This window comes from Enterobacter cloacae complex sp. P14RS (assembly GCF_014895895.1).
Lineage (GTDB): Bacteria > Pseudomonadota > Gammaproteobacteria > Enterobacterales > Enterobacteriaceae > Enterobacter > Enterobacter bugandensis.
Window position 1 is genome coordinate 57,672 of record NZ_JADBQM010000016.1, and the last position, 56,023, is coordinate 113,694.

General features: G+C 55.9%; 59 protein-coding genes (2 of these 59 only partly in view). 35 read left to right on the plus strand and 24 right to left on the minus strand.

Annotated elements, in window-relative coordinates; all coding sequences use genetic code 11:
- Positions 1-141: the final stretch of a glycoside hydrolase family 127 protein gene (locus IM295_RS13905; RefSeq protein ID WP_126327135.1), read on the plus strand. The gene continues 1,809 nt to the left of window position 1, outside the view; the window shows 141 of its 1,950 coding nt (coding positions 1,810-1,950); the start codon falls outside the window, past its left edge; the stop codon is at positions 139-141.
- Between the two features lie 43 nt (positions 142-184).
- Here the strand turns inward: IM295_RS13905 and IM295_RS13910 are convergent, their stop codons facing one another.
- The 3 genes from IM295_RS13910 to IM295_RS13920 form a co-directional block, all read right to left on the minus strand.
- Entirely contained in the window at positions 185-589 is a 405-nt protein-coding gene (locus IM295_RS13910) for a type II toxin-antitoxin system HicB family antitoxin (protein WP_126327136.1), read from the minus strand.
- 14 nt (positions 590-603) lie between these two features.
- A complete protein-coding gene (locus IM295_RS13915) occupies positions 604-789 on the minus strand; it encodes a type II toxin-antitoxin system HicA family toxin (RefSeq protein WP_193066831.1) in 186 nt (61 codons plus the stop codon).
- A 209-nt stretch (positions 790-998) separates the two neighbouring features.
- Positions 999-1,739, minus strand: a complete 741-nt coding sequence (locus IM295_RS13920) for a MipA/OmpV family protein (protein WP_028015056.1) — start codon at positions 1,737-1,739, stop codon at positions 999-1,001.
- A 117-nt stretch (positions 1,740-1,856) separates the two neighbouring features.
- On the opposite strand from IM295_RS13920, the gene IM295_RS13925 reads away from it, so the two are divergent.
- Positions 1,857-2,822: a LysR family transcriptional regulator gene (locus tag IM295_RS13925; RefSeq protein ID WP_065366019.1), complete on the plus strand. Its 966-nt coding sequence runs from the start codon at positions 1,857-1,859 to the stop codon at positions 2,820-2,822.
- Here IM295_RS13925 and aldB read toward each other — a convergent pair.
- Positions 2,819-4,357 (minus strand): aldehyde dehydrogenase AldB, encoded by a 1,539-nt coding sequence (gene aldB / locus IM295_RS13930; RefSeq protein ID WP_041911639.1) that lies wholly within the window; start codon positions 4,355-4,357, stop codon positions 2,819-2,821. The genes IM295_RS13925 and aldB overlap by 4 nt on opposite strands.
- 165 nt (positions 4,358-4,522) lie before the next feature.
- Between aldB and IM295_RS13935 the strand changes: the two genes are divergently transcribed.
- The gene (locus IM295_RS13935) at positions 4,523-5,407 is read left to right on the plus strand and encodes an ROK family protein (protein ID WP_193066832.1); all 885 of its coding nucleotides are present in this window, start codon (positions 4,523-4,525) and stop codon (positions 5,405-5,407) included.
- 3 nt (positions 5,408-5,410) lie between these two features.
- Here the strand turns inward: IM295_RS13935 and selB are convergent, their stop codons facing one another.
- The 5 genes from selB to IM295_RS13960 form a co-directional block, all read right to left on the minus strand.
- A complete protein-coding gene (gene selB, locus IM295_RS13940; RefSeq protein ID WP_193066833.1) occupies positions 5,411-7,249 on the minus strand; it encodes a selenocysteine-specific translation elongation factor in 1,839 nt (612 codons plus the stop codon).
- Complete coding sequence (gene selA / locus IM295_RS13945; RefSeq protein ID WP_193066834.1) at positions 7,246-8,631, minus strand: L-seryl-tRNA(Sec) selenium transferase; 1,386 nt, start codon at positions 8,629-8,631, stop codon at positions 7,246-7,248. The genes selB and selA overlap by 4 nt, the downstream gene beginning before the upstream one ends.
- Before the next feature lie 103 nt (positions 8,632-8,734).
- On the minus strand, positions 8,735-9,343 hold the full coding sequence (locus IM295_RS13950; RefSeq protein ID WP_193066835.1) for a glutathione S-transferase: 609 nt from the start codon (positions 9,341-9,343) through the stop codon (positions 8,735-8,737).
- Positions 9,344-9,433: 90 nt separating this feature from the next.
- The gene (locus IM295_RS13955; RefSeq protein WP_028015049.1) at positions 9,434-10,570 is read right to left on the minus strand and encodes an HlyD family secretion protein; all 1,137 of its coding nucleotides are present in this window, start codon (positions 10,568-10,570) and stop codon (positions 9,434-9,436) included.
- A gap of 2 nt (positions 10,571-10,572) precedes the next feature.
- Positions 10,573-10,929 (minus strand): DUF3302 domain-containing protein, encoded by a 357-nt coding sequence (locus tag IM295_RS13960; RefSeq protein ID WP_028015048.1) that lies wholly within the window; start codon positions 10,927-10,929, stop codon positions 10,573-10,575.
- Between the two features lie 634 nt (positions 10,930-11,563).
- Between IM295_RS13960 and IM295_RS13965 the strand changes: the two genes are divergently transcribed.
- The 9 genes from IM295_RS13965 (at position 11,564) to trmL (ending at position 21,651) form a co-directional block, all read left to right on the plus strand.
- Positions 11,564-13,471, plus strand: a complete 1,908-nt coding sequence (locus IM295_RS13965) for a PTS mannitol transporter subunit IICBA (protein ID WP_028015047.1) — start codon at positions 11,564-11,566, stop codon at positions 13,469-13,471.
- A 103-nt stretch (positions 13,472-13,574) separates the two neighbouring features.
- On the plus strand, positions 13,575-14,723 hold the full coding sequence (gene mtlD, locus IM295_RS13970; RefSeq protein WP_193066836.1) for a mannitol-1-phosphate 5-dehydrogenase: 1,149 nt from the start codon (positions 13,575-13,577) through the stop codon (positions 14,721-14,723).
- On the plus strand, positions 14,720-15,310 hold the full coding sequence (gene mtlR / locus IM295_RS13975; RefSeq protein WP_028015045.1) for a mannitol operon repressor MtlR: 591 nt from the start codon (positions 14,720-14,722) through the stop codon (positions 15,308-15,310). Before mtlD ends, mtlR begins: the two co-directional genes overlap by 4 nt.
- Positions 15,311-15,367: 57 nt before the next feature.
- Complete coding sequence (locus IM295_RS13980; protein WP_049001282.1) at positions 15,368-15,730, plus strand: YibL family ribosome-associated protein; 363 nt, start codon at positions 15,368-15,370, stop codon at positions 15,728-15,730.
- 271 nt (positions 15,731-16,001) lie between these two features.
- Entirely contained in the window at positions 16,002-17,657 is a 1,656-nt protein-coding gene (lldP, locus tag IM295_RS13985) for an L-lactate permease (RefSeq protein WP_045260048.1), read from the plus strand.
- The gene (gene lldR / locus IM295_RS13990) at positions 17,654-18,427 is read left to right on the plus strand and encodes a transcriptional regulator LldR (RefSeq protein WP_193066837.1); all 774 of its coding nucleotides are present in this window, start codon (positions 17,654-17,656) and stop codon (positions 18,425-18,427) included. Before lldP ends, lldR begins: the two co-directional genes overlap by 4 nt.
- A complete protein-coding gene (gene lldD, locus IM295_RS13995; protein ID WP_193066838.1) occupies positions 18,424-19,611 on the plus strand; it encodes a quinone-dependent L-lactate dehydrogenase in 1,188 nt (395 codons plus the stop codon). Before lldR ends, lldD begins: the two co-directional genes overlap by 4 nt.
- 180 nt (positions 19,612-19,791) lie before the next feature.
- Positions 19,792-21,132 (plus strand): aromatic acid/H+ symport family MFS transporter, encoded by a 1,341-nt coding sequence (locus IM295_RS14000; protein ID WP_193066839.1) that lies wholly within the window; start codon positions 19,792-19,794, stop codon positions 21,130-21,132.
- 45 nt (positions 21,133-21,177) lie between these two features.
- Entirely contained in the window at positions 21,178-21,651 is a 474-nt protein-coding gene (gene trmL, locus IM295_RS14005) for a tRNA (uridine(34)/cytosine(34)/5-carboxymethylaminomethyluridine(34)-2'-O)-methyltransferase TrmL (RefSeq protein WP_193051581.1), read from the plus strand.
- Here trmL and cysE read toward each other — a convergent pair.
- The 5 genes from cysE to IM295_RS14030 form a co-directional block, all read right to left on the minus strand.
- On the minus strand, positions 21,648-22,469 hold the full coding sequence (gene cysE / locus IM295_RS14010; RefSeq protein WP_008502718.1) for a serine O-acetyltransferase: 822 nt from the start codon (positions 22,467-22,469) through the stop codon (positions 21,648-21,650). The two genes, trmL and cysE, sit on opposite strands and share 4 nt — an antisense overlap.
- A gap of 75 nt (positions 22,470-22,544) precedes the next feature.
- A complete protein-coding gene (gpsA, locus tag IM295_RS14015) occupies positions 22,545-23,564 on the minus strand; it encodes an NAD(P)H-dependent glycerol-3-phosphate dehydrogenase (protein ID WP_045630251.1) in 1,020 nt (339 codons plus the stop codon).
- Positions 23,564-24,031 carry a protein-export chaperone SecB gene (gene secB, locus IM295_RS14020; protein ID WP_003860835.1) on the minus strand — a complete coding sequence of 156 codons (468 nt, stop codon included), beginning with the start codon at positions 24,029-24,031 and terminating at the stop codon, positions 23,564-23,566. The genes gpsA and secB overlap by 1 nt, the downstream gene beginning before the upstream one ends.
- Before the next feature lie 32 nt (positions 24,032-24,063).
- Complete coding sequence (grxC, locus tag IM295_RS14025) at positions 24,064-24,315, minus strand: glutaredoxin 3 (protein ID WP_028015037.1); 252 nt, start codon at positions 24,313-24,315, stop codon at positions 24,064-24,066.
- Positions 24,316-24,326: 11 nt separating this feature from the next.
- A complete protein-coding gene (locus tag IM295_RS14030) occupies positions 24,327-24,758 on the minus strand; it encodes a rhodanese-like domain-containing protein (RefSeq protein WP_014882007.1) in 432 nt (143 codons plus the stop codon).
- Positions 24,759-25,003: 245 nt separating this feature from the next.
- On the opposite strand from IM295_RS14030, the gene gpmM reads away from it, so the two are divergent.
- From gpmM to IM295_RS14055, 5 genes are read left to right on the plus strand one after another with little or no spacing between them, the layout of a single operon-like run.
- A complete protein-coding gene (gene gpmM / locus IM295_RS14035) occupies positions 25,004-26,548 on the plus strand; it encodes a 2,3-bisphosphoglycerate-independent phosphoglycerate mutase (RefSeq protein WP_193066840.1) in 1,545 nt (514 codons plus the stop codon).
- A gap of 33 nt (positions 26,549-26,581) precedes the next feature.
- A complete protein-coding gene (gene envC, locus IM295_RS14040) occupies positions 26,582-27,841 on the plus strand; it encodes a murein hydrolase activator EnvC (protein WP_248111293.1) in 1,260 nt (419 codons plus the stop codon).
- A gap of 3 nt (positions 27,842-27,844) precedes the next feature.
- A complete protein-coding gene (locus IM295_RS14045) occupies positions 27,845-28,795 on the plus strand; it encodes a divergent polysaccharide deacetylase family protein (protein ID WP_193066842.1) in 951 nt (316 codons plus the stop codon).
- Between the two features lie 20 nt (positions 28,796-28,815).
- Positions 28,816-30,021 carry a glycosyltransferase gene (locus IM295_RS14050; RefSeq protein WP_193066843.1) on the plus strand — a complete coding sequence of 402 codons (1,206 nt, stop codon included), beginning with the start codon at positions 28,816-28,818 and terminating at the stop codon, positions 30,019-30,021.
- A 15-nt stretch (positions 30,022-30,036) separates the two neighbouring features.
- On the plus strand, positions 30,037-30,951 hold the full coding sequence (locus tag IM295_RS14055) for a hypothetical protein (protein ID WP_045260055.1): 915 nt from the start codon (positions 30,037-30,039) through the stop codon (positions 30,949-30,951).
- A gap of 27 nt (positions 30,952-30,978) precedes the next feature.
- Here IM295_RS14055 and tdh read toward each other — a convergent pair whose 3' ends face one another.
- The gene (gene tdh, locus IM295_RS14060; protein WP_006812404.1) at positions 30,979-32,007 is read right to left on the minus strand and encodes an L-threonine 3-dehydrogenase; all 1,029 of its coding nucleotides are present in this window, start codon (positions 32,005-32,007) and stop codon (positions 30,979-30,981) included.
- Positions 32,008-32,016: 9 nt separating this feature from the next.
- Complete coding sequence (gene kbl, locus IM295_RS14065; RefSeq protein WP_045260056.1) at positions 32,017-33,213, minus strand: glycine C-acetyltransferase; 1,197 nt, start codon at positions 33,211-33,213, stop codon at positions 32,017-32,019.
- A 220-nt stretch (positions 33,214-33,433) separates the two neighbouring features.
- On the opposite strand from kbl, the gene rfaD reads away from it, so the two are divergent.
- The 6 genes from rfaD to IM295_RS14095 are packed head-to-tail and all read left to right on the plus strand — an operon-like array spanning position 33,434 to position 39,622.
- Positions 33,434-34,366: an ADP-glyceromanno-heptose 6-epimerase gene (gene rfaD / locus IM295_RS14070; RefSeq protein ID WP_028015031.1), complete on the plus strand. Its 933-nt coding sequence runs from the start codon at positions 33,434-33,436 to the stop codon at positions 34,364-34,366.
- A 2-nt stretch (positions 34,367-34,368) separates the two neighbouring features.
- Complete coding sequence (rfaF, locus tag IM295_RS14075) at positions 34,369-35,415, plus strand: ADP-heptose--LPS heptosyltransferase RfaF (RefSeq protein ID WP_193066844.1); 1,047 nt, start codon at positions 34,369-34,371, stop codon at positions 35,413-35,415.
- 3 nt (positions 35,416-35,418) lie between these two features.
- Entirely contained in the window at positions 35,419-36,402 is a 984-nt protein-coding gene (gene rfaC / locus IM295_RS14080) for a lipopolysaccharide heptosyltransferase RfaC (RefSeq protein WP_193066845.1), read from the plus strand.
- Positions 36,403-36,405: 3 nt separating this feature from the next.
- A complete protein-coding gene (locus IM295_RS14085) occupies positions 36,406-37,506 on the plus strand; it encodes a glycosyltransferase family 9 protein (RefSeq protein WP_049137160.1) in 1,101 nt (366 codons plus the stop codon).
- A gap of 5 nt (positions 37,507-37,511) precedes the next feature.
- Positions 37,512-38,420 carry a glycosyltransferase family 2 protein gene (locus IM295_RS14090; RefSeq protein ID WP_193066846.1) on the plus strand — a complete coding sequence of 303 codons (909 nt, stop codon included), beginning with the start codon at positions 37,512-37,514 and terminating at the stop codon, positions 38,418-38,420.
- Positions 38,408-39,622, plus strand: coding sequence for an O-antigen ligase (locus IM295_RS14095; RefSeq protein WP_193066847.1), 1,215 nt, complete (start codon positions 38,408-38,410; stop codon positions 39,620-39,622). The genes IM295_RS14090 and IM295_RS14095 overlap by 13 nt, the downstream gene beginning before the upstream one ends.
- Positions 39,623-39,646: 24 nt before the next feature.
- Here IM295_RS14095 and IM295_RS14100 read toward each other — a convergent pair whose 3' ends face one another.
- Entirely contained in the window at positions 39,647-40,603 is a 957-nt protein-coding gene (locus IM295_RS14100) for a polysaccharide deacetylase family protein (protein ID WP_150145124.1), read from the minus strand.
- A gap of 150 nt (positions 40,604-40,753) precedes the next feature.
- Between IM295_RS14100 and rfaQ the strand changes: the two genes are divergently transcribed.
- The 7 genes from rfaQ to coaD all read left to right on the plus strand — a co-directional run bounded on the left by rfaQ (position 40,754) and on the right by coaD (position 47,646).
- A complete protein-coding gene (gene rfaQ, locus IM295_RS14105) occupies positions 40,754-41,824 on the plus strand; it encodes a putative lipopolysaccharide heptosyltransferase III (protein WP_049001246.1) in 1,071 nt (356 codons plus the stop codon).
- Positions 41,821-42,948: a glycosyltransferase family 4 protein gene (locus IM295_RS14110; protein ID WP_193066848.1), complete on the plus strand. Its 1,128-nt coding sequence runs from the start codon at positions 41,821-41,823 to the stop codon at positions 42,946-42,948. The genes rfaQ and IM295_RS14110 overlap by 4 nt, the downstream gene beginning before the upstream one ends.
- 2 nt (positions 42,949-42,950) lie before the next feature.
- Positions 42,951-44,051, plus strand: a complete 1,101-nt coding sequence (locus IM295_RS14115) for a glycosyltransferase (protein ID WP_041911667.1) — start codon at positions 42,951-42,953, stop codon at positions 44,049-44,051.
- 11 nt (positions 44,052-44,062) lie between these two features.
- Positions 44,063-45,052, plus strand: a complete 990-nt coding sequence (locus IM295_RS14120; RefSeq protein ID WP_028015021.1) for a glycosyltransferase — start codon at positions 44,063-44,065, stop codon at positions 45,050-45,052.
- A 66-nt stretch (positions 45,053-45,118) separates the two neighbouring features.
- Positions 45,119-46,393 (plus strand): lipid IV(A) 3-deoxy-D-manno-octulosonic acid transferase, encoded by a 1,275-nt coding sequence (gene waaA / locus IM295_RS14125; protein ID WP_193066849.1) that lies wholly within the window; start codon positions 45,119-45,121, stop codon positions 46,391-46,393.
- Positions 46,393-47,163: a glycosyltransferase family 2 protein gene (locus IM295_RS14130; protein WP_126327151.1), complete on the plus strand. Its 771-nt coding sequence runs from the start codon at positions 46,393-46,395 to the stop codon at positions 47,161-47,163. Before waaA ends, IM295_RS14130 begins: the two co-directional genes overlap by 1 nt.
- Positions 47,164-47,166: 3 nt before the next feature.
- The gene (coaD, locus tag IM295_RS14135; RefSeq protein ID WP_025758454.1) at positions 47,167-47,646 is read left to right on the plus strand and encodes a pantetheine-phosphate adenylyltransferase; all 480 of its coding nucleotides are present in this window, start codon (positions 47,167-47,169) and stop codon (positions 47,644-47,646) included.
- Positions 47,647-47,648: 2 nt separating this feature from the next.
- Here the strand turns inward: coaD and mutM are convergent, their stop codons facing one another.
- From mutM to radC, 4 genes are all read right to left on the minus strand, one after another.
- The gene (mutM, locus tag IM295_RS14140; RefSeq protein ID WP_193066850.1) at positions 47,649-48,458 is read right to left on the minus strand and encodes a bifunctional DNA-formamidopyrimidine glycosylase/DNA-(apurinic or apyrimidinic site) lyase; all 810 of its coding nucleotides are present in this window, start codon (positions 48,456-48,458) and stop codon (positions 47,649-47,651) included.
- A gap of 72 nt (positions 48,459-48,530) precedes the next feature.
- On the minus strand, positions 48,531-48,698 hold the full coding sequence (rpmG, locus tag IM295_RS14145) for a 50S ribosomal protein L33 (protein WP_003024094.1): 168 nt from the start codon (positions 48,696-48,698) through the stop codon (positions 48,531-48,533).
- A gap of 22 nt (positions 48,699-48,720) precedes the next feature.
- Positions 48,721-48,957: a 50S ribosomal protein L28 gene (gene rpmB, locus IM295_RS14150; protein ID WP_002436699.1), complete on the minus strand. Its 237-nt coding sequence runs from the start codon at positions 48,955-48,957 to the stop codon at positions 48,721-48,723.
- 218 nt (positions 48,958-49,175) lie between these two features.
- Complete coding sequence (radC, locus tag IM295_RS14155; protein ID WP_028015017.1) at positions 49,176-49,841, minus strand: DNA repair protein RadC; 666 nt, start codon at positions 49,839-49,841, stop codon at positions 49,176-49,178.
- 173 nt (positions 49,842-50,014) lie between these two features.
- On the opposite strand from radC, the gene coaBC reads away from it, so the two are divergent.
- The 3 genes from coaBC (at position 50,015) to slmA (ending at position 52,377) form a co-directional block, all read left to right on the plus strand.
- On the plus strand, positions 50,015-51,226 hold the full coding sequence (gene coaBC / locus IM295_RS14160) for a bifunctional phosphopantothenoylcysteine decarboxylase/phosphopantothenate--cysteine ligase CoaBC (RefSeq protein WP_028015016.1): 1,212 nt from the start codon (positions 50,015-50,017) through the stop codon (positions 51,224-51,226).
- Complete coding sequence (gene dut, locus IM295_RS14165; RefSeq protein WP_015570042.1) at positions 51,204-51,662, plus strand: dUTP diphosphatase; 459 nt, start codon at positions 51,204-51,206, stop codon at positions 51,660-51,662. The genes coaBC and dut overlap by 23 nt, the downstream gene beginning before the upstream one ends.
- A gap of 118 nt (positions 51,663-51,780) precedes the next feature.
- A complete protein-coding gene (slmA, locus tag IM295_RS14170) occupies positions 51,781-52,377 on the plus strand; it encodes a nucleoid occlusion factor SlmA (protein WP_028015015.1) in 597 nt (198 codons plus the stop codon).
- Between the two features lie 41 nt (positions 52,378-52,418).
- Here slmA and pyrE read toward each other — a convergent pair whose 3' ends face one another.
- Both pyrE and rph read right to left on the minus strand, forming a co-directional pair.
- Positions 52,419-53,060, minus strand: coding sequence for an orotate phosphoribosyltransferase (pyrE, locus tag IM295_RS14175; protein WP_041911672.1), 642 nt, complete (start codon positions 53,058-53,060; stop codon positions 52,419-52,421).
- A 68-nt stretch (positions 53,061-53,128) separates the two neighbouring features.
- Positions 53,129-53,845: a ribonuclease PH gene (rph, locus tag IM295_RS14180; RefSeq protein WP_010426431.1), complete on the minus strand. Its 717-nt coding sequence runs from the start codon at positions 53,843-53,845 to the stop codon at positions 53,129-53,131.
- A 125-nt stretch (positions 53,846-53,970) separates the two neighbouring features.
- Here rph and IM295_RS14185 point away from each other — a divergent pair, with 125 nt between their 5' ends.
- Together IM295_RS14185 and IM295_RS14190 are read left to right on the plus strand one after the other, a co-directional pair.
- Positions 53,971-54,834, plus strand: coding sequence for a YicC/YloC family endoribonuclease (locus IM295_RS14185; protein ID WP_028015013.1), 864 nt, complete (start codon positions 53,971-53,973; stop codon positions 54,832-54,834).
- Positions 54,835-55,040: 206 nt separating this feature from the next.
- Positions 55,041-55,658 carry a trimeric intracellular cation channel family protein gene (locus IM295_RS14190; protein ID WP_023334014.1) on the plus strand — a complete coding sequence of 206 codons (618 nt, stop codon included), beginning with the start codon at positions 55,041-55,043 and terminating at the stop codon, positions 55,656-55,658.
- 2 nt (positions 55,659-55,660) lie between these two features.
- Here the strand turns inward: IM295_RS14190 and ligB are convergent, their stop codons facing one another.
- Positions 55,661-56,023, minus strand: partial view of an NAD-dependent DNA ligase LigB gene (gene ligB / locus IM295_RS14195; protein ID WP_193066851.1) — the end only. It continues 1,308 nt past the right edge of the window; 363 of the gene's 1,671 nt are visible here — the last part of the coding sequence; its start codon lies off the right edge, out of view — the gene reads right to left on this strand; the stop codon is at positions 55,661-55,663.

A 56,023-nucleotide genomic window follows, 5' to 3' on the forward strand; every position in this document is an offset into this window, starting at 1 on the left:
CACATGAAGGAAACGGATGCGCTGTGGCAGTACGACCGCTCGCCGGTACTGCGCCAGCCCCGGACGTTGACCTTTATTCCGTGGTTTAGCTGGGCTAACCGGGGAGAAGGGGAAATGCGGATATGGGTGGATGAAGGCTGAATAGCGGCGGTCTGTTGCCCTCACCCACGGGAGAGGTTGAACGCTATGGCAGCACGCGACGTGCTGCCTCAGCCAGAAATGCGCTTCGATTACCGAACTGAGGATGCTCGCTGACAAAGGAATCAATCTTTACCAGCAAACGTCGAGGCATCGTGATGTTGATACGCTCGGCCCTGCCGTCAAACTGCTTCATATCAATATCCACCAGCAACCATTGCCCGCCCGTGAAGTCGTCAGGGTGATTTTCAAGGTGCACTTCGACATTCCCCGGAAGAGGCAATGCTTCATCCATTTCAAACAGCGCTTCGAAGTGCGCGGTGAGCGCCTCACGTGCATCCTGAAAAGCGTCGTCCAGGGAATCACCAGCAAAAAAACAGCCTGGAACGTCAGGAAAAAAGCCGCTGGCGCTACCGTCGGTGTCAGAATGAATGTAAGCCGGATAAAACATAACTACTCCTGATATCAGTGTTTAATTCCCGCCTGCCGCCATATCTGCGCGAGCGTGCCCGGTTTAATATCCTTCTTATGATGTGGGACAGTAACCAGCCCTTTCTGTTCGGGATGGCGAAACTGATGATGGCTTCCTTTCGTTCTGACACATTTCCAGCCGTGGCCGATCAGAACGGTAATGACATCCGCACTTTTCACATCCCAGTCCTTCCATGATTGTACACATGATACACACCATTACTATCGGGTCGAATCACATTAGCGCATAAGGAACATCAGTGCAGCCGTGTTTTGGCGGAACAGGAAGAAGCATCGAGAAATGAAAAAGGAATACGTTGTATTGCAGATAAAAATGCAGGCAAGATCGTAGGCCGGGCAAGGCAACGCCGTCGCCCGGCTTTACCGCATCAGAAGCGCCAGGTCAGGCCGGTCATTAGCGCGAAGCTATCATCGCGGTCGATCATCGGGCTGTTCTTCACGTCATCAGGCAACACGGTGTAGACCGCGCTGGCGTTGAGGTACAGCTTCTGGGTTAACTGATATTTAGCTACCAGACCAACGTAGGGCGTCCAGCTGTCGCCGGCGGTGTATTGATCCAGCCCTGAGCGGCGTGACTCGCTGCCGGATACGCCGTAGTAGTAGTCGTTATAGCTCTCGTCGCTGTAAAAAACACCGACAGAAGGCGTCAGGGTCAAACGCTCCATCCTGATTGGACGGAAGTAGGATACCTCGCCCACCACGCCACCGCTTTCATCCGTGGCATCGCCTGAGACCGCCACTTTCAGAGAACCCCAGCTTTCGTGGCGGTAGTACGCACCGCCGAGGAAAGCAGAGGCTTTACGCTCATCAAGCTGCTTCATCTGGTGGTCGTCGTTATCATCCGGATCAAAATGCAGCGGCATCCAGGATGCGGTCAGGCTGAGTTCATTTTTTGCGTCTTTCCACAGGATCCATCCGCCCGTGGTCTGGCGAACATAGAAGCGATCGCCCTCATAGCTAATTAACGGCACCGCGGTGGTATTTTCGTTATAGCCTTTATAAGGAGACTCATTAAATACGGCCCCCGCGCCAAGTGAAAAATCACCGGCCATTGCAGAAGAGGTTGCAAATAACGTGGCAGCAATCAGTAAATTGTATTTAATAGTCATGTGAAGTAATCCATTTATACGCCAAATAAGCGGGGCGAATAATAATGGTTACAAATTTGCCGGTGCAACGCTGCAGTTTATATAATATTATATATAAAACCATATAGATGGGTGCGCATGATGAATAAATTACAGCTAAAGCCACGCGAGTTAAAAATAATCTCCGTCATCGCAGCCACCCACAGCATTGGTGATGCCGCCGCCCTGCTGGGCATGGCGCAGGCCAACGTCAGTAAATATCTCTCGGATTTTGAAACACGGGTTGGGCTTAAGGTTTTTGAGCGCACGACCCGCCAGCTCGCTCTGACGCAGTTCGGTGAGGCGTTGCTCCCTTATGTCGACGCCACGCTGGACAAAAACACGCAACTTATTAATTTCATTGCCGATTATAAGCATGAAAAGCGTGGAAAAGTCACGATTTACGCCCCAACGGGCATTGTGACCTATCTCGCGCGCCACGTGATCCACCAGATAAAGGACATCGGGGACATTCGCATTTCCCTGAAAACCTACAACCTGGACCGCAACGAATATTCAGAAGGTGTGTCCTTCCCGGATGACTGTGATATTTTAATTACCTATGCTCAGCCAAAAGATGAAAGTCTGGTCGCCAGCGTATTAACAAAATATTCCGTCACTGCATTCGCAACCCAGGAATATTTAAATAAACATCCTTTAACCGGACCTGAAGATTTAATTAATCACTCCTGTATTCTGATCGACTCCATGCTGGTCGATGACGCCAATATCTGGCGTTTTCGCATGCATGGCAGTGATGATGTGCATGATTATCGGGTAACCGGAAACTATATTTGCGACAATACCCAGACGGCCCTGGAGCTGGCAAGAAATAACCTTGGCATTGTGTTCGCGCCGAAAGAAAGCCTGAAGAAGGAATTAACGCAAGGCACGCTGGTCCCCTGTTTCCCGCATCAGGAAGAGTGGTGGCTCGATCTGACCGCCATCTTCCGCAAGCGCGAATATCAGCCCTGGCGCGTACAATATGTTCTGGATGGTGTCCTCAACTGCCTGCGCCAGCAAATTGCTCAGGCCGTCCATGGACGGCCTGAACTGGGCGATTAGAATAGCCCCAGCGGTTTATCGGAGTAGCTGACAAGCAGACATTTCGTCTGCTGGTAATGCTCCAGCATCATCTTGTGCGTTTCACGCCCGATGCCCGACTGCTTATACCCGCCAAATGCCGCGTGAGCCGGATAGGCGTGGTAGCAGTTGGTCCATACGCGCCCCGCCTGAATGCCTCTGCCCATTTTATAGGCCAGATTACCGTTACGGCTCCAGACTCCCGCCCCCAGGCCATACGGCGTGTCGTTGGCAATCTCCAGCGCCTCCTCCATCGTTTTGAAGGTAGTCACCGCCAGCACCGGTCCGAAAATCTCCTCCTGGAAGACGCGCATGTTGTTCTGCCCGAACAGGATCGTCGGCTCAAGGTAATACCCTTCCTGCAGATCTCCGCCGAGCACCTTACGACGACCGCCGGTCAGGATATCCGCCCCTTCCTTCTTGCCGATATCGATGTAGTTGAGGATAGTCTCAAGCTGGCCATGCGAGACCTGCGCCCCCATCTGCGTAACGTTATCGAGCGGGTTACCACTGCGGATAGACTCGACGCGGCGAATGGCCCGTTCCATAAAGCGCTCGTAGATGGACTCCTGCACCAGCGCGCGGCTTGGGCAGGTGCAGACTTCGCCCTGGTTAAAGGCAAACAGCGCAAACCCTTCCAGCGCCTTGTCGAAGAAAGCGTCCTCTTCCTCCATCACGTCCGCGAAGAAGATGTTCGGGGACTTCCCGCCCAGCTCGAGGGTCACTGGAATAATGTTTTGCGTGGCGTACTGCATAATCTGCTGGCCCACTTCCGTCGACCCGGTAAACGCCACTTTAGCGATCCGTTTTGAGGTGGCCAGATATTCCCCTATCTCACCGCCCGCGCCGTTCACCACGTTAATCACCCCCGGCGGCAGAAGATCGGCAACAATTTCCATCAGCAGCAGGACAGAGAGCGGGGTTAAACGCGCCGGTTTAAGCACAATGCAGTTCCCGGCGGCCAGCGCGGGCGCCATTTTCCAGCTCGCCATCAGCAGCGGGAAGTTCCACGGAATAATTTGCCCGACGACCCCCAGCGGCTCGTGGAAGTGGTACGCCACGGTGTCGCTATCTACCTCGCTTATTCCGCCCTCCTGCGCGCGAATACAGGAGGCAAAATAGCGGAAGTGGTCGATAGCCAGCGGCACGTCTGCCGCCATCGTTTCCCGGATCGGCTTGCCGTTATCCCAGGTTTCCGCCGTCGCCAGCAGCTCCAGGTTCTGCTCCATCCGGTCGGCGATTTTGAACAAAATGGCCGCGCGCTCCTGAACGGAGGTATGGCCCCATTTATCTTTCGCTTTGTGCGCCGCATCCAGCGCCAGATCGATATCCCGCTTGCCGGAGCTGGCAATCTCGCACAGCGGCTGGCCGGTAACGGGCGTCAGGTTGGAATAGTATTCGCCGTCGACGGGGGCCACCCAGTCGCCGCCGATAAAATTGTCATAACGGGGCTTCAGCTTGAGGGGAAAACCATACTCGCCGGGCTGGATACGCGAAGAGGGAGGATTGTTTGTCATGACCGTCTCCTTGCTGTTGGTGTACAACAAGGGTAGTCCCGGCTGGCGGTTTTCTCGCCAGTGGGTGACGGGTTTACGAGCCGTATCACGGATTACCGTACTTTACGTTTCGTTTCTGCCACTGAGCCATACTTAACAGCTCAAGGGCTCATGAGGAACGATGCGATGCAGCTGTTTATCGGTTTTGACGTAGGCGGAACCCACATCAAACACGGCGTGATTGATGAAAATGGCAAGGAGCTGACGACGGACGAGTACGATACTCCTGAGGATAAAAACACCTTCAAAAAAAAGTGGAAAGCGGTAGTTGAAGCGTATCAGGACGAACACGACATCGTCGGTATCGGCGTGAGCTTTCCCGGCCATATTAACCACCACAGCGGCGAAGCGGCAAAAGCGGGCGCACTCGACTATCTCGACGGCGAAAACCTGTGCGAACTCTTCGCCGGTCTGACCGATCTTCCCGTCACCGTGGAAAACGACGCCAACTGTGCGGCGCTGGGCGAGCGCTGGCAGGGCGCGGGTAAGGACTACGAGCATTTCGTCTGCATCACCATCGGCACGGGCATCGGTGGCGGGATTGTGATGGAAGGCGATCTTTATCGCGGGTCGCATTACCGCGCTGGCGAATTTGGCGTGCTGCCCGTCGGTAATAACGGCGAACCCATGCATGACGTGGCGTCGGCCAGCGGCCTGATGAAAGCCTGCCGCCGCGCGCTGGCCGTATCAGAAGAAGAGATGCCTGACGGCGAGGCGCTGTTTAAACGCATGGAGAGCGACGTGCATCTGCGTGAGGCCATTGAGGAGTGGGCCCATTGCCTCTCGCGCGGCGTTTACAGCGTAATCTCGATGTTCGATCCACAGGCAGTGCTGATTGGCGGCGGGGTAAGCGAGCAGGAGAAAATCTATCTCCTGCTCGATAAGTACCTGCAGCGATTCGAGGAGTGGGAGGCGCTCAAGGTGCCCATTCTGCCCTGCGAGCTAGGTAACCAGGCGGGAAGGCTGGGCGCGGCATGGCTGGCAAAACAAAAACTCTCCCGCCGCACGTAGCGCTCAGGGGAACAGCTGCGCGTCGCGAAGCAGATGGTCATTACCCCGGCGACGCGTAAAACCGATGCGGTTGAAATATTCCAGGATCTGGATCGCCAGCTTGCGGCCAACGTTCAGCCGGTCGCGGAAATCGGCTGCGCAGGTGGAGCCGCGCGCCTGATCCAGTTCGCGGATCAGGTTAGCAAACGCCACAATGCGATCGTTACGGTAATAACGATCTTTCACGATCGCGACTATCAGCCCCTGCTGCGCCGCATGGCGCAATACCTGGCGCATCACCTGCTCGTCGGTGTTCGTTTCACGCGCCAGATCGCGAACCCACCACGGTTCATCGCCAAACAGCGAGGCCACTTTTTGCCAGATTGCCTCCTGCTCTGCGGTGAACCCGGCTTTGTGATCCGGCAGGTGCAGCCAGCCGTGATGGCTTTTAATCACCCCGCTTTCGCGCATGTTTTCAATCAGCACCAGCACCAGCGCATCGTCTTCCATCGGCAGCGCCATGCGTCGCAGGCGCTCGCGACCAGGACCGGGTTCATCCTGATGCTGTTCATGGTAAGTGGCGAGCGTGTTCAGGATCTTACGCTGCCAGTTTGCCGCAACCGGCGCATCGAGCAGGCTGTTGCCGGCCTGAATAAAGCCCGGCTGCTGGGTCAGCTGATGCAACCCTTCGCCGCTCAGCTGGCGTGCCCATGTAAAATCACTCAGGCTCACGGCCCCGCGCTCAAGATGCACCCGCAGCGCGGCGTTATCATCCTGAGCCTGTGCAAGCGCAGCCAGCCATTGCAGGTATTCAGGCTTACGCTTGCCGCGTCGCGGCGGGTTCAGCGTCACTACCCGCGCCCCGGCCAGCGTTTCCCGTGCGGAAATGTCCCGCAGTACCAGACGGTCGTTATCCGCCAGCCAGAGCGGCGAATCAAAAACCAGTTCGGCAAGATCGTTTTCCAGCAGGGACACGCGCCCGGTGATATGGCTGGCCGCGTGGTGAATATGCAGCGGCTGCCATTGGGTCAGCGGGACGTTTGTCTGCAGGGAAACGATGACGCGTTCAGACGGCTCGGGCGGGGCGTCGGCCAGCAGCCAGTCGCCGCGATTAAGCTGCTCTTTTTCCGCATCCCCGGCAATGTTGAGCGCGATCCGCTGCCCGGCGTGGGCGTGCTCCGCAGGCTGGTTTTGCGCATGTAAGCCGCGCACGCGCATCGGTTTATTAACGCCCGTCAGCCACAGGCTATCGCCCACCTTCACTTCACCGCTTAACGCCGTACCGGTGACCACCAGCCCCGCGCCTTTGACGGTAAACGCCCGGTCAATCGCCAGACGGAAGCGGTGATGGCTGGCGTGGTCTCGCGATGAGAGCTGCTGCAAATGGTGGCGAAGTTCGCCGATACCCCGCCCTTCTGTCGCTACGGTGACAAAAAGCGGTGCATCGGCAAAACCATATTCCCGTAAGGTCGCCTGCACCGCTTCGCGCACCTCGCTGACGCGCGCGTCGTCAACGCGATCGGCTTTAGTCAGCGCCACGGTCAGCTGCGGGTTGCCTGTCAGCTGGAGGATCGCCAGATGCTCACGGGTTTGCGCCATCACGCCGTCATCACAGGCCACCACAAGCAGGGCATGATCGATGCCCCCCACGCCCGCCAGCATGTTGGAAAGAAATTTTTCATGCCCCGGAACATCAATAAAGCCCAGCACGCGGCCATCGGGCTGGGGCCAGTAGGCATAGCCCAGATCGATGGTCATGCCGCGCTTTTTCTCTTCCGGCAGACGATCGGCATTTATGCCGGTAATTGCCTGCAGTAACGTGGTTTTTCCGTGGTCGACGTGACCGGCGGTGGCAATAATCATTTCAACAACATCTCCAGAAATCGCTCTTCATCTTCAAGGCAGCGCAGATCCAGCCACATGCGGCCGTCGTAAATCCGTCCGATAACCGGCGTCGGCAGGCTACGCCAGCGCAACGACAGGGCCTCCAGGCGGCTACCGCGCCCGTCACGCGGGGTGAAGGTGAGCGCTTGACTCGGCAGCCTGTCCACCGGCAGCGAACCGCTGCCAATTTGCGACTGGCAGGGCTCAATGCGAACGTCAAAATCGGGGTAGTGCGGGGCAACGCGCGGCAGCAGCCGTTCGGCCTGGGCGCGAATCGAGGCGGCATCCCGGCTTAACAGACGCAGCGTGGGCAGGCGGTCGGCCAGTTTCTCCGGATGGAGATAGAGCCGCAGCGTCGCCTCCAGCGCGGCAAGCGTCATTTTATCGGCGCGCAGGGCGCGCTTGAGCGGGTGCTGCTGCAGCTGCGCAATCAGCTCGCGCTTGCCGACGATAATTCCGGCCTGCGGCCCGCCCAGCAGTTTGTCGCCGGAAAAGCTGACCAGGCTCACGCCCGCCGCAATCATCTCTTGCGGCATCGGCTCTTTAGGCAGCACGTACTGGCTGAGATCCACCAGCGAACCGCTGCCGAGATCGGCAATCACCGGAATATTCAGCTCGCGCCCAATCGCCGCCAGCTCGGCCTCTTCAACCGTTTTGGTGAAGCCTTCAATATGATAATTGCTGGTGTGGACCTTCATCAGCAGGGCGGTGTTTTCATTCACCGCCGCGCGATAATCTTTCGCATGGGTACGGTTAGTCGTACCCACTTCATGCAGCGTGCAGCCCGCCTGGCGCATCACGTCCGGGATGCGAAACGCCCCGCCAATCTCCACCAGCTCGCCGCGGGACACCACCACCTCTCTGCCGCTCGCGGTCGCCGCCAGCATCAGCAGCACCGCCGCCGCGTTGTTATTCACAATGCAGGCATCTTCCGCGCCGGTTAGCTGGCAGAGCAGATCCGCCAGCGCGCGATCGCGATGCCCGCGCCCGGCGCCGTCCAGATCGTACTCCAGCGTCACCGGCGAGCGCATGGCCTGCACGACCGCAGCCACCGCCTCTTCCGCCTGCTGGGCGCGTCCCAGGTTAGTGTGCAGCACGGTCCCCGTCAGGTTGACCACCGGGCGTAACGCGCTTTGCGCCTTCTCACCCAGCCGATGCTCAACTTCCAGCTCCCACGCTGCGCACCAGTCGGGCAAGGCGTTTTCGGCCTGGATATGGCCTCGGGCTTCATCCTGAAGCAGACGTAACATCTCCACCGTCGCGGTATGGCCGAAGCGCTCAACGGCAGCGTGAATGCGGGGCTCGCGAAGAAGTCGGTCGGTCGCGGGGATCTGGCTGTACAGCGAATGATGAGTAGTCATGAAAGCGCCTGGCGAGTAAATATCTTCCCCCCTCCCGACGGGAGAGGGAGTTAACATATGGAGGGATTGTACCGCCTCCGACGCCGAAGTGTTATAACCCGCGTCAAGCCTTTGGCGGTTCGGTGCGGGCAAAGCTCTCGCGGCTAAAGAGCGTTTCTGCGAGTTTCACCAGCAGCGGACGGTCAACGCACCAGCCAGGGGACACCCGGCGGAAGTTGAGATAGCCGATGGCGCAGGCGATGGCGATGGTTGCCAGGTCCAGGCTGTCGGTGTGGATCTTGCCCTCCCGGATAAGCTTTTCGCACATATCCAGACTGCGGCTGATTTTTTCCCGCTGGCGCAGCAGCTCGTTTTCTGACTGCTGGGCGGCGGGCCTTGCCTGCTCGCGAACGGAGGTGAGTGCTGCATCCATAATGCCGTCGGCCAGGGCTTCAATTTGCTTCACCGCCAGCGCCGCTTTAGGGTCAGACGGCAGCATTGCCGGGGCAATGCCCAGCTGTTCGATATACTCCGCAATAATGGGGGAATCGAACCAGTATTCGCCCTCGTCCGTCACCAGCGCCGGAACTTTCCCCAGCGGGTTATACTGCGCGACGCCGTTTTCGGCGTTGTAGGGCTGTTCATTAACGAATTCAAATTCAATCCCTTTCTCCAGCAGGAGAATCGAGATTTTTCGCACGAAGGGACTGGTGTAGCTACCGATGAGTTTCATTGCCTGATCCTTGATGCCGGGAAAAAGTCAGTATGGATCAAGCGATGAAAAAAGGGCAGATATGCGTGTCGCATTCCCGCCCCGGAAGGATTAGTGATCGAGATAGAGGTAGTGCATCCAGCTGGTCATACGCAGCAGCACTTTACGCATCACCGAGACGTGGGCGAAATGATCCGAATAGACCGCCACCTGGGCATAAATACCGTCCGGCAAAGCATCGACGTCGGCGTTAGGCTCCAGTTCAATCAGCGCCTGTACGCCATCCGTACCCGGCGCAACGGTCAGTGCCTGCAAGGCACCCTGCGCCTGATACGACCCGCCCGGCACCACAGGCAGAACGCTGGTGAGCTTACCGGTGAACACCTGGCCCGGCAGCGCGTTAAATACCACTTCCGCTTCATCGCCCGGCTTCAGACGCAGCAGCGAGTTCTGGCGGAACTGGGCCACAATCTGGCGCTTCTGTTCAGGAATGAAGACCATCACCGGGCGCAGCGGCAGCGCGGCGGCATAGGTTCCCGGACGAATCAGCACCTGGGTGATATAGCCATTGCTCGGCGCGCGCACCACGGTCTGATCGAGGTTGTATTTTGCTTCAGCAAGCTGGGCGCGTAACGAGGCAATCTGCGACTGCTCGCCGTTCACCATGCTGTCCAGCTGGCTTTGAATCTGCGTCTGCTCAGCAACGGAGCCTTTCACCATGGCATCCTGCGCCAGATAGTTCTGCCGCGCGTTATCAATATCGCTTTCAGAGAACGGATTCACCTTCGCCTGGCTGCCTTTGAGGTAGCGCTGATAATCTTTATATAGTCGATCGCGCTCAGCGGAGACGCGTGTCGTATTGGCAACCGCTTCCGAAAGCTGCGCTTTCAGAGTGTCGATATTGTGCGTCGCGGTCACCAGGTCCGCCTTCAGTCTGTCGACGCGCGCCTGATAGCGGCCCGGATCCAGTTTAAATAACACTTCGCCTTTTTTAATGAGCTGGTTATTTTTATCGGTCACTTCAGTAACCACCCCCGTGACCTGCGGCGTAATCGGAATGGAAATTACCGCTTTTTGCGCCGTAAAGGTATACGGATGGTTATAGTTCATTAGCAGAATGAGTCCGGCAACAATAAACACCCCGCCTAACGTCGCGGTAGCAAGCGTCCACTGATTTACCGGAATACGGAATATTTTAAAGATTGCCCAGGCAAATGCCACATAGGTCAGAATAATCAACAGATCCATGATTAGCGCTCCAGCGTGTTTTTATCATCAGAGGGCTGAACCGCTGCCAGCTTGTGTTCTAACTCGGCCACGCGTTTGGCCAGCGCATCCATCCCCGGAACCTCATCAGGCTTAGTAATGTGGTTCTGCATGCCCCAGCCGCGATCTTCGCGGTACAGCGTGGCCCAAATCCACAGGAACGGCCAGATGGCATGGAGCGTAAACAGGCTGATCCAGCCTGCCGTATGAATAGCATCGGCATGGGGATGATTACGCTTTTTAGCCATATTATAGGGGATGTCATGGATGGCGATGATTCCGTAAAAAAGAACCAGAAATACAAAAATCAACACGCCCAGCGCAAAATAGTTGAGAAACATAGTCTCCTCACTTAAACAACGTCAACTCATTACATTAATAAAACAGCACGCAGCCTAATTAATTTATTTTTAAATTTAAAAGGCACACTGATTATTTCAGAGCCGGGGAGTATCGGTTTTTATAATATCTCCACGCAAGTTTATAAGCGTGTCAAAATATATCCTGAATAATAATATACTCAACCTTACATTATGAGCGTAATTCAGGTTTCAACTTTCCGCCATACTACATATGAAAACTGTTTTATTAGCTTTCCGTGTTACTCGAGGCCGTCCTGACGCCGATCGCAGTCGGAGAAATCTGCATAAAAATATTTTGTGAAACCAGTCACAATCCGGAAACAAACACGCAAAAACAAAACGTGACATCAATCACATAAAGAGGTGGTTTTTGCTCTATTTTTCGCCATCGTATTTTTTTTACTCGCCTATTTTGTGACTCAGGTCACTTCATTCAACACCACACCCCCTACATTTACGTGACATGCATCACACAAAATTCCACTATCTGGACAGTTGAACGATTCAGTGCCAGATTTCACAGCATCAGAACAGGGTCCGGCTACCTCTGCCGCCTCATTAACAATAAACCTCGGGCCGCAAGCCTAAGCGTAAACAGAAGAAGGGGTGTTTTATGTCATCCGATTTCAAGATCAAAGTTCAAAGCTTTGGTCGTTTCCTCAGCAACATGGTGATGCCAAATATCGGCGCGTTTATCGCGTGGGGTATTATCACCGCATTGTTCATTCCGACAGGGTGGTTGCCTAACGAAACGCTGGCGAAACTTGTTGGCCCAATGATTACCTATCTCCTGCCGCTGCTCATCGGTTATACCGGTGGTCGTCTGGTGGGCGGTGACCGTGGTGGCGTCGTGGGTGCCATCACAACCATGGGCGTGATCGTCGGTGCGGATATGCCGATGTTCCTCGGTGCGATGATTGCCGGTCCTCTGGGCGGCTGGGCGATTAAGAAATTCGACGTCTGGGTTGATGGCAAGATCAAGTCCGGCTTCGAAATGCTGGTGAACAACTTCTCTGCGGGCATCATCGGGATGATCCTCGCGATTCTGGCGTTCCTCGGCATTGGTCCGGCTGTTGAAGTGCTGTCCAAACTGCTGGCGGCGGGCGTTAACTTCATGGTGGCGCACGACATGCTGCCGCTGGCGTCTATCTTCGTTGAACCGGCGAAAATCCTGTTCCTGAACAACGCCATTAACCACGGTATCTTCTCGCCGCTGGGTATTCAGCAGTCTCACGATCTCGGCAAGTCCATCTTCTTCCTGATTGAAGCGAACCCGGGTCCGGGTATGGGCGTTCTGCTGGCGTACATGTTCTTTGGTCGCGGCAGCGCGAAGCAGTCTGCTGGCGGCGCGGCTATCATCCACTTCCTGGGCGGTATCCACGAAATTTACTTCCCGTACGTGCTGATGAACCCACGTCTGATCCTGGCCGTTATCCTCGGCGGTATGACTGGTGTGTTCACCCTGAGCGTGCTGGGCGGCGGTCTGGTCTCCCCTGCTTCTCCAGGCTCTATCCTGGCGGTGCTGGCGATGACGCCGAAAGGCGCGTACTTCGCGAACATCGCGGCGATCTGTGCGGCGATGGCGGTCTCCTTCGTGGTCTCTTCTATCCTGCTGAAAACCAGCAAGGTGAAAGAAGACGACGATATCGAAGCGGCAACCCGTCGTATGCACGACATGAAAGCCGAGTCCAAAGGTGCGACCCCGCTGGCGGCTGGCGATGTCTCTAACGACCTGAGCCACGTGCGTAAAATCATCGTTGCCTGCGACGCCGGTATGGGTTCCAGCGCAATGGGTGCAGGCGTGCTGCGTAAGAAAGTGCAGGATGCGGGCCTGACCAATATCTCCGTGACCAACAGCGCGATTAACAACCTGCCGCCGGACGTTGACCTGGTCATCACGCACCGCGATCTGACCGAGCGCGCTATGCGTCAGGTACCGCAGGCACAGCACATCTCGCTGACCAACTTCCTGGACAGCGGCCTGTACACCAGCCTGACCGAACGTCTGGTTGCCGCGCAGCGCCACGAAGACAACGAAGTGAAAGTGCGCACCAGCCTGCAGGACAGCTTTGACGAGAGCAACGCTCACCTGTTTAAGCTGGGCGCGGAGAACATCTTCCTCGGCCGTACCGCGAGCACCAAAGAAGAGGCAATTCGCTTTGCCGGTGAACAGCTGGTGAAGGGCGGCTACGTTCAGCCGGAATACGTTGACGCGATGCTGGAACGTGAAAAACTGACGCCAACCTACCTGGGTGAATCCATCGCGGTTCCGCACGGTACGGTTGAAGCGAAAGACCGCGTGCTGAAAACCGGCGTGGTGTTCTGTCAGTATCCTGACGGTGTGCGCTTTGGTGAAGAAGAGGACGACATCGCCCGTCTGGTGATTGGTATCGCCGCTCGCAACAACGAGCATATTCAGGTGATTACCAGCCTGACCAACGCGCTGGATGATGAGTCCGTCATCGAGCGCCTGGCACAAACTGAAAGCGTTGAAGAAGTTCTGGCCCTGCTCAACAAATAGCAGCGCCTCTTCCCTCTCCCCTTCGGGGAGAGGGCTAGGGTGAGGGGGGAAACGTTCCTCACCCCAGCCCTCTCGGGTAAAAACATTGATGAAGGTTAACACTATGAAAGCATTACATTTTGGCGCAGGTAATATCGGTCGTGGCTTTATCGGTAAACTGCTGGCAGACGCGGGCATTACCCTGACATTCGCCGATGTGAATCAGGTGGTTCTGGATGCCCTGAATGCCCGTCATAGCTATCAGGTTCATGTGGTGGGTGAAAAGGAACAGGTTGAAACCGTCTCTGGCGTCAACGCGGTCAGCAGCATCGGCGACGACGTGATTGACCTGATCGCCAGCGTTGATCTGGTGACCACCGCCGTGGGTCCGGTAGTGCTTGAACGTATTGCTCCTGCGGTCGCGAAAGGCCTGAAGAAGCGTAAAGCACAGGGCATTGAAACACCGCTGAACATCATCGCCTGTGAAAACATGGTGCGCGGCACCACGCAGCTGAAAGGCCACGTTATGGCGGCCGTGGCTGAGGAAGATAAAGCCTGGGTTGAAGCGCACGTCGGGTTTGTGGATTCCGCTGTAGACCGCATCGTTCCGCCGTCCGAATCCGCCACCAACGATCCGCTGGAAGTCACGGTTGAAACCTTCAGCGAGTGGATCGTCGATAAAACTCAGTTCAAGGGCGCGCTGCCGACCATTCCGGGAATGGAACTCACTGATAACCTGATGGCATTTGTCGAACGCAAACTCTTCACGCTGAACACCGGGCATGCTATAACCGCGTACCTCGGAAAGTTGGCCGGTCATCAGACCATTCGCGACGCGATCCTCGATGAGCAGATCCGCGCGGTGGTGAAAGGGGCAATGGAAGAGAGCGGCGCGGTGCTGATCAAACGCTACGGTTTTGATGCTGATAAACACGCAGCATACATCCAGAAAATCCTCGGTCGTTTTGAAAACCCGTATCTGAAAGATGACGTTGAGCGCGTGGGCCGTCAGCCGCTGCGTAAGCTGAGCGCGGGCGACCGCCTGATTAAGCCGCTGCTGGGCACGCTGGAATACGGTCTGCCGCACGCCAACCTGGTGAAAGGAATTGCTGCCGCGATGCACTACCGCAGCGAGCAGGACCCGCAGGCGATTGAGCTGGCTCAGCTGATTGATGACAAAGGCGCGCAGGCTGCGCTGGCGCAGATTTCCGGTCTGGACGCCAGCAGCGACGTGGTTGCGGAGGCGGTTAACGCATACAACGCAACCAAATGATGCAGAATCCGGCGCAGGTAAGCCTGCGCCCGAATAACAGATTGTCAGATATGCAGGCAATAATGGAACAAACCCAGGCCTTTGAAAATCGTGTGCTTGAGCGTCTGAATGCTGGCAAAACCGTACGAAGTTTCCTGATTGCCGCCGTCGAGCTGTTAACCGAGGCGGTGAATATCCTGGTGCTTCAGGTGTTTCGCAAAGACGACTACGCGGTAAAGTACGCTGTAGAACCGTTACTGGACGGAGACGGACCGCTGGGCGATCTGTCGGTGCGTCTGAAGCTGATTTATGGTCTTGGCGTGCTCAACCGCCAGGAGTATGAAGACGCTGAACTGTTAATGGCGCTGCGCGAAGAGCTCAATCATGACGGTAATGAGTACACTTTTACCGATGATGAGATCCTGGGGCCGTTCGGCGAGCTGCACTGCGTCACCGCCCTGCCTCCTGCTCCCCATTTTGATAACAGCGACCCTGAACTGTACGCGATGCAAAAGCTGCGCTATCAGCAGGTTGTCCGTTCCACTATGGTCCTCTCCCTGACTGAGCTGATTTCTAAAATCAGCTTAAAAAAAGCGTTTCAGAAGTAAGCCCGTTCACATTGGTGTATCCTTCCCTGTAATTCCCCCGATTTAGAGTCAATTGTCATGAAAGAAGTCGAAAAGAACGAAATTAAACGCCTGAGCGACCGTCTGGATCTGATCCGTCACCAGATGGCTGGCCTGTCTCTGGTTGATTCCGCCGAGAAATATGCCGAGCTGGAAAAAGAGACCGCGAAGCTGGAAGCGGAAATCGAGCGCCTGCGCGAAGTCAAAGGCCAGAAGCTGAGCAAAGAAGCGCAGAAGCTGATGAACATGCCGCACCGCCGCGCGATCACCAAAAAAGAGCAGGCTGACATGGGCAAGCTGAAGAAAAGCGTTCGTGGTCTGGTGGTGGTTCACCCGATGACCGAGCTTGGCCGCGAAATGGGCCTGAAAGAGATGACGGGTTTTTGTAAGACCTCATTCTGATTTCATGCCGGGTGGCGCTGCGCTTACCCGGCCTACTCTTTTCCCCTTCGCGTGAATTGGTCCAACCAATAACGCAATCAATCCTCCCCCGGTTCACAATTCCATTATTTGCGCTCACAAAACCATTGCCACTCCATAACATCTGGTTAACCATTCATTGTCATTAACCCTACAACACAATATTGGCAGGACCACTTTTACACAGTTTGTGACGCAGAGTTGAGCGGAGACTCACCCGCAGCACAGGCTGTCTGGTCCCCAGGAGACCTGCATGAGCCTCTGGCAACAAAACTACGACCCGGCCGGCAATATCTGGCTGTCGAGCCTGATCGCATCGCTACCGATCCTGTTCTTCTTCTTTGCGCTGATTAAGCTCAAGCTGAAGGGCTACCTCGCCGCGACGTATACCGTTGCCATCGCCCTGCTGGTGGCGCTGTTCTTCTACAAGATGCCGGTCGATCGCGCGCTGGCCTCCGTTGTCTACGGTTTCTTCTACGGCCTGTGGCCGATTGCGTGGATCATCATCGCCGCGGTCTTTGTCTATAAAATCTCGGTAAAGACCGGGCAGTTCGACATCATTCGTTCGTCGATTCTCTCCATCACCCCGGACCAGCGCCTGCAGATGCTGATTGTCGGCTTCTCCTTCGGGGCGTTCCTTGAAGGCGCGGCAGGATTCGGCGCACCGGTGGCGATCACCGCCGCGCTGCTGGTGGGGTTGGGCTTTAACCCGCTCTACGCCGCTGGCCTGTGCCTGATTGTGAACACCGCACCGGTGGCGTTTGGCGCGATGGGGATTCCTATTCTGGTGGCCGGACAGGTGACCGGTCTGGACAGCTTTGAGATCGGCCAGATGGTTGGCCGCCAGCTGCCGTTCCTGACCATTATCGTGCTGTTCTGGATCATGGCGATTATGGACGGCTGGCGCGGCGTGAAGGAGACCTGGCCTGCGGTGATGGTGGCAGGCGGTTCGTTCGCGATTGCCCAGTATCTCAGCTCAAACTTCCTCGGCCCGGAACTGCCGGACATTATCTCTTCCCTGGTGTCGCTGGTCTGTCTGACGCTGTTCCTGAAACGCTGGCAGCCGGTGCGCATCTTCCGTTTTGCCGACATGGGCGCATCGCACGTGGATCAGACCCTCGCCCGCACCGGCTATACCGCAGGACAGATCGTCCGCGCGTGGTCGCCGTTCCTGTTCCTGACCGCTACCGTGACGCTGTGGAGCATACCGCCGTTTAAGGCGCTGTTCGCCCCGGGCGGCGCGCTGTACGACATGGTGATTAACGTCTCCGTGCCGTTCCTCGACAAGATGGTTGCCCGTATGCCGCCGGTCGTGCACGACGCCACCCCGTATGCGGCAGTATTTAAGTTTGACTGGTTCTCCGCCACCGGGACCGCCATCCTGTTTGCCGCTATTCTTTCCGTGGTGTGGCTGCGCATGAAGCCTGCCGCCGCGGTGCAGACTTTTGCGGCAACGATTAAAGAGCTGATGCTGCCGATCTACTCCATCGGCATGGTGCTGGCGTTCGCGTTTATCTCGAACTACTCCGGCCTGTCGTCGACGCTGGCGTTAGCGCTGGCGCACACCGGGCATGCATTCACCTTCTTCTCGCCGTTCCTCGGCTGGCTGGGGGTGTTCCTGACGGGTTCAGATACCTCGTCTAACGCCCTGTTTGCCGCCCTGCAGGCGACGGCTGCGCAGCAGATTGGCGTGTCGGACGTGCTGCTGGTCGCCGCGAACACCACCGGCGGCGTGACCGGCAAAATGATCTCCCCGCAGTCCATCGCCATTGCCTGTGCGGCGGTGGGACTGGTGGGCAAAGAGTCGGACCTGTTCCGCTTTACCGTGAAACACAGCCTGATATTCACCTGCATGGTGGGCGTGATCACCACCCTGCAGGCCTATGTCTTAACCTGGATGATCCCATGATAGTGATGCCCAGACGCCTGTCCGACGAGATTGCCTCTCGCGTGCGGGCGCTGATTGAAGAACAACAGCTGGAAGCGGGCATGAAATTGCCCGCCGAGCGCCAGCTTGCCGCCCAGCTTGGCGTATCGCGTAACTCATTGCGCGAGGCGCTGGCGACGCTGGTCAGCGAAGGCGTACTGATGAGCCGTCGCGGCGGCGGCACCTTTGTGCGCTGGCAGCATGACGACTGGTCCGAGCAAAACATCGTTCAGCCGCTGAAGACGCTGCTGGAAAACGACCCGGACTACAGCTTCGACATTCTAGAAGCGCGTCACGCCATCGAAACCAGTACCGCATGGCACGCAGCGATGCGGGCAACCGAAGCCGACAAAGAGAAGCTCAAAGCCTGCTTCGAAGCCACGCTAAGCAGCGACCCGGACATCGCCTCCCAGGCGGACGTGCGTTTCCATCTGGCAATCGCCGAGGCGTCGCACAACGTGGTGCTGCTCCAGACCATGCGCGGGTTCTTCGACCTGCTGCAATCCTCCGTGAAGCAGAGCCGCCAGCGCATGTATCTGGTCCCGCCGGTCTTTGCCCAGCTGACCGAACAGCACGAGGCGGTGCTCAACGCCATTCTGGCCGGCGATGCCGAAGCCGCGCGCAAAGCGATGATGGCGCATCTCGGCTTCGTGCACACCACCATTAAACGATTTGATGAAGACCAGGCCCGACAGGCGCGTATTACCCGTCTGCCTGGCGACAGTGATATTTCCAGGGAGAACAAAGCATGATTATTTCAGCAGCCAGTGACTACCGCGCCGCGGCGCAGCGCATTTTGCCGCCGTTCCTGTTCCACTACATCGACGGTGGGGCGTATGCCGAATACACCCTGCGCCGCAACGTGGAGGATCTGTCAGAAGTGGCCCTGCGCCAGCGCGTGCTGAAGAATATGTCTGACCTGAGCCTTGAGACGAAACTGTTTAACGAAACGCTCTCCATGCCGGTGGCGCTCGCACCTGTCGGCTTATGCGGCATGTACGCCCGTCGCGGTGAAGTGCAGGCCGCCGCCGCGGCAGATGCTAAAGGCATTCCGTTTACCCTCTCTACCGTCTCGGTCTGTCCGATTGAAGAGGTCGCCCCGACCATCAAGCGGCCGATGTGGTTCCAGCTGTACGTCCTGCGCGATCGCGGCTTTATGCGTAACGCGCTGGAGCGCGCTAAAGCGGCGGGCTGCTCCACGCTGGTCTTTACAGTCGATATGCCCACGCCCGGCGCGCGCTACCGTGATGCCCACTCCGGCATGAGCGGCCCGAATGCCGCCCTGCGCCGCTACTGGCAGGCGGTAACGCATCCACAGTGGGCGTGGGATGTGGGTCTGAACGGCCGTCCGCACGATCTGGGGAATATCTCGGCCTACCTTGGCAAACCGACCGGGCTGGAGGATTACATCGGCTGGCTGGCGAACAATTTCGATCCGTCGATCTCATGGAAAGACCTGGAGTGGATCCGCGAATTCTGGGATGGCCCGATGGTGATCAAAGGGATCCTTGACCCGGAAGATGCCCGCGACGCGGTGCGCTTCGGCGCGGATGGAATTGTGGTCTCTAACCACGGCGGACGCCAGCTTGACGGCGTGCTCTCTTCCGCCCGCGCCCTGCCGGCCATTGCCGATGCGGTGAAAGGCGATATTGCCATTCTGGCCGACAGCGGCATCCGCAACGGGCTGGACGTGGTGCGCATGATTGCGCTGGGCGCAGACAGCGTGCTGCTGGGCCGCGCATATCTTTACGCCCTGGCGACGGCCGGTCAGGCGGGCGTGGCAAATCTGCTGAACCTGATCGAGAAAGAGATGAAGGTGGCGATGACCCTGACCGGCGCGAAGTCGATCAGTGAAATCAGCAAGGATTCGCTGGTGCAGGAGCTGAGTAAACTGCCGGCGGCGCTGGCTCCGCTGTCACATGGCGACGCGGCCTGATCCTCTCCCGTTACCCCACCTTTCCCATGCGTCCGATTTCCCCCTCGGGCGCTTTTTTTGTCGAAAATAACACCTGCGTAACATTCTGGATAAGAAAATTTGACACACCCCTCCCGTTCGCAATTGTATAGACAAGCAAATACAAGAACACAAAAACAACATCACATCGGAGGGGAGCGTATGACCTATTCAGGTAAGGTGGATATTCAGCAGGTGATCGACGAGAGTCCTTTTTCAGGGTTTCACTGGCTTCTTATCGTGCTGGGCTTTCTGGTTCTGGCGATCGATGGTTTTGATACGGCAGCGATGGGCTACATCGCGCCTACGCTGTCGGCGGAGTGGGGAATACATAAACAGGATTTGGGGCCGGTGCTGAGTGCGGCGCTGCTGGGGCTGTCGCTGGGAGCCCTTATTGCAGGTCCGGTATCGGACCGGATGGGACGCAAGCGCGTGCTGGTCTTCTCGTGCCTGTTCTTCGGCCTGGCGAGCCTGGGGACGGCCTGGGCGCAAAGCCTCAACACCCTGACGCTATGGCGCTTTCTGACGGGTCTCGGGCTCGGCGCCGCCATGCCTAACGCCATCACGCTGATCTCAGAGTTCGCCCCCCAGCGCTGCCGCGCCATGGCGATTAATACCATGTACTGCGGCTTCCCTCTGGGCGCAGCGGGCGGCGGGGCGATCTCTTCCTGGCTTATCCCTCACCACGGCTGGCGAAGCGTGCTGCTGACCGGCGCGATTGCGCCACTGATTTTAACCGTGCTGCTGGCGCTGCTGCTGCCGGAATCGGTGAAGTTTCTGGTGCAGCGCGGGAAAGACGTCGCGCAGGTTCGCCGCATTGCCAGCCGGTTCAGCCGCAGCACGCTGGAGAGCGTTACGGGCTTTTTCCTGGCGGAAGAGAAAGCTGCGTCTAAAAAAGGAAGCGTGGGGCAGCTGTTTTCCATGCCCTGGCTACCCGGCACCCTGATGCTGTGGGTGACTTATTTTATGGGGCTGGTGATTTACTACGTCCTGCTTAGCTGGATGCCGACGCTGATGCAGGGGATGGGTTATGCCCTGGCGGAATCCGCCTGGCTCACCTCGCTGTTTACCTTCGGCGGCACCGCAGGCATTCTGCTCGCGGGCTGGATGATGGACCGCTGGGAAGCGCACAAGGTGGTCGCAGGTGGTTTTGTGCTGACGATGGGCCTGATTCTTTTGCTTGGCCTTGAGCATAACCATATCGCCCTGTTTGGCGGGCTGATTTTCCTGATGGGGATCGCGATGAACGGCGCGCAGTCGGGCATGCAAACCCTGGCCGCCACCTTTTACCCTACCGAGTGCCGCGCGACGGGTATCGCCTGGATGCAGGGCATCGGTCGCTTTGGCGGCGTGGCGGGAACCATGACCAGCGCCCAGCTTCTTTCCCTGCAGTGGCAGGCAGACAGTATTTTAATGATCCTCAGCGTGCCCGCTCTGGTGGCCGCGACGGCAACCGTCTACAAAATGCTGTACAGCCGCTCTCAGGAACCCGGCGTCGCGTAGTTCCTCTCTTTTCTGCTATTCTGCCCCCGCAATTAAGGGGGCAGCATGCTTAACATCGTTTTATTCGAACCAGAAATTCCGCCAAACACCGGCAATATCATCCGCCTGTGCGCCAACACCGGTTTTCGTCTGCACATCATCGAGCCGATGGGCTTTACGTGGGACGACAAACGCCTGCGCCGCGCGGGGCTGGATTACCATGAATTTACCGCCGTGGTTCGCCATCACGATTACGCCGCGTTTCTGGAAGCAGAGAAGCCGCAGCGCATGTTCGCCTTGACCACCAAAGGCACGCCAGCGCACAGCGCCGCGAGCTATCAGGAGGGTGACTATCTGATGTTTGGCCCGGAAACCCGCGGCCTGCCGGCCACGATCCTGGATGCCCTGCCCGCTGAGCAGAAAATCCGTATTCCGATGATGCCGGACAGCCGCAGCATGAACCTGTCGAACGCGGTGTCGGTGGTGGTGTATGAAGCCTGGCGCCAGCTGGGTTACCCGGGCGCCATTCTCAGAAGTTAAATGCCGTCACCATACTCGAAGGTATGGTGAATGCCGTTGAAGTGCTGATCCATATCCATCGACGGCTTATCGCTGTCTGGCTTACCAACGATGCGCGCCGGTACGCCAGCGGCGGTGGTGTGCGGCGGCACGGGCTGGAGCACAACCGACCCCGCGCCAATCTTCGCGCCGCGCCCGACTTCGATATTGCCGAGGATTTTGGCGCCTGCGCCAATCATCACCCCTTCACGAATTTTCGGGTGGCGATCGCCGCTGGTTTTCCCGGTACCGCCCAGGGTAACCGACTGCAGGATCGAGACGTCGTCTTCAATCACCGCCGTTTCCCCGACAACGATCCCGGTGGCGTGGTCGAGCATGATCCCGCGGCCAATCTTCGCCGCCGGGTGAATATCAACCTGAAACGTCACGGAAACCTGGTTTTGCAGGAAGATCGCCAGCGCGCGGCGGCCTTCATTCCACAGCCAGTGGCCAATGCGGTACGCCTGCAGCGCGTGGAAGCCTTTCAGGTAGAGAAGCGGCGTAGAGTATTTATCGACCGCCGGGTCACGGGTGCGCACGGCCTGGATATCACAGGCGGCAGAGGCGATCATTTCCGGGTCAGCGGCGTAAGCCTCTTCCACCACCTCACGAATCGCAATCGCGGGCATGATCGAGGACGCCAGCTTGTTGGCGAGCATATAGCTCAGTGCGCTGCCGAGGTTTTCGTGCTTGAGTAGCGTCGCGTGATAGAAACTGGCCAGCATAGGCTCACAGTCCGCCAAAGCGCGGGCTTCGGCTTTAATATTATTCCAGACGATATCCAGTTCTTCACACGGCATTGCTAACTCCAGACGATAGTTAATGACCAGCCAGTTCTGCGCTGGCTGGGTCATTCAGGTGACGATACTTCCCGGCTAATTGCTGCTGCGCTCGTCCTTGCGCGCACGACCTAATAGGGTCAATGCTGCCTCGCGCGCATTTTTTCCGCAATACAATACCTGATAAATTTCCTCGGTTATTGGCATTTCGACACCAAACCGGTGCGCCAATTCGCGGACTTCTTTGGTATTGCGGTAGCCTTCCACCACCTGTCCAATCTTCTCCTGCGCGCTTTTTACATCGCTGCCTTGTCCGAGCATCATGCCAAAGCGGCGGTTACGAGACTGGTTATCGGTACAGGTCAGCACCAGATCCCCCAGACCCGCCATCCCCATAAAGGTGGCCGGATCGGCACCCAGCGCTTCGCCCAGACGGGACATCTCGGTTAAGCCGCGGGTAATCAACGCCGTACGCGCGTTGGCGCCAAAGCCAATACCGTCAGACATCCCGGCCCCAATGGCAATCACGTTCTTCACCGCGCCACCCAGCTGCACGCCGATAAAATCGGGGTTGCTGTAGACGCGGAAGCTCTTGCCGCAGTGCAGCAGTTGCTGGAGATCGTCGGAGAAGGCCTGATCGGTGGATGCCAGCGAGATCGCCGTCGGCAGGCCCGCAGCCAGCTCTTTGGCAAAGGTCGGCCCGGAGATGACCGCCAGCGGGATCTCATCCCCCAGCGCTTCGCGGGCAACGTCCTGCAGCAGACGTCCGGTTTCCGCTTCCAGCCCTTTGGTCGCCCAGACGATACGCGCATCCGGGCGCATCAGCGGCTTGATCTGATTCAGCACGTCGCCAAAGACATGGCTTGGCACCACAATCAAAATGTTGCGGCTGGCCGCCAGCGCGGTTGCAAGATCGCTTTCCAGGTGCAGGGTGTCAGGGAACGGAACGTCCGGGAGAAACGCCACATTGCAACGGTCGCGCTGCAGCGTGGCGATATGTTTTGGATCGTGGCCCCACAGGACCACGTCGTGACCATTTCTTGCCAGCGTGATGGCAAGAGCGGTGCCGTATGAGCCGGCACCGATCACAGTCATTGACGCATTAACAGTGCTCATCAGGCATCCTGATGTTGTTCGGCACCTTCGCCAGCCTGCTGCTGCAGATAGTTCATGAACAGCGCATCAAAGTTCACTGGCGCAAGGTTCAGTTGCGGGAATGTACCGCGAGAAACCAGGCTGGTGATGCATTCACGGGCATACGGGAACAGGATGTTCGGGCAGTATGCACCCAGGCAATGCGCCATCTGGTTGCCTTCAATGCCGCCGATGGAGAAGATACCGCCCTGCTGTACTTCGCACAGGAATGCAGTTTCTTCGCCCAGAGAGGCGGTCACGGTCACACGCAGTACGACTTCATACACGTCATCCGCCAGCTGGGTGGATGCGGTATCCAGATCAAGTTTAACCTCTGGCTGCCAGTCTTTCTGGAAAACGTGCGGCGCATTTGGCGCTTCGAAAGAGACATCCTTGGTGTAGATACGCTGGATCTGGAAAGTCATTTCGGTGTTGTTTTGTTCTGACATGGAAATACCCTTTTTAATTGTCCTAAAGTCTCTTAGCTCAGCAGCGGATCGAGTCCACCACGGGCGTCGAGCGCATACAAGTCATCACAGCCGCCAATGTGCTGCGCATCAATAAAAATCTGCGGAACCGTCGTACGACCACTACGTTGGATCATCTCTTCGCGTTTGATCGCGTCACCGTCGATCGGCAGTTCCTGGAACGTGACGCCTTTGCTGCTCAGCAGCGCTTTCGCACGGTGGCAGAACGGGCACGTCGCTTTGGTGTAGATCTCAATATTGGCCATGACTGAACTCCTTATTTACCGCGAACCAAAGGAAGATTTTCCCCGCTCCAGCCGGAAATCCCTTCTTTCAGTACCGTTACGTTTTCGAAGCCCGCTTTGTAAAGCGCGCTGGCAGATTCCTGCGCCTGCATACCGGTCGCATCCACAACGATAATGGGCTGGGCTTTGTGTTTCTCAAGCTCACCAACGTTGTTGGCTTTGATTTCAGCTGGCAACAGGTTGATTGCGCCGGCAATGTGACCTTTACGGAAATCGTCACGCTGACGCAGATCGACAACGACGGCATCTTCTTTGTTAATCAGACGCGTCGCTTCACCACGGGTGATAACCTTAATCTTAGACGTCAGGCTCTTAAATGTGGTGAACAGCACAGCAGCCAGCAGGCCAATCCACGCGATGCTCAGTACCGGATGGCGGCTAACGAATTGCATAATTTCTTGCATGGAGGGTAACTACTCCCGACTAAGTGATAAAAAACCAGGACAGGAGTATACCTGTGCGTTCTGGCAAATACAGCCAGCGACCATAACCTAATCCATTTTCTGCGGCATGCCACCTAAAAAAATGCCTCAAAATGGTCCGGTCAGCATCTTGCCCCCGCGTTTTCTTTGATCTTCTGCGGCTATTTGATCGATTCAGCTGTAGTAAAATTACGCAAATTTTGATTCTTGAGCATGAGGTTGTTGCAATGTCGGTTTCTAAAAAACCTATGGTACTGGTGATTCTGGATGGCTATGGCTACCGTGAAGACAGCCAGGATAACGCTATTTTCAACGCAAAAACCCCGGTCATGGATGCACTGTGGGCAAAACGTCCGCATACCCTGATTGACGCATCCGGTCTGGAAGTGGGCCTGCCGGATCGCCAGATGGGCAACTCCGAAGTTGGCCACGTTAACCTCGGCGCGGGTCGTATCGTGTATCAGGATCTGACCCGTCTGGACGTCGAAATCAAAGAACGCACCTTCTTCGCTAACCCGGTTCTCTGCGGTGCGGTAGATAAAGCCGTTGCGGCAGGTAAAGCGGTGCACATCATGGGTCTGCTTTCCGCAGGCGGCGTGCACAGCCACGAAGATCACATCATGGCGATGGTTGAACTGGCCGCTGAACGCGGTGCGGAAAAAATCTACCTGCACGCCTTCCTGGACGGTCGCGACACGCCACCGCGCAGCGCAGAAGGGTCCCTGAAAGCTTTCGAAGACAAATTCGCTGCGCTGGGCAAAGGCCGCGTGGCCTCCATCATTGGCCGTTACTACGCTATGGACCGCGACAACCGCTGGGGTCGCGTTGAACAGGCCTATGACCTGATGACTCTGGCAAAAGGGGAATTTCAGTTCCCGACTGCGGTTGAAGCACTTGAAGCCGCTTACGCGCGTGATGAAAACGATGAATTCGTAAAAGCGTCCGTGATTCGCGCGGAAGGCCAGGCCGATGCCGCAATGGAAGATGGCGACGCGCTGATCTTCATGAACTTCCGCGCTGACCGCGCGCGCGAAATCACCCGTGCGTTCGTCAACAGCGACTTCGACGGTTTCGCCCGTAAAAAAGTGGTGAACATCGACTTCATCCAGCTGACCGAATACGCGGCAGATATCAAAGCGCCGTGCGCGTACCCACCAGCCTCGCTGGCTAACACCTTCGGTGAGTGGATGGCGAAGAACGACAAAACCCAGCTGCGTATTTCCGAAACGGAAAAATACGCGCACGTGACCTTCTTCTTTAACGGCGGCGTTGAAGAGCCGTTCAAAGGCGAAGAGCGCATTCTGATCAACTCGCCGAAAGTCGCGACTTACGATCTGCAGCCAGAGATGAGCTCTGCGGAATTGACTGAAAAACTGGTCGCGGCCATCGAAAGCGGCAAGTACGACACCATCATTTGTAACTACCCGAACGGCGACATGGTCGGCCATACCGGCGTAATGGAAGCGGCAGTGAAGGCGGTTGAAGCGCTGGACCACTGCGTTGAGCAGGTTGCGAAAGCGGTTGAGTCCGTTGGCGGCCAGCTGCTGATCACCGCTGACCACGGTAACGCCGAGCAGATGCGTGACCCGGCAACCGGTCAGGCGCACACCGCCCATACCAACCTGCCTGTTCCACTGATTTATGTAGGTGATAAATCACTGAAAGCAGTAGAAGGCGGCAAGCTTTCCGACATCGCGCCAACCATGTTGTCGCTGATGGGTATGCCGATCCCTGAAGAGATGACTGGTAAGCCGCTGTTCATCGTGGAATAATCGCTCCCCATGAGGGGAAAGGCGATTTTTTCAATCACATGGGTCGTGAAGCCGCTTAGGCTATCAGTCAGACCTCTGCTTTGCGCCAGCGCACTCAGCGCTGGCGTATTGCTGTGCGCCGCATCCGCCCACGCGGATGACCGCGACCAGCTGAAATCCATTCAGGCCGATATCGCCGCCAAAGAGCGTGCGGTACGCCAGCAGCAACAGCAGCGCGCCGCCCTGCTCGCCCAGCTTAAGCAGCAGGAAGAGGCCATCTCCGCTGCCGCACGTAAACTCCGTGAAACGCAAAACACCCTCACCCAGTTGAACAAACAGATCGACGAGATGAATGCGTCGATTGCCAAACTGGAGCGCCAGCGTGATGCGCAGGAGCGCAACCTCGCAGCACAGCTGGATGCCGCATTCCGCCAGGGTGAGCATACCGGACTCCAGCTGATCCTCAGCGGTGAAGAGAGCCAGCGCGGCCAGCGTCTGCAGGCCTATTTCGGCTATCTGAACCAGGCGCGTCAGGAGACCATTGCACAGCTGAAGCAGACGCGTGAAGAGGTCTCCATCCAAAAAGCGGAGCTGGAAGAGAAGCAGAGCCAGCAGCAGACGTTGCTCTACGAACAAAAAGCGCAGCAGGCGAAACTTGAGCAGGCCCGTAACGAACGCAAGAAAACGCTGTCCGGTCTTGAGTCCTCCATTCAGGCAGGACAGAGCCAGCTGAGCGAAATGCGCGCCAACGAATCAAAACTGCGTAACAGCATTGCCCGTGCGGAAGCCGCAGCGAAGGCGCGCGCCGAAAAAGAGGCCCGCGAGGCGCAGGCGGTTCGCGACAAGCAGCAGGAAGCCTCCCGCAAAGGGACCACCTACAAGCCAAGCGAAAGCGAACGCTCCCTGATGTCGCGTACCGGCGGTCTGGGTTCCCCGCGCGGTCAGGCCTACTGGCCCGTTCGCGGCACTATTCTGCATCGCTATGGCGAACAGCTGCAGGGTGAGCTACGTTGGAAAGGGATCGTTATCGGTGCGTCTGAAGGTAGCGAAGTGAAAGCCATCGCCGATGGCCGCGTGATCCTGGCCGACTGGCTGCAGGGTTACGGGCTGGTGGTGGTGGTCGAGCATGGTAAAGGCGACATGAGTCTTTACGGCTACAACCAGAGCGCGCTGGTCAGCGTCGGCACCCAGGTGCGCGCCGGCCAACCCATCGCCCTTGTGGGCAGCAGTGGCGGTCAGGGCCGCCCGTCACTCTATTTCGAAATTCGTCGTCAGGGTCAGGCGGTCAATCCACAGCCGTGGTTGGGAAGATAAGTTTTGCTTCAATTTCGTCGAATGGTTCTCTCCGTCGTCAGCGCACTGGCGCTGGCTGCACCGGTATATGCAGGTAAACTCGCCATCGTGATTGATGACTTCGGTTATCGACCACACTATGAAAATCAGGTGCTGGCGATGCCGTCAGCCATCTCCGTCGCCGTCCTGCCGAATGCGCCTCACGCGCATGAAATGGCGACCAAAGCGCACAATAGCGGCCACCAGGTCCTCATCCATCTTCCGATGGCACCGCTCAGCAAGCAGCCGCTGGAAAAAGACACCCTGCGCCCGGATATGAGCAGCGATGAGATCGAGCGCATCATCCGCGACGCCTATAACAAGGTGCCGTATGCCGTGGGTCTGAACAACCATATGGGTAGCGCGATGACCTCCAGCCTGTACGGTATGCTGAAGGTGATGCAGGCGCTGGAGCGTTACAATCTCTATTTCCTCGACAGCATGACCATTGGCAACAGCCAGGCGATGCGTGCCGCTCAGGGTACGAGGGTGAAGGTCATCAAGCGCAAAGTCTTCCTGGACGACTCCCAGAACGAAGCGGATATCCGCGTGCAGTTCAACCGCGCGGTACAGCTGGCGCGTCGTAACGGTTCGGCGATTGCCATCGGGCACCCGCATCCGTCTACCGTTCGCGTTTTGCAGCAAATGCTGCCGACCTTACCCGCCGATATCACGCTGGTACGCCCGAGCGATCTGCTCAATGAACCGCAGGTAGACACGTCTCGTCCGGAGAGCGCTCAACCTCCGGCAACGCAGCCGCGTAATCCGTTCCGCGGCGTGAAGAACTGCGCGCTGAAAAAGCCGCTCGAGCCGGTGCATGCAACCCGCTTCTTTGCGGTCATCAGCGAAAGCGTGGGCCAAAGTACGCTGGTGCAGTACTTCCAGCACCAGTGGCAGGGATGGGGTAAAAAAGTCTCAGCGAACCAATCCCAGTGACAGGCGATTAAGGTAGAAAGATGCCACAGCGACACAAAATTCTGCTCCTCGATACCGGTAAAGAGTGGGGAGGAGGCACCAACAGCATGCTCGAGCTTCTGAAGCGGATTAACCGCGAGAAGTTCGATATTACCTGTTGTTTTTACAGTGATTACAGCCGGGCCGAAGGACAAACCATCGGCCAGGTGTTGAACGGCATTGGCATCCCGTTAATTGTCATTCCGCAGCAAAAGCAGCCCGGATGGGCGAAGGTTGCGAAAGAGCTGGGCCGCAGCCTGCTATTTTTCTCGCGCAGCGCCCGCAAGGCATTTACCCGACATATTGATACGCTCTGGCGCATCCGGCCCAACGTCAGCAAGATCGAGACGATTTTCAGGGAAGGCGGTTTCGATACGCTGTACATGAACAATCAGCCGGGCTCTAACGAAGAGGGTTATCTGGCGGGCGCGAACCTGCATGCGCGGATAATTCAGCATTGCCGGATTGAACCGGTGCTGACCCCACCGCTGGTGAAGCTGGTGAATGCCCATGCCACAAAAATCATCGCCGTCTCGCACGGCGTTGAACGCGTGCTTCTTCAGCATGGCGTCCGGCCCGAGCTGTGTACCACGGTCAACAACGCCATCGACATCCACCAGCCTTTGCCCGACCGACGCGCCATGCGCCAGCGTCTGAACATTGATGATGAGACGTTTGTGTTCGGCAGCATTGGGTCGCTTATCCCTCGCAAGTCCAATCACCACACGCTGGAGGCGCTGGCCCAGTTCAACCAGAAGCACCCGCAGGCAAAATGGAAGATGGTGCTGGTCGGTGAAGGGGCTGAACGCGGCGCGCTGACGGCGCAGGCTGACGCGCTGGGGATTGCTGAGCACGTCATTTTTACCGGTTTCCAGAACACGCCTTTTGACTATCTCGCCACCTTTGACGCGTTTATTCTGGCTTCGAAGAGCGAAGGTTTGCCCCGCGTCGTGCTGGAGGCAATGCTGCTGAATATCCCGGTGATTGGCTCAAAGGTAACCGGCACGGCAGAATTGATCGACCATGAGTCGACCGGGCTGCTGTTTCCGTGGAGCGATGTGTCGCAACTTGCTCAACATCTGGATAATATCTGGCAGGATCCTGCTCTGCGCGCCCGGCTCGCCGCAGCCGCGCACCAGAATGTCTGCAACGTGTATGCCATTGAAAGCTATGTTAACGGTGTCGAGGCCGTTCTTGGCGCGCAATAACCAAACGAGAAGAACATGTTTAAATTCCTGAATGCTCGCTACCGCCACATTACCGGGCGTCATAACATTCCTTACGCTTCCCTTCCGGTCACGCGCGATCTCGTTGCGGTTGATTCCATCGTGATCCCTTGTACGGGCGCGGATTTCGTCGAAGAGGCGTTATTATCAGCGACCTTTGCAGAGCGTTACGCCACCGACGTCAGCGAGATTGTTATCGTCAGCGATCAGCCTGAATCCGCTTTCGGCGAGCTGCCGCCAAAAACCCGCGTTGTGACCCTCACGCTGCCAAAACGTGAAGAGGGGTACCGCTATAAGCAGATCTACCTCAGCCGTCTGGTGAAGCTTAACGCTCCGCTTCAGGCGCGCGGTGAAGGGGTGCTGATGATTGACTCCGATCTCAACCTGCTCAAGATGCCCCAGATCAACATGGCGGATATGCACATCTACTCCAGCTTCCGTCAGGGCAAAATGATTGCCAAGCTGGACGGCGCCCCCGCAGAAAAAGTGCCGGCATATTACAAAGAAACGGTGCGCCCGTATCTGGTCGATCACGTTAACGGCGCGTTTCTTGCCGCAACCAAAAAGACCTGGCGTCGCATCTGCCCGCTGTGGCTGACGCTGTTCCAGGATACCTGGGAACTGATGGACGACACGCAGCCGCCGACCGATCAGCTGCCGCTCGCCGCGCTGCTGGACATGCTGGATGTTAAAACGGTTAACCTGGGCGACTGGATGAACTGGCCGGTCTCCAAGAAGATCGGCGGTCAGGAAGCCGTTGTGCCGAAAGAGGTGATTGGCGCGCACGGGGGTTTCCCGCTTTCCGAATGGCAGAAGTATCTGGAATCGCCGGATAACAAATTGCTGTTCAAAGGGCAGGACTATACCCGCAAGGTGCGCTACCTGACGGATGAAGAGAAAAAGAATCAGTAAAAAAGGGGGCCTGAGGCCCCTTTTTGTTTACTTATCCCAGCTCAGGATCACTTTCCCTGACTGGCCGGAACGCATCGCGTCGAAGCCCTGCTGGAACTCATCGATGGAGAAACGGTGAGTGATAATCGGGGACAGATCCAGGCCGGACTGGATCAGCGCTGCCATCTTGTACCAGGTTTCGAACATCTCGCGGCCATAGATGCCTTTGATGAACAGCCCTTTGAAGATGACTTTGTTCCAGTCGATGGACATATCTGACGGCGGAATGCCCAGCATCGCGATACGGCCACCGTGGTTCATAGTGTCCAGCATGGTGCGGAACGCCGGCGGCGCGCCGGACATCTCCAGGCCTACGTCAAAGCCTTCGGTCATACCCAACTCTTCCATCACGTCGGTCAGGCTCTCTTTCGAAACATCCACCGCACGGGTGACGCCCATTTTGCGCGCCAGCGACAGGCGGTATTCGTTCACGTCGGTGATCACCACGTTGCGCGCGCCCACGTGCTTCGCCACGGCTGCCGCCATAATGCCGATTGGGCCGGCGCCGGAGACCAGCACGTCTTCACCTACCAGGTCGAAGGAGAGCGCGGTGTGTACCGCGTTGCCGAACGGGTCGAAGATGGAGGCCAGATCGTCAGAGATATTGTCCGGGATTTTGAAGGCGTTAAACGCCGGGATCACTAGGTATTCCGCGAAGCAGCCCGGACGGTTTACGCCCACGCCGACGGTGTTGCGGCACAGGTGCGTACGGCCACCGCGACAGTTACGGCAGTGACCGCAGGTAATATGGCCTTCACCAGAGACGCGATCGCCAATGCTAAAGCCTTTGACTTCCTGGCCGATGCCGACCACTTCACCAACATATTCGTGACCGACAACCATTGGGACAGGAATGGTTTTTTGCGACCACTGATCCCAGTTGTAGATGTGAACGTCAGTACCGCAGATGGCGGTTTTACGAATTTTGATCAGCAGATCGTTATGACCGACTTCCGGCTCCGGCACGTCGGTCATCCAAATCCCTTCTTCCGCTTTCAGTTTGGATAACGCTTTCATCACACGTCCTCAGGCAATTACGCCCAGCTGTTTGCCGATGCGGGTAAAGGCTTCCACCGCACGCTCAATTTGTTCAGGCGAATGCGCCGCAGACATCTGGGTGCGGATACGCGCCTGACCTTTTGGTACCACCGGGAAGAAGAACCCGGTGACGTAAATCCCTTCTTTCTGCAGCTCACGGGCAAACTGCTGCGCCACAACTGCGTCGCCCAGCATCACCGGAATGATCGCGTGGTCAGCGCCGGCCAGGGTGAACCCTGCGGCGCTCATTTTTTCGCGGAACAGACGGGCGTTTGCCCACAGGCGGTCGCGCAGCTCGGCGCCGGACTCAACCATCTCCAGCACTTTGATGGAGGCGGCCACAATGGCTGGCGCCAGGGAGTTGGAGAACAGGTACGGACGGGAGCGCTGACGTAGCCACTCAACCACCTCTTTACGCGCAGCGGTATAACCGCCGGACGCGCCGCCAAGCGCTTTGCCCAGCGTACCGGTGATGATGTCCACGCGGCCCATCACGTCACAGTATTCATGGGAGCCGCGGCCGTTTTCACCGACAAAACCGACCGCGTGGGAGTCATCGACCATCACCAGCGCGTCGTATTTATCCGCCAGGTCGCACACGCCCTTCAGGTTGGCGATCACGCCGTCCATGGAGAATACGCCGTCGGTCGCGATCAGCACGTGGCGGGCACCCGCTTCGCGTGCCTCTTTGAGGCGCGCTTCCAGCTCAACCATGTCGTTGTTGGCGTAGCGGAAACGCTTCGCTTTACACAGGCGGACACCGTCGATGATGGAGGCGTGGTTCAGGGCGTCGGAGATAATCGCATCTTCTGCGCCGAGCAGGGTTTCAAACAGACCGCCGTTGGCGTCGAAGCAGGAGGAGTACAGAATCGCGTCTTCCATTCCGAGAAAGTTTGCCAGCTTTTGCTCAAGCTGCTTGTGGCTATCCTGGGTGCCGCAGATGAAGCGCACGGAGGCCATGCCGAAGCCGTGGGTATCCATGCCATTTTTCGCGGCGGCAATCAGCTCAGGGTGATTCGCAAGACCTAAGTAGTTGTTCGCGCAAAAGTTGATCACATGGCTGCCGTCGGCAACGGTGATGTCCGCCTGCTGGGCAGACGTGATAATACGCTCTTCTTTGAACAACCCTTCCGCACGTGCGGTGTCGAGGTCGCTGTTTAACTGTTTGTAAAAATCACCACGCATTGCAATTCTCCAGACTCGGCAAATTTTGGCACATATTACCCAAACCTATAGTTCATGACGAGATGACGCCGTATCTCTTCTCGTTTTTGCAGCATAAATCACGTGTACCCCTGCTGCATATCGGTGAATGGCTGAAGACCGGGCATTGTGATGATATGATATGATATGAATATTAGCGTCCGGGATTGTCCCCGGGCTCAACACTTCAAAGGTTACAGTTATGATCATCGTTACCGGCGGCGCGGGCTTTATCGGCAGCAACATTATCAAGGCTCTCAATGATAAGGGCATCACCGACATTCTGGTGGTGGACAACCTGAAAGACGGCACCAAGTTCGTTAACCTGGTGGATCTGAACATCGCTGACTACATGGATAAAGAAGACTTCCTTATCCAGATTATGGCGGGTGAAGAGTTCGGCGAGATCGAAGCCATCTTCCACGAAGGTGCGTGCTCTTCCACCACCGAGTGGGACGGCAAGTACATGATGGATAACAACTATCAGTACTCTAAAGAGCTCCTGCACTACTGCCTGGAGCGTGAAATTCCGTTCCTGTATGCCTCTTCCGCGGCAACCTACGGCGGGCGCACCTCGGACTTCATCGAATCCCGCGAATACGAGCAGCCGCTGAACGTCTACGGCTACTCCAAGTTCCTGTTTGACGAGTACGTGCGTCAGATCCTGCCGGAAGCGAACTCACAGATCGTCGGCTTCCGCTACTTCAACGTCTATGGGCCGCGCGAAGGCCACAAAGGCAGCATGGCGAGCGTAGCGTTCCACCTGAACACCCAGCTGAATAACGGTGAAAGTCCAAAACTGTTCGAAGGCAGCGACGGCTTCAAGCGTGACTTCGTCTACGTAGGCGACGTTGCAGCCGTAAACCTGTGGTTCCTGGAGAACGGCGTCTCCGGCATTTTCAACCTGGGCACGGGCCGCGCGGAATCCTTCCAGGCGGTGGCAGACGCGACGCTGGCATATCATAAGAAAGGCAGCATCGAGTACATTCCGTTCCCGGATAAGCTGAAAGGCCGCTACCAGGCGTTCACGCAGGCCGACCTGACCAACCTGCGCGCCGCGGGCTACGACAAGCCGTTCAAGACCGTTGCCGAAGGCGTAACGGAATATATGGCCTGGCTGAACCGCGACGCGTAAGTATGAAGATTCTGGTGATCGGCCCGTCATGGGTGGGCGACATGATGATGTCGCAAAGTCTCTATCGCACGCTCAAGGCGCGTTATCCCCAGGCGATAATCGACGTGATGGCACCCGCCTGGTGCCGTCCGCTGTTATCGCGTATGCCGGAAGTAAACGAGGCGATCCCGATGCCGCTCGGCCACGGGGCGCTGGAAATCGGCGAACGCCGCAAGCTCGGTCATAGCCTGCGCGAGAAGCGCTATGACCGTGCGTACGTGCTGCCTAACTCCTTTAAATCCGCCCTTGTGCCCTTCTTTGCGGGCATTCCACACCGTACCGGCTGGCGCGGCGAAATGCGCTACGGTCTGCTGAACGACGCGCGGGTGCTGGATAAAGCGGCCTGGCCGCTGATGGTGGAGCGCTACGTGGCGCTGGCCTACGACAAAGGCGTCATGCGCAGCGCGAAAGATCTGCCGCAGCCGCTACTGTGGCCGCAGCTTCAGGTTAACGACGGGGAGAAATCCCACATCTGCAACGCGTTTGGCCTTTCGTCCGAACGCCCAATGATTGGCTTCTGCCCCGGCGCAGAATTTGGCCCGGCAAAACGCTGGCCGCACTACCACTACGCCGAACTGGCGAAACAGCTGATCGACGAGGGCTACCAGATTGTGCTGTTTGGCTCGGCGAAGGATCACGAGGCGGGCAACGAAATTCTCGCCACGCTGAGCACCGAGCAGCAGGCCTGGTGCCGCAACCTGGCTGGAGAAACGCAGCTTGAGCAGGCCGTTATCCTGATTGCCGCCTGTAAGGCCGTGGTCAGCAATGACTCTGGCCTGATGCACGTCGCCGCCGCGCTGGAGCGTCCGCTGGTTGCGCTGTATGGCCCAAGCAGCCCAGACTTCACGCCGCCGCTGTCGCACAAAGCGCGCGTAATCCGTTTGATCACCGGCTACCACAAGGTACGCAAAGGCGATGCCGCTGAAGGTTACCATCAGAGCCTGATCGACATAACGCCGCAGCGCGTTCTCGAAGAGCTCAACGAACTGCTGTTGAGCGAAGAAGGATAACGGATGCGGGTATTGATCGTTAAAACCTCCTCAATGGGCGATGTGCTGCATACGCTACCGTCGCTGACGGACGCCATGCGGGCCATTCCCGGCATCCGTTTTGACTGGGTGGTAGAAGAAGGCTTCGCGCAGATCCCCACCTGGCATGAAGCGGTTGACCGCGTGATCCCGGTCGCGATTCGCCGCTGGCGCAAAGCGTGGTTCTCCGCGCCGATTAAAGCCGAGCGTAAAGCCTTCCGTGAAACGGTGCAGGCGCAGCGTTACGACACGATTATCGACGCGCAGGGGCTGGTGAAAAGCGCGGCGCTGGTCACGCGTCTGGCGCACGGCGTAAAGCACGGCATGGACTGGCACACCGCCCGCGAACCGCTGGCGAGTCTGTTCTATAACCGCCGCCACCACATCGCAAAGCAGCAGCACGCCGTAGAACGCACCCGCGAGCTGTTTGCGAAAAGCCTCGGCTATGCGAAACCGGAAGCGCAGGGCGACTACGCCATTGCGCAGCACTTTTTGCGCAATACAGATCCCTGTGCTCAGCCTTATCTTGTCTTTCTGCATGCCACAACGCGCGACGATAAGCACTGGCCGGAAACACACTGGCGAAGGCTGATTGAACTAATGCAACCCTCCGGTATCCATATTAAACTCCCGTGGGGCGCTGAGCATGAGCGGCAGCGTGCGGCGCGTCTGGCAGCAGGCTTTTCCCACGTCGAGGTGTTACCCAAACTCACGCTGGCGCAGGTTGCCGCAGAGCTGGCAGGCGCTAACGCCGTTGTTTCCGTGGATACGGGTTTAAGCCATTTAACCGCGGCGCTGGATCGCCCAAATATCACCCTTTTTGGCCCGACCGATCCCGGCCTGATCGGGGGCTATGGCAAAAACCAGCATCAGATGGTCAGCCCGACTCAGCAAACGAAGGATATCAGCGCAGATGCGATTTTTTCATTTTTACAGGGCAGCCGTTGGCTTTCCAACAGGGATATTTAACCCATGAGTTACGTATTTCTGCTGATTTTACTCTTTCCGGTGAAGCTTATCCGGAAGCTGTTGCGCAAAGAGACAGGGAAAAACCTGGTCATTCAGACAGCCAAAATCGGTGATTTTGTTAATGCAACGCCTCTTCTGGCCTGGCTGCAAAAAAGCGACGTGCTCATCAGCCGCAGCGTGGGTGCGCTGGCGAAGCACGACGAGACGGTCGAAGAGATTTATTTTATTGAGCAGCATAAGCGTAACCTGTGGCGTAAGCTCTGTTTCGCCTGCAGGATCATGAACCGCTATGACAACGTCTACCTTCTGCAGCCTAACAGCGTGAATCTTTTTTTCGCCTCCGTTTGTAACGCCAAAAACAAGCAATTCTTAAGCACTTACACGCGCAGGTGGTATCACGGGATTTTCTATTCAACGGCCGATGGTACGGTTGACCACGGTAGAAAAACGTTAACAGTCACTAACTATCTTAAGCTGGCCGACCGCGCTCTGACCTGGCAAGACTCTCCAAAGCACGCCACAAAGCCACTGTTTAAACCCGCGACTTATCCGGCGATCCTTGATAAACCCGGCGCGGTCCGCATTGGCATCAGTATCGCCGCCGGGAATAAAGCCAAAACCGTTCCGCCTGTCATCTGGAAGCAAATTGCCGATCGTCTCGCCGACCTGCCCTGCGAGTTTTATGTCTTTGGCGCCCCGAATGAACAGTCCTGGATGGATGACATCACCCGCGCTTACGGTGAACTGCCCAACTTTATTAATCTGATTGGCAAGATCTCGCTTGAAGAGCTTCCGTGGGCAATTTCTAAAATGGATTGTTATATCGCCTCCGACTCGGGGAATGTCTACATCGCCGATGCGGTTGGCGTGCCGGTCGTCTTACTGTTCGGTCCGTGCTGTCACTACGAGCAGCGCCCGCTTGGCAACGTGTTGCTGATTGGCAACGATGACAATATTTGCTCGTATGTTTTTGAAACTCGTTATTATTTCTCGCAAGGCCGGGAAGAACTCTTCGCGGTAACAGATGAATCGCTGGACGAACTCAAACATTTCATTTGCGGGCTACCAACAGCAAAATCTGCCTTTGATGCTCAGGGAAACTAATTAATATGGCTTTTCTCAGCATCATTATTGCCGCACATAATGCCGAAAACACGCTTCACGCCACACTGGAAAGTCTGCAAAACGCGATTGAGAATGCAGGCGATGATGTAGAAGTTATTATCATTAATGACAGTTCTAACGATTCCACACAGGATATTATTGAGGCGTGGTTGCCAAAGCTTCCGCATGCGCAATGCCAATACGTTGAGTACCGTAACGTAGGGCATGTTCGAAACAGCGCAGTCTCGCTGGCGTCAGGCGATTACATCACGATGCTTGATAGCGACGATCTGTTAAAGCCGGGTAGCATCCGGGATGCCGTCGCCTTCCTGAAAGCAGAGCGTCCTGATATGTTGCTGACGCGCCTGCTGGAAATACGCGATATGCGGAAAATCACCTCCGCCTGGCAGGGATTCACGCCCGTCTCATTATCGCAAAATGATGCAATAAAGCGTTTCCTGCAGCACAAAGATTTTCAGGCGCATCTCATCGGGCAATTCGTACACCGCAGGCTATACGCAACCAACCCTATCCCTTCTATGGTCTGCTATGAAGATTTCGCGGTATTTCCCGGCATGCTGATGCAATCGCGTAAAATCTTCTTTCAGCGTCAGGGACACTATTTTTACGTCAAACGCAGCGACAGTTTGTCGAGCCGTCTTGACGCCAGCAAAATCGCCACGCTGATTGAATGTACGCTACAGATGGAAAATACATTCCCGCAATCATTTAAGCATCTTATTAATTGCCACTGGTTTGATATTTACAGTAATCACCGACAATATCTGACCGACCTGCAGCTCAAACGGGTTAAGGCGCGGGTAAATGCACTTTATTCTTTCTCTTTTTTCTTCTCCAGAGATGTACGTTTCAGCTACAAAAAAAGGGTCATTGAGGCATTATGGAAAAAGTAAAACTGCGGCTCTATCAGCTGACGCTGATTTTGAGCCTCATTTCGTTTGCACTGGCGCTGCTGAGCTCAGGTAAACAACGCGAATTTTTCTATATTGCGGTTTATGCCAGCATTATCGGCTTAGCTTGCGAATATAAAAAAATCACCCTGCGCCCCTTTTCAATCGCGCTCCCCATATTGCTGATTGGGCTACTCAATCTTGTCTGGTATATGGTGTACGAATACCATAGCGAAGGTTTAAACGCTTATAGCGATTATCTGGGTGCCAGTAAGAAACTGATATTAGCGAGCATTCTCGTTTTCTATCTTGACCGGTTTAAAACTTACGTCGATAAAAGCGCTTTCCAGAAGTACTTCCTGTACGCGGCAGGTACAGGGTTTGTCCTCGCCACGGGATATGGCTTGTGGCAGGCGACGCAGGGTATGGCACGTATAGAGATGGCCATCAATCGCGCCACCGTATCTGCCTATGTTTACTCCGTACTGTCACTGGCGCTGGTATACAGCCTTTATCTTCAAAAAAACAGAAAACTGTATGTAGTCGCGGGTCTTACCATCTTAATATCTTACTTCGTTATTCTTTTAACGGGGACGCGTGCTGCAATGGGATTATATTTGCTCCTTGCGATTGTACTCACGCTCTACCACTTCAGAAGAATTCATCTGAAATCAACGCTGATTTTTTTATGTATTGTGGCAGGTGTAGTTGTCGTTAGTTACAAACCATTAATTTCACCCAAGATTATGCAAGTACAAGCTGAGCTTGAGAAATATGAAAGCGGAGTAGACGGCACCTCACTTGGCTCTCGTTTTACCATGTGGAATGTAGGTATTCAAAACGGGCTTGCACATCCACTAGGGCAATCATTAGAAGAAAGGTATTTCTGGACGCAACATTATATTAATGATGGACATCCTAATCTAATCACTGCACTTGGCTATTTAAAAATACACCTACACAATGAATTTATCGAAAAATACTCTCTGCAAGGGCTTCCGGGTCTGGCGATATTACTCTTTTTCTTCGTTTCGATGATCGCTTACGCGCTTAAAAACCGAAATGGCCTGCTGCTGACAACGATGCTTCTTTTATTACTCTATGGCCTGACGGACGTCATTTTATTGAGCTCAGAAGCCCTAATATTCTTTGTTACTCTGTTTGCATTGAGTACTCCCTTCTCGCAAACCAGACAACATCAATAAGAGATAATGCCCGCCAGCCGGGCATTATTTTTTCTTGTATTGATAAAACTCCGCCAGCGTCATCCCCACCGTCTTATCGGATAGCCAGCTAAAAAGCGCTTCTAAATCCTGATATAAACCTTCAATCGCCGCCTCATCTTTAAAGGTCGGACTTCCGCCTGGCATAAATTCAGACGAGTGAAGCATAAACTCCACATAATCCTGTCCCTGCGACAGACATTGCTGCGCGACCTGAATCATCTGCGACGCATTGCCACCGGTCGGTCGCAGCCAGTTCACGGAAGGCGAGCGATATTTACCGCGAAGCCGATCGTATCCCTGTTTGATCGTGTTCAACCAGGCCGGATGTTTATACTGAATGCTCATCGGCACTTCGAGTAAGGGGCTATTTCCCGCCTGAGAAATAGTATCTAAATCCATAAAATAGGCGTGGTCGGGGAAATGCTGATAATCCGTTCCACCATTGCCCTGCGGAGCACCTTTCGCATTGCGCCAGTTCACGCGTGGCGTCACGGAGCAATCAACCTGGTAGCCCAGTTCAACGAGCAATTTTGCATAGCGGCTATCAAATGCCCAACGCCCGGCGCGGTGGCTCAGCATTTTGGTCTGGAATGTCTCTTCCAGCAGACGGGTCATGAACAGCACTTTCTCACGCATCACCTCGTCTGAAAATTCAATCAGATACGGTTGCCAGCGCCAGTCATCTCCCGTGAGATCGTGCTCAGGTGGGCTATTCCATGCGTGAAGGTGCATTCCCACCTCCCCCTGACCGCGAGCGATCGCGTCCCTGGCGAATTCAATGAAAACGGGCTCGATTGCCATCTCATAGTTTGTCAGCCATACGGGCTTAAAACCAAAACGCTCACAGAGGGCCTGGAACCGGGCCAGATAGCGCGCATTTTCCGTTTTAATGACGCGGTGATTCTCCCAGAGATTATCGCCCTCAGTATCAATCGTGATGATAAACGCTGGTTTTTTCATAATGAGTCCGCATGACAGGGAAGTTAGCGCTATGTTACGCACTCTCCAAAGCCTGAGTAAACCCTTCCTGGGAAATTCCTGAGATTATGGAGAAAGAGTGCAAGTCGCTACCAGGTCTATTAGAATTGCCAACAGTACAACGCCGATAAGATGATGATGAATAACTTACCTGACACGCCTGATTTGCGCATTCTACTGATCAAACTCCGCCATCATGGCGATATGTTATTGACCACCCCCGTCATTGATTCATTACGTCAAAAATGGCCACAAGCGCAAATTGACGTGCTGTTGTATGAAGAAACGCGCGATATGCTCGCCGCGCACCCGACGATTGGCACTATTTATGGAATCGATCGTAAATGGAAGCAGCTGGGCACGCTAAAGCACCTTCAAAAGGAGTGGCAGCTGCTCTGCGCGTTACGAAAGCAACATTATCATCTGGTGATAAATCTTGCCGATCAGTGGCGTAGCGCTATCGTTACCCGTTTCACCGGTGCGCCGGTTCGCCTCGGATTCGCCTTTAACAAACGCAACAATCCATTCTGGCGTTTCTGTCATAGCGATTTAGTCTCTGTTGCAAATCACAAATCCCTGCACACCGTCGAACAAAATCTCTCCATTCTGTCACCATTACAGGTCGCGCCTGAGCCAGCTGTTACCATGGCCTACAGCGCAGAAGACTGGCACCACGCCCGCCAGCAGCTGGTGCAAAAAGGAGTGGGCGATAACTACATCGTCATTCAGCCGACATCACGCTGGTTCTTCAAATGCTGGGATGAAAGCAAAATGGCGCAAACCATCACCGCGCTGCAGCAGGATGGGCATACCGTTGTACTCACGGCCGGGCCGGATAAAAAAGAGCTGGCGATGATAGATCGCATACTCGCCGCCTCACCGAAAACGGGGGTCGTCTCGCTGGCGGGACAGCTAACGTTGCGCCAGCTGGCCTCACTCATCGACCACGCGTGTCTTTTTATTGGCGTTGACTCCGTTCCGATGCATATGGCCGCCGCGCTGCAGACGCCCTGCGTGGCGCTGTTTGGCCCCTCCAAACTGACGTTTTGGTCTCCATGGCAAGTCAACGGTGAAGTCATCTGGGCTGGCGACTACGGTCCCCTTCCCGATCCCGACGCTATTGATACCAAAACGAAAGAACGCTATCTCGACGCCATTCCTGTTGATGCTGTCGTCTCCGCTGCAAGGAGATATTTGTCATGAAACACCATCGTCTGGCGATTGTTCGCCAAAAGTATCGCCCTGATGGCGGAGCGGAGCGCTTCGTTTCACGTGCGCTCACCGCGCTGAGCAATCAGAATCTTGAACTCAACGTCATTACGCGTGAATGGCAGGGCGAGAGACAGGACGACTGGCATATCCATATTTGCGACCCGCGCAAATGGGGCCGAATTAGCCGCGAACGCGGGTTTGCCCATGCTGCCCGCGTGCTGTGGCAGCAACAGCAGTTTGATATTGTGCAAAGCCACGAGCGGATTCCGGGCTGTGATATCTACCGCGCTGGCGATGGCGTTCATCGCCGCTGGCTGCTACAGCGTGCGCGCATCCTGCCCGCCTGGCGCGCGAAAATGCTGATGGTCGACCGCTATCACCGCTACGTGATGCACGCCGAGCGTGAAATGTACCAGGCGCCAGAGCTGAAAGCGGTTATCTGTAATGCGGAGATGATCAAACGCGAAATCGTCGAAGACTTTGATATTGACGCAAAAAAGATACATGTGATTTATAATTCAATTGATTCCAGCCGCTTCGTTCCGGCCCAGGAAGCACAGCGTGCCGCGCTGCGTCAGCAATTTGGTTTGCCAGCCGATGCCGTGGTGTTCTGTTTTGTAGGATCGGGATTTGAACGAAAAGGATTGGCCAGCGCCATACGCGCTATCGCAGGAACTTCAGCCTGGCTGATTGTGGTTGGACAGGATAAAGCAGAACATCGTTATCGTGACCTCGCCCGTTCATTGGGCTGCGAAGGGCAAATCCGTTTCCTGGGGATGCAGAAAGAAACGCTGCCTTTTTATCAGCTATCCGATGGTTTACTGTTGCCAACGCTGTATGATCCCTTTCCAAACGTCATTCTTGAAGCGATGGCCTGCGGCTTGCCCGTCATTACTTCAGAGAGTTGCGGAGGCGCTGAATTTATTCAGCAAGGCCAGAACGGATTTTATTGTGACGCCCTGGATATCAACACATTGAAGGAGGCAATTGCAGCCACTCCTTCTCTGGGAAAAAATAACACGATGGGGCAAGCGGCACGTGAACGGGTAAAAGACGCCACCCCCGAAAAACTGTCAAGTCAGCTTATTTCGCTTTATCAAAAATTACTGGATTAAAAATGCGCATCCTAATGATTATTGATGGTTTACCCGGTGGGGGAGCTGAAAAAACAGTTCTTACACTTTCCAGCGGATTAACGGAAATGGGGCATCAGGTCTCCCTTTTCTCTCTGCGGAAAGTGTGTGATTACGCCATCCCGGAAGGCATTGATTATCAGGTGGTCCAGGATACCTGCAAAAAACCGTGGCGCAAGTTGACGGAGATCCCACGCCGAGCCCGCCTGCTGGATCAGGCAATTGAGCGGGCTGAGCGCAGCGGAAAATTTGACGTTGTGTTCTCTCATCTGCACAAAACTGACCGCATTGTGGCGCACTGCCGCGCGCTGGAGCGTGAAAAAGTCTGGTTCTGCGTGCATGGCATGTTCTCTTTCTCCTATCTTCGCCATCGCAGCGGGCTGTCGCGCTGGTTTAAGCATCTTAAAATTCGTCATACCTACGAAAACCGAAACGTTGTCGCCGTCTCAGGCGCCGTGCTGAAAGACCTTTCCGAGACCCTGGCTCTGAAACTCCGGCGTAAAGCGGTTATCCACAATCCTTTTGATATCCCTGAAATTCAGCGTCTGGCGGATGCCCCCTTCGAGATGCAAGGGAAGGATTACATCATCCATGTCGGCCGCTTCCATGAGCACAAACGCCACGACCGTCTTTTACGCGCATTCGCACAGAGCCAGCTCGACACTACGCTTGTCATGATGGGCAATGGTTCCGAAGCCAAAATTCAAAAGCTCAAACAGCTTGCCCGCGACCTGGGTATTGAAGACAAGACGGTTTTCCGTCCCTTCGACTCCAATCCCTACCCCTGGATTAAAGGGGCACGCCTCTTAGTGTTAAGTTCTGACTGCGAAGGTTTTGGTAATGTGCTGGTGGAATCCATTATCTGCCAGACGCCACCGGTCAGTACCAATTGTCCGGGTGGCCCCGCAGAAATCCTCACCGGCGCCTTAGCGCGCGGGCTGGCAGAGCTAAATGACGCATCACTGGCAAAAACCCTGGTAGATATTTATACCGCCCCGCCGGTCGTTGGCGATGCAACGATTGCGTCGTTCGGTATCAATGCCATTTGCCAGCAGTACATTGCTTTGGTCGACAATCAAAAATAATCAGGTTTCTTATGCAAAATTCAGCGCCATTGTTAAGCGTGGTGGTTGCCGTTTATAACGGCGAAGCTTTTCTGGATCAGTTCTTTACCTGCCTTGTGAATCAACGCATCGACAGCATGGAAGTCATTATTGTCAATGATGGCTCGACTGACCGCTCGATGCAGATCGTCGAAAGCTGGCGTGAAAAACTGCCGCAGATGCAGGTGATTGAACAGCAAAACCAGGGCGTTTCCATTGCGCGGAATACCGGCCTGGCCGTTGCAACCGGTCAGTATCTCTCTTTCCCGGATATTGATGACGTCTTCAAACCTGGCATGTACCAGCGTCTGCTGGATATGGCCGTCACGCAGGATCTGGATGTCGCCACCTGTAACGGCAACTACGTCTGGGAAAATGATAAGAAACCGTCTCGACCTATCTTCCCCGAGGATAAACTCGCCTCAACGGGCGTTATGACGGGCCCGGCATGGTTAAAGATGGCGCTGGATTCACGTAAGTTCCTGCACGTGACCTGGCTTAATATCTATCGCCACGATTTTATTCGTAAACACAGTTTCCATTTCGAACCCGGGCTGCGCCATCAGGATATCCCGTGGACCACCGAGGTGCTGCTTGCCGCAGAGCGCGTTCAGTACACCAGTGAACGCTTTTATGACTACTACATTCACTCTGCCTCGGTATCGCATACGCCGGATAATGACGACACGCTGATCCGCTCCGCGCGCCACTATATGAAAATCCTGCAGATGCTTGATGCTATTAACCAGCGTTACCCGGATAAAGTGAAAAATATCCCCGCCTGCCACTGGCAAATCGCCAAAGAGGGGCTGGGGATCATTCATACCTTCGACAATATGAAGGATGAGACAAAGAAAACAATGATTATCAAAGAGTTCTTCGACACCGGGATCTGGAAGCTTATCTGGAAAAGTGCCAAAAGCCCGCGTTTGCGCTGGCGCCTGGGCCGACGCTACTTCCGTTTAAAACGGTATCTGGCATAAGAGATAGCTTTACCTGGCTTAAATGCTTAGAATTTGCCCGCCGAAACTAAAAAGACGGATAATCGCTTGGAATTGTTGTATACCGCCCTGCTCTATATCATTCAGCCACTGGTGTGGCTGAGACTGTTGCTTCGTAGCCGTAAAGCGCCTGCGTATCGTAAACGCTGGGCTGAACGCTATGGCTTTTGCCGCAATAAAGTCGCCCCGGACGGTATTTTGCTGCATTCCGTTTCTGTCGGTGAAACGCTGGCGGCGATCCCGCTGGTTCGCGCTCTGCGCCACCGCTACCCGTCTCTGCCGATTACCGTCACCACCATGACGCCAACCGGCTCAGAGCGCGCGTTATCCGCGTTTGGCAAAGACGTTCATCACGTCTACCTCCCTTACGATCTGCCCTGCGCTATGAATCGTTTCCTGAACACCGTTCGCCCGAAGCTGGTGATCGTGATGGAAACCGAGCTGTGGCCGAACATGATTTCCGCTCTGCACGCCCGTAAAATTCCGCTGGTGATTGCCAACGCGCGCCTGTCAGAGCGCTCGGCGAAAGGCTACAGCAAGCTGGGCAAATTTATGCGCCGCCTGTTGAGCAAAATCACGCTGATTGCCGCGCAGAACGAAGAAGACGCGGCGCGCTTTATCTCCCTGGGCCTGAAGCGCAACCAGCTTGCCGTGACCGGCAGCCTGAAATTCGATATTTCCGTTACCCCTGAACTGGCCGCCCGCGCCATCACGCTGCGCCGCCAGTGGGCTCCGCGTCGCCAGGTCTGGATAGCGACCAGTACTCATGAGGGCGAAGAGGCGATTATCCTGCAGGCGCACCGTAAGCTGCTGGAAACCTTCCCGGACCTACTGCTGATTCTGGTGCCTCGTCACCCCGAACGTTTTAAAGATGCCCGCGAAATGGTGCAGAAAGGCGGCTTCAGCTTCACCCTGCGCAGCAGCGGAGAGATCCCTTCCGGCAGTACCCAGGTGGTGATTGGCGATACGATGGGCGAACTGATGCTGCTCTACGGCATTGCTGACCTCGCCTTTGTTGGCGGCAGCCTGGTGGAGCGCGGAGGTCATAACCCGCTGGAGCCGGCAGCCCACGCGATTCCTGTGCTGATGGGTCCACACACGTTTAACTTCAAAGATATCTGCGCTAAATTGCAGCAGGCCGATGGTTTAATTACCGTGACCGATGCGGACTCGGTCGTCAAAGAAGTATCGACCCTTCTGACGGATGAAGATTACCGCCTGTGGTACGGTCGCCACGCCGTCGAAGTGCTGCACCAGAACCAGGGCGCACTCACCCGTCTGCTGCAGCTTCTGCAACCTTATCTGCCTCAGCGGAGCCACTAATGTCTACGCGTCTGTCGGTCGTCATGATCGCCAAAAACGCCGCCGACCTGCTTCCGGACTGCCTGGCCTCCGTCGCCTGGGCTGACGAAATTGTTATCCTCGACTCCGGAAGCACGGACAACACGGTGGACATCGCCCGGGCTGCGGGCGCAAAAGTCTTTACCGATACCGACTGGCAGGGCTACGGCATTCAGCGCCAGCGCGCGCAGGGTCACGCCACGGGCGATTATGTGCTGATGATCGACACCGACGAGCGCGTCACCACGGAACTCCAGCAGGCCATTCAGGCGGTGCTTTCCTCACCCCAGCCTGGCGCCGTATACAGCATCGCGCGTCGCAACTACTTCCTTGGCCGCTTCATGCGCCACAGCGGCTGGTATCCGGATCGCGTAATGCGCCTCTACGAGCGCGGGCGCTTTCAGTACAACGACAATCTTGTCCATGAGTCACTGGCCTGCGACGGCGCCCAGGTCATCCCCCTGACGGGTGATTTGCTGCATCTGACCTGCCGTGATTTCGCCAGCTTCCAGCAAAAGCAGCTCAACTATGCCACCGCATGGGCGCAGGAACGCCACCAGCGCGGCAAGAAGGCCTCGCTGACAGGAATCTTCACCCACACGCTGGGCGCGTTTCTGAAAACGCTGCTGCTGCGCGGCGGCGTGCTGGATGGTAAGCAGGGCTGGTTACTGGCGGTAGTGAATGCCCAGTATACTTTCAACAAATACACCGAGCTGTGGGCGCTCTGCCGCGGCTACTCAGAGAAAACGTGAGCCATGAGCACAAAAGCGATTTATCCGGGTACCTTCGATCCGATCACTAACGGTCATCTTGACATCATTACCCGTGCAGCGTGCATGTTCGACAAGGTGATCCTGGCGATTGCCGCCAGCCCCAGCAAAAAGCCGATGTTTGATCTCAACGAGCGCGTGCAACTTGCCACCGACGCCATTTCGCACCTGCCGAATGTTGAAGTTGTCGGGTTCAGCGATCTGATGGCGAACTTTGCCCGCGCCCAGCAGGCCAATATTCTGATTCGTGGCCTGCGCGCGGTGGCAGACTTCGAGTATGAGATGCAGCTGGCGCACATGAACCGCCACCTGATGCCGGAGCTGGAAAGCGTATTCCTGATGCCGTCAAAAGAGTGGTCGTTTATCTCGTCCACGCTGGTAAAGGAGGTGGCGCGCCATCACGGGGACGTTACCCATTTCCTGCCGGATAACGTCCACCAGGCGCTGATGGAAAAGCTAAAGTAGTTCTATTTCTGACACTGGCGGCAGTAGAACGTGGCGCGCTGGGCGTGCTTCGTGGCAATAATCGGCGTCCCGCATGCCCTGCATGGCTCGCCCTTACGGCCATACACCTGCAGCTCCTGGGCAAAATAGCCTGGTTTACCGTCGCTTTGCAGAAAATCCTTCAGGGTGGTCCCGCCTTGCTCAATCGAGCGCAGCAGCACTGCTTTAATGACCCGAACCAGCAGCTCACATTCCTGCGCGGACAGCGACGAGGCCAGCCGATCGGGATGGATCCCGGCCGCGAACAGCGATTCACTGGCGTAAATATTCCCCACGCCGACCACCAGCTTGTTATCCATCAGCCAGGGCTTGATCGGGGTCTTTTTCTTCGCGCACTTCTCATTCAGGTAGTCCGCATTAAACGCGTCTGAAAGCGGCTCAGGGCCCAGATGCGCCAGCACGTTGTGTCCTTCCAGCTCCTTCGTCCACAGCCACGCGCCAAAGCGCCGCGGATCGGTGTAGCGGAGCACTTTGCCGTTGCTCATTACCAGGTCAACGTGATCGTGTTTTTCCGCAGGCAGTTCTTCGGTCAGGATGCGCAGGCTCCCGGACATCCCAAGATGGATAATGATCCAGCCGTCAGGCAGCTCCAGCAGCAGGTATTTCGCGCGGCGCTGCACGCTAAGGACGGGTTTGTCGCTTAACGTGTGGATCTCATCGGACACCGGCCAGCGCAGTCGTCCATTGCGAACGACGGCATGAAGAATAGTCGCGCCGACCAGATGGGGCTCAATGCCGCGACGGCTGGTCTCTACCTCAGGTAATTCAGGCATGGTTCCTCCGTTGAGATGCAGAATGCAAAAAACCCCGCAGTTGCGGGGTTTTTCAATACAAGGAGGCTAAAATTATTTGATTTTAGCTTCTTTGTACAGTACGTGCTGGCGTACAACTGGATCGAATTTTTTCAGTTCCAGTTTTTCCGGCTTAGTACGTTTGTTCTTCGTGGTGGTGTAGAAGTGACCTGTACCAGCAGAAGAAACCAGCTTGATTTTCTCGCGAATACCTTTAGCCATGATTTATTTCCTCTTTAAGTACTTAGTACTTTTCGCCACGGGCACGCAGTTCAGACAGAACTGTATCGATGCCTTTCTTATCGATTACACGCATACCTTTAGCAGATACACGCAGGGTGACAAAACGCTTCTCGCTCTCAACCCAGAAACGGTGAGAGTGCAGGTTCGGCAGGAAACGGCGTTTAGTCGCGTTCAGTGCGTGGGAACGGTTGTTACCGGTCACCGGACGCTTGCCAGTAACTTGGCAGACTCGGGACATGTCTATTCTCCAAAAATCAAATTAGCTCGAGCTTCGTATGGGGTATCGGCGCCTCGTCAGGCTTTACAGCCCGGTCATCGCGTAGTTCTAAGTGAACTCTCGATTGCCAGGCCCAAATGCCAAACCCGAGATTCTCAAAGGTGGCGTAGTATACGCTGACTCGGCGGTGTGCTCAAGTCCCGAACAGACAAAGATCCCGATGGATCGCGAGAAATAGCCTAAATCCAGCCATGTTCTGCAAAAGAAATGTACTCTCCGCGGCCAATTATCAGATGGTCCAGAACACGAATGTCCATGAATTGACAGCATTTGATAATGCGTTCGGTGATTTCTTTGTCAGCTCTGCTCGGTTCTGCACAGCCAGAGGGGTGATTATGCGCGAGGATCACCCCCGCTGCATTCACTTTTATCGCTTCACGCACAATTTCACGCGGATGTACCTCAACGTGGCTCAGTGTACCCGAAAACAGGCGGCTGTGCTTCAGTACCCGGTTCCTGTTGTCGAGAAAGATCACCATAAAGATCTCCCGCTCCAGACCGGATAGCTGGCTTTGCAAAAATTCGCGGGTCATGTCAGGGGTAAGGATCGGATCTTGCTCCTCCATCTGTACGTTATAAAATCGCCGGGCAAGTTCAGCAATACCCCGTAACTGGGCATACTTCGCGACGCCAATGCCTTCTACATGCGTAAACGCCTCCAGTTCGGCTGTCAGCAAACCATGTAGTGAACCAAAATGGTCTATCAGATTTTTCGCCAGCGTAAATACCGTTTTTCCCTTCGTACCTGTACGTAAAAAGAGCGCCAGCAGCTCCTCGTCTTTTAATAACGCGACGCCATGACGCAGCATTTTTTCGCGCGGTAGCAGCAGTTCAGTCTCTTCCATGCTCGGCCTCCTTCTGTTTGCCATTATGCTGCCACAGGCAAATCCGGGGCTCGACGCTGAGGTTTCGTTCTTGCGTAGCGCCTCGCAAAGTGCCTAAAGGACTTCATCACCCCCTATTTGGGATTGTGGTAAAATGCCCGCTCTCTGGTGAAACCCAACAGGAAAGAATCATGATGAGCCTGGCCGGTAAAAAAATCGTTCTTGGCGTGAGCGGCGGCATTGCTGCCTATAAAGCGCCTGAGCTGGTGCGTCGTCTGCGCGAGCGCGGGGCGGACGTGCGGGTCGCGATAACCGAAGGCGGTAAAGCCTTTATCACCCCTCTGAGCCTGCAGGCGGTTTCAGGATACCCGGTATCTGACAGCCTGCTCGATCCGGCCGCCGAAGCCGCGATGGGGCATATTGAGCTTGGGAAATGGGCCGATCTGGTGATTCTTGCCCCTGCTACGGCAGATTTAATTGCCCGCGTGGCGGCCGGTATGGCGAACGATCTGGTTTCGACCATTTGCCTCGCGACGCCTGCGCCCGTCGCCGTTGTGCCCGCCATGAACCAGCAGATGTACCGCAATGCCGCCACCCAGCATAATCTGGAGACGCTGGCTTCGCGCGGCCTGCTTGTCTGGGGCCCGGACAGCGGCAGCCAGGCCTGCGGCGACGTTGGCCCGGGGCGTATGCTCGACCCGTTGACGATTGTGGATATGGCCGCCGCCCATTTTTCACCTGTCAACGACCTGCAACATCTCAACATCATGATTACCGCGGGCCCGACGCGCGAGCCGCTGGACCCGGTGCGTTACATCACCAACCACAGCTCCGGTAAAATGGGCTTTGCAATTGCTGCCGCAGCGGCAAAACGCGGTGCTAACGTCACGCTGGTCAGCGGCCCGGTCTCGTTACCTACGCCACCTTTTGTACAGCGTATTAATGTTACCACCGCGCTGGAGATGGAAGCCGCCGTGCAGGCTCATGCGCAACGCCAGCAGATTTTTATCGGCTGTGCGGCCGTGGCAGACTATCGCGCCGAGACCATCGCCGAGTCTAAAATCAAAAAGCAAGGCGATGAATTAACACTGAAAATGGTGAAAAACCCGGACATTGTTGCCGGTGTCGCCGCATTAAAAAGCCATCGTCCTTACGTTGTTGGATTTGCCGCAGAAACGAATAATGTGGAAGAATATGCCCGGCAAAAACGTACCCGCAAAAACCTCGATTTAATTTGCGCGAACGACGTATCGCTGGCCACGCAAGGATTTAATAGCGACAGCAACGCACTGCACCTTTTCTGGCAGGATGGAGATAAAATCTTACCGCTTGAGCGCAAGGAACTCCTGGGCCAACAATTACTGGACGAGATCGTTACCCGTTATGATGAAAAAAATCGACGTTAAGATTCTGGACCCGCGTGTTGGCGAGCAATTCCCGCTGCCAACCTATGCCACCTCCGGCTCTGCCGGACTTGACCTGCGCGCCTGTCTCGATGACGCCGTAGAACTGGCTCCCGGTGCCACTACCCTGATCCCGACTGGCCTGGCGATCCACATTGCAGACCCGTCTCTGGCGGCAGTGATCCTGCCGCGCTCGGGTCTGGGCCATAAGCACGGCGTAGTGCTGGGTAACCTGGTCGGCCTGATCGACTCCGACTACCAGGGTCAGCTGATGGTGTCCGTCTGGAACCGTGGTCAGGACAGCTTCACCATTGAACCGGGCGAGCGTATCGCGCAGATGGTTTTTGTACCGGTGGTACAGGCAGAATTTAACCTGGTGGCAGACTTTGATGCCACCGACCGTGGCGAAGGCGGCTTCGGCCATTCCGGGCGCAAATAACCGCCCGACACACGTATCTCGCAGCGCCATAACGCAATAACAAACCGCAAACGTCAGTTTGCGGTCGCTGTGTGGATGCCAGCCTGGCAAGTGCTTATTTTCAGGGGTATTTTGTAACATGGCAGAAAAACAAACCGCGAAAAGGAATCGTCGCGAAGAAATACTTCAATCTCTGGCTCTGATGCTTGAATCCAGCGATGGCAGTCAACGCATCACCACCGCCAAACTGGCCGCCTCTGTGGGCGTGTCTGAGGCGGCGCTGTATCGTCATTTCCCCAGCAAAACAAAAATGTTCGACAGCCTGATCGAGTTTATTGAAGACAGTCTGATCACGCGCATTAACCTGATTCTGAAAGATGAAAAAGATACCACCGCGCGTCTTCGTCTGATTGTGCTGTTAATTCTGGGCTTTGGGGAGCGCAATCCGGGTTTAACCCGTATCCTGACCGGCCACGCGCTGATGTTTGAGCAGGACAGGCTGCAGGGCCGCATCAATCAGCTTTTTGAGCGTATTGAAGCGCAGCTGCGCCAGGTGCTGCGCGAGAAGAAAATGCGTGAAGGCGAAGGATACAATACGGATGAGACATTGCTGGCAAGCCAGATTCTGGCGTTTTGTGAAGGCATGCTCTCCCGCTTTGTGCGCAGCGAATTCAAATACCGACCAACGGACGATTTTGACGCCCGCTGGCCGTTAGTGGCAGCGCAGCTGCAGTAGCACCGCAGGCCCGGTAAGCGTAGCGCCGCCGGGCATTTTAATTACACGCCAAACTCTTCGCGATACGCCCGCACCGCCGCCAGGTGATCCGCCATCTCTGGCTTCTCTTCCAGATACGCAATCAGGTCTTTCAGGGTGATGATAGAGGTCACTTTGCAGCTGTAATCACGCTCTACTTCCTGGATAGCAGAGATATCGCCGCGACCGCGCTCCTGACGATCAAGAGAAATCAGCACGCCAGCCAGCGTCGCACCGTTGGCCTGGATAATCTCCATAGATTCACGGATCGCGGTGCCTGCGGTAATCACGTCGTCGACCAGCATCACGCGGCCCTGCAGCGCGCTGCCCACAAGATTACCGCCTTCACCGTGGGTTTTGGCCTCTTTGCGGTTAAAGCAGTACGGCACATCACGGTCATGGTGCTCCGCCAGCGCCACCGCCGTGGTGGTTGCAATCGGAATGCCCTTGTACGCCGGGCCAAACAGCAGGTCGAAATCAATCCCGGAATCCACCAGCGCTTCGGCATAGAAGCGGCCTAACAGTGCCAGATCGCGCCCGGTATTAAACAGCCCGGCGTTGAAGAAATACGGGCTCTTACGCCCGGATTTCAGCGTAAATTCGCCAAACTTAAGTACCTGTTTATTAATCGCAAACTCAATAAACTGGCGCTGATACGATTTCATGGATTCGCTCCTTTGGTTTTTTCTGTCTTACAGGCAAAAAAAAGGCGACTCATTGGTCGCCTTTAAAATCAATTTTCTAACGCCGCTTTTTGCGTCGTTACAATGGATTCGATTCCCCCTCGGGCCAACGCCAGCAGGGAGAGAAGTTCTTCATGGGTGAACGGCTCACCTTCCGCCGTCCCCTGCACCTCAATGATGCGACCATCTTCGGTCATCACCACGTTCATGTCGGTCTCGGCGGCAGAATCTTCAACGTATTCCAGATCGCAAAGCGCTTCACCGTTAACGATCCCCACAGAAACCGCCGCGACCATCCCTTTCATAGGGTTGGTTTTCAGCTTACCGGCTGCAACCAGCTTGTTCAGGGCATCGGCCAGCGCCACACAGGCACCGGTAATGGACGCGGTACGCGTGCCGCCATCTGCCTGAATCACGTCGCAGTCCAGGGTAATAGTGAATTCACCGAGGATTTTCAGGTCAACGGCGGCGCGCAGCGCACGTGCGATCAGGCGCTGGATTTCCATGGTACGTCCACCCTGCTTACCCTTTGCCGCTTCACGGGCGTTACGGGTATGGGTCGCGCGCGGCAGCATGCCGTACTCGGCGGTGATCCAGCCCTGGCCCTGACCCTTCAGAAAGCGCGGAACGCCCTCTTCGATGGACGCGGTGCAAAGCACTTTAGTGTCACCAAACTCAACCAGCACGGAGCCTTCAGCGTGTTTTGTATAGTTACGGGTCAGGGTGACGGGACGCACCTGATTGGCGCTACGACCTGATGGACGCATGATGGATTCTCCGGCTTGAAACGAATGTGGCTGCGCATTATACGGATAAAGGACGCTTATTCCTATCCTGAGAAGCCCCCGAAAGCTATAATCCCCCCATCTCTCCTTTAAAAACGGGAATGTCTATGATCCGCAGTATGACCGCCTACGCCCGGCGTGAAATCAAGGGTAGCTGGGGTAGCGCTACCTGGGAAATGCGTTCGGTAAACCAGCGCTATCTGGAAACATATTTCCGTATGCCGGAACAGTTCCGCAGCCTTGAACCTGTGGTGCGCGAGCGTATCCGTACGCGTCTGACCCGCGGGAAAGTGGAATGCAACCTGCGCTTTGAGCCCGATGCCAGCGCGCAGGGCGAACTGATCCTCAACGAGAAGCTGGCAAAACAGCTCGTGAATGCGGCGAACTGGGTCAAAATGCAGAGCGATGAAGGCGAAATCAACCCCGTTGATATTCTGCGCTGGCCTGGCGTCATGGCCGCAGGCGAGCAGGATCTGGACGCGATTGCCGCAGAAATTCTGGCAGCCCTCGACGGCACGCTGGATGACTTTATCGTTGCCCGCGAAACCGAAGGTCAGGCGCTGAAAGCGATGATTGAGCAGCGCCTTGAAGGCGTCAGCGCTGAAGTGGCGAAGGTTCGCGCCCACATGCCGGAAGTGCTGCAATGGCAACGCGAGCGTCTGGTCGCCAAGCTGGAAGAAGCGGAAGTTCAGCTGGAAAACACCCGTCTGGAACAAGAGCTGGTGCTGATGGCGCAGCGTATCGATGTTGCTGAAGAGCTGGACCGTCTGGAAGCGCACGTTAAAGAGACCTACAACATCCTGAAGAAGAAGGAAGCGGTGGGCCGCCGCCTGGACTTTATGATGCAGGAGTTCAACCGCGAGTCGAACACTTTGGCGTCTAAGTCTATCAACGCTGAAGTGACCAACTCAGCGATTGAACTCAAGGTTCTGATTGAGCAGATGCGCGAGCAGATCCAGAATATTGAGTAATCGCTTTTTGGATGGCGTCGGCTGACGCCATCCATTATTATTTCTAATCCGAATTCCCGTCTCTTTTCAAATTCAGCAGCCGAGAATCAAAGATATTCAACATGTATTGATTAAATTTTATAGGTGAAACCCAATCGCCTTAGAAAATCTCAATCGTGATCTTGCGCACAAATCGCTAACCTTTCCGCGTTCACACCGGAGGGTATATGCTGCTTCACATTCTTTATCTTATTGGTATCACCGCCGAAGCCATGACTGGCGCTCTCGCCGCCGGGCGTCGCCGGATGGACACCTTCGGTGTGATCATTATTGCCACTGCAACCGCGCTGGGCGGCGGTTCCGTGCGCGATATCCTGCTTGGCCATTACCCGCTCGGCTGGGTGAAACATCCTGAGTATGTGATTATCGTCGCAACGGCTGCCGTATTAACCACCATCGTGGCACCCGTTATGCCCCATCTGCGCCGCCTGTTCCTGGTGCTTGATGCACTGGGGCTGATCGTCTTTTCTATCATCGGCGCGCAAATCGCGCTCGATATGGGGGAAGGTCCGGTTATCGCTACCATTGCCGCCGTGGTCACGGGCGTTTTCGGCGGCGTGCTGCGCGATATGTTCTGCAAACGCATTCCTCTGGTCTTCCAAAAAGAGCTTTATGCCGGCATCTCCTTCGCCGCAGCGGTGCTCTACATTGCCCTGCAGCATTACGTTTCAAACCACGACGTGGTGGTCATCTCCACGCTGCTGTTTGGCTTTACGGCCCGCATGCTGGCGCTGCGTCTGAAGCTCGGATTGCCCGTGTTTCACTATAAGCACAGCGCCCACTGATCTCAGAACCCATTGATGTGCTGCTGAGCAAGCCATCTGATCAACACATCGATCTCTGGCGCGTGCAGCCAGGCAACGATTTGCCGCGCCTTCTCCGCTCCCGTACCCGGCAAGGCCTGCCAGGCCTTTTCACTGCGTTCGCTCATCTTCTGCCACGACACATCTTCCAACGCCTTCAGCGAGGCCTGTGGCAGCGGAACACCCAGCGCCATAATCCAGCGGATAAAAGGCTGCTCATGCACCTGATTAAAGCGATGCCAGAGCGCCAGCCCGCGTGCGGCAGAGAATCCCGGCGTCGACTGCAGCTGCTCCTGCGTTAATAGCAGCCACGAAAAGAGATGTTCAAAATGATGCGCCTGCCAGAG

What these genes read in the sequence shown, in the direction of transcription:
- IM295_RS14050 (WP_193066843.1), top strand. Translation starts at nt 28,816, where the DNA reads ATGCCACAGCGACACAAAATTCTGCTCCTCGATACCGGTAAAGAGTGG.
- rfaD (WP_028015031.1), top strand. Translation starts at nt 33,434, where the DNA reads ATGATCATCGTTACCGGCGGCGCGGGCTTTATCGGCAGCAACATTATC.
- gpmM (WP_193066840.1), top strand. Translation starts at nt 25,004, where the DNA reads ATGTCGGTTTCTAAAAAACCTATGGTACTGGTGATTCTGGATGGCTAT.
- mtlR (WP_028015045.1), top strand. Translation starts at nt 14,720, where the DNA reads ATGATGCAGAATCCGGCGCAGGTAAGCCTGCGCCCGAATAACAGATTG.
- IM295_RS13925 (WP_065366019.1), top strand. Translation starts at nt 1,857, where the DNA reads ATGATGAATAAATTACAGCTAAAGCCACGCGAGTTAAAAATAATCTCC.
- slmA (WP_028015015.1), top strand. Translation starts at nt 51,781, where the DNA reads ATGGCAGAAAAACAAACCGCGAAAAGGAATCGTCGCGAAGAAATACTT.
- IM295_RS14110 (WP_193066848.1), top strand. Translation starts at nt 41,821, where the DNA reads ATGAAACACCATCGTCTGGCGATTGTTCGCCAAAAGTATCGCCCTGAT.
- kbl (WP_045260056.1), bottom strand. Translation starts at nt 33,213, where the DNA reads ATGCGTGGTGATTTTTACAAACAGTTAAACAGCGACCTCGACACCGCA.
- IM295_RS13980 (WP_049001282.1), top strand. Translation starts at nt 15,368, where the DNA reads ATGAAAGAAGTCGAAAAGAACGAAATTAAACGCCTGAGCGACCGTCTG.
- IM295_RS14095 (WP_193066847.1), top strand. Translation starts at nt 38,408, where the DNA reads ATGGAAAAAGTAAAACTGCGGCTCTATCAGCTGACGCTGATTTTGAGC.
- rfaQ (WP_049001246.1), top strand. Translation starts at nt 40,754, where the DNA reads ATGATGATGAATAACTTACCTGACACGCCTGATTTGCGCATTCTACTG.
- dut (WP_015570042.1), top strand. Translation starts at nt 51,204, where the DNA reads ATGATGAAAAAAATCGACGTTAAGATTCTGGACCCGCGTGTTGGCGAG.
- coaBC (WP_028015016.1), top strand. Translation starts at nt 50,015, where the DNA reads ATGAGCCTGGCCGGTAAAAAAATCGTTCTTGGCGTGAGCGGCGGCATT.
- IM295_RS14055 (WP_045260055.1), top strand. Translation starts at nt 30,037, where the DNA reads ATGTTTAAATTCCTGAATGCTCGCTACCGCCACATTACCGGGCGTCAT.
- lldR (WP_193066837.1), top strand. Translation starts at nt 17,654, where the DNA reads ATGATAGTGATGCCCAGACGCCTGTCCGACGAGATTGCCTCTCGCGTG.
- IM295_RS13955 (WP_028015049.1), bottom strand. Translation starts at nt 10,570, where the DNA reads ATGGATCTGTTGATTATTCTGACCTATGTGGCATTTGCCTGGGCAATC.
- selB (WP_193066833.1), bottom strand. Translation starts at nt 7,249, where the DNA reads ATGATTATTGCCACCGCCGGTCACGTCGACCACGGAAAAACCACGTTA.
- rph (WP_010426431.1), bottom strand. Translation starts at nt 53,845, where the DNA reads ATGCGTCCATCAGGTCGTAGCGCCAATCAGGTGCGTCCCGTCACCCTG.
- IM295_RS13935 (WP_193066832.1), top strand. Translation starts at nt 4,523, where the DNA reads ATGCAGCTGTTTATCGGTTTTGACGTAGGCGGAACCCACATCAAACAC.
- lldD (WP_193066838.1), top strand. Translation starts at nt 18,424, where the DNA reads ATGATTATTTCAGCAGCCAGTGACTACCGCGCCGCGGCGCAGCGCATT.
- mtlD (WP_193066836.1), top strand. Translation starts at nt 13,575, where the DNA reads ATGAAAGCATTACATTTTGGCGCAGGTAATATCGGTCGTGGCTTTATC.
- rfaC (WP_193066845.1), top strand. Translation starts at nt 35,419, where the DNA reads ATGCGGGTATTGATCGTTAAAACCTCCTCAATGGGCGATGTGCTGCAT.
- IM295_RS14090 (WP_193066846.1), top strand. Translation starts at nt 37,512, where the DNA reads ATGGCTTTTCTCAGCATCATTATTGCCGCACATAATGCCGAAAACACG.
- IM295_RS14190 (WP_023334014.1), top strand. Translation starts at nt 55,041, where the DNA reads ATGCTGCTTCACATTCTTTATCTTATTGGTATCACCGCCGAAGCCATG.
- selA (WP_193066834.1), bottom strand. Translation starts at nt 8,631, where the DNA reads ATGACTACTCATCATTCGCTGTACAGCCAGATCCCCGCGACCGACCGA.
- IM295_RS14120 (WP_028015021.1), top strand. Translation starts at nt 44,063, where the DNA reads ATGCAAAATTCAGCGCCATTGTTAAGCGTGGTGGTTGCCGTTTATAAC.
- rpmG (WP_003024094.1), bottom strand. Translation starts at nt 48,698, where the DNA reads ATGGCTAAAGGTATTCGCGAGAAAATCAAGCTGGTTTCTTCTGCTGGT.
- IM295_RS13950 (WP_193066835.1), bottom strand. Translation starts at nt 9,343, where the DNA reads ATGAAACTCATCGGTAGCTACACCAGTCCCTTCGTGCGAAAAATCTCG.
- pyrE (WP_041911672.1), bottom strand. Translation starts at nt 53,060, where the DNA reads ATGAAATCGTATCAGCGCCAGTTTATTGAGTTTGCGATTAATAAACAG.
- secB (WP_003860835.1), bottom strand. Translation starts at nt 24,031, where the DNA reads ATGTCAGAACAAAACAACACCGAAATGACTTTCCAGATCCAGCGTATC.
- IM295_RS13960 (WP_028015048.1), bottom strand. Translation starts at nt 10,929, where the DNA reads ATGTTTCTCAACTATTTTGCGCTGGGCGTGTTGATTTTTGTATTTCTG.
- IM295_RS13965 (WP_028015047.1), top strand. Translation starts at nt 11,564, where the DNA reads ATGTCATCCGATTTCAAGATCAAAGTTCAAAGCTTTGGTCGTTTCCTC.
- IM295_RS13920 (WP_028015056.1), bottom strand. Translation starts at nt 1,739, where the DNA reads ATGACTATTAAATACAATTTACTGATTGCTGCCACGTTATTTGCAACC.
- IM295_RS14130 (WP_126327151.1), top strand. Translation starts at nt 46,393, where the DNA reads ATGTCTACGCGTCTGTCGGTCGTCATGATCGCCAAAAACGCCGCCGAC.
- trmL (WP_193051581.1), top strand. Translation starts at nt 21,178, where the DNA reads ATGCTTAACATCGTTTTATTCGAACCAGAAATTCCGCCAAACACCGGC.
- tdh (WP_006812404.1), bottom strand. Translation starts at nt 32,007, where the DNA reads ATGAAAGCGTTATCCAAACTGAAAGCGGAAGAAGGGATTTGGATGACC.
- rfaF (WP_193066844.1), top strand. Translation starts at nt 34,369, where the DNA reads ATGAAGATTCTGGTGATCGGCCCGTCATGGGTGGGCGACATGATGATG.
- rpmB (WP_002436699.1), bottom strand. Translation starts at nt 48,957, where the DNA reads ATGTCCCGAGTCTGCCAAGTTACTGGCAAGCGTCCGGTGACCGGTAAC.
- lldP (WP_045260048.1), top strand. Translation starts at nt 16,002, where the DNA reads ATGAGCCTCTGGCAACAAAACTACGACCCGGCCGGCAATATCTGGCTG.
- IM295_RS14115 (WP_041911667.1), top strand. Translation starts at nt 42,951, where the DNA reads ATGCGCATCCTAATGATTATTGATGGTTTACCCGGTGGGGGAGCTGAA.
- radC (WP_028015017.1), bottom strand. Translation starts at nt 49,841, where the DNA reads ATGGAAGAGACTGAACTGCTGCTACCGCGCGAAAAAATGCTGCGTCAT.
- mutM (WP_193066850.1), bottom strand. Translation starts at nt 48,458, where the DNA reads ATGCCTGAATTACCTGAGGTAGAGACCAGCCGTCGCGGCATTGAGCCC.
- grxC (WP_028015037.1), bottom strand. Translation starts at nt 24,315, where the DNA reads ATGGCCAATATTGAGATCTACACCAAAGCGACGTGCCCGTTCTGCCAC.
- IM295_RS13910 (WP_126327136.1), bottom strand. Translation starts at nt 589, where the DNA reads ATGTTTTATCCGGCTTACATTCATTCTGACACCGACGGTAGCGCCAGC.
- aldB (WP_041911639.1), bottom strand. Translation starts at nt 4,357, where the DNA reads ATGACAAACAATCCTCCCTCTTCGCGTATCCAGCCCGGCGAGTATGGT.
- cysE (WP_008502718.1), bottom strand. Translation starts at nt 22,469, where the DNA reads ATGCCGTGTGAAGAACTGGATATCGTCTGGAATAATATTAAAGCCGAA.
- coaD (WP_025758454.1), top strand. Translation starts at nt 47,167, where the DNA reads ATGAGCACAAAAGCGATTTATCCGGGTACCTTCGATCCGATCACTAAC.
- IM295_RS14085 (WP_049137160.1), top strand. Translation starts at nt 36,406, where the DNA reads ATGAGTTACGTATTTCTGCTGATTTTACTCTTTCCGGTGAAGCTTATC.
- gpsA (WP_045630251.1), bottom strand. Translation starts at nt 23,564, where the DNA reads ATGAGCACTGTTAATGCGTCAATGACTGTGATCGGTGCCGGCTCATAC.
- IM295_RS14100 (WP_150145124.1), bottom strand. Translation starts at nt 40,603, where the DNA reads ATGAAAAAACCAGCGTTTATCATCACGATTGATACTGAGGGCGATAAT.
- IM295_RS14030 (WP_014882007.1), bottom strand. Translation starts at nt 24,758, where the DNA reads ATGCAAGAAATTATGCAATTCGTTAGCCGCCATCCGGTACTGAGCATC.
- IM295_RS14000 (WP_193066839.1), top strand. Translation starts at nt 19,792, where the DNA reads ATGACCTATTCAGGTAAGGTGGATATTCAGCAGGTGATCGACGAGAGT.
- IM295_RS14185 (WP_028015013.1), top strand. Translation starts at nt 53,971, where the DNA reads ATGATCCGCAGTATGACCGCCTACGCCCGGCGTGAAATCAAGGGTAGC.